The organism is Streptomyces sp. NPDC043685, assembly GCF_056436585.1.
The window spans coordinates 777,676-833,442 of record NZ_JBWKCH010000003.1 but is presented as its reverse complement, the minus strand read 5'-3'; the positions used below and the strand labels follow the sequence as shown (position 1 = coordinate 833,442).

The following is a 55,767-nucleotide window of genomic DNA, read 5'->3' as shown; positions in this document are numbered from 1 at the left end:
AACCGGCCCGTCCGGGTTCCCGAGGGGCTGCGCTGGGACGTGCTCGGGCTGTACGCCGGGGTGCTGGACGGACTCAGGGCGGCCGGGCAGGTCGACTCCGTCGGCATCGACAGCTGGGCCGTGGACTACGGGCTGCTCGACGCGGACGGAGCGCTGCTCGGCAACCCCGTGCACTACCGGGACACCCGTACGGAAGGGGTCGCGGAGAAGGTGTGGGCGACCGTGTCCGCGCGGGAGCTGTACGCCGCGACCGGGTTGCAGTACGCGCCCTTCAACACCCTGTACCAGCTGACCGCCGCGCGCTCGACGTCCCAGCTGGCCCAGGCCCGGCGGCTGCTGCTGATGCCGGATCTGCTGACGTACTGGCTCACCGGCGAGCAGGGCACCGAGCTGACCAACGCCTCCACGACCCAGTTGATCGACCCCCGCACGCGCGACTGGTCGTACGACATCGCCTCCCGGCTCGGTGTCGACCTGAGCCTGTTCGCGCCGCTGCGGCGACCCGGCGATCCGGCCGGGCTGCTGCGCGGGGAGGTGCTGGAGGAGACCGGGCTCGCCGGTCCCGTGCCGGTGACGGCCGTCGGGTCGCACGACACCGCCTCGGCGGTCGCCGCCGTACCGGCGTCGGGCGAGCGGTTCGCCTACATCTGCACGGGCACCTGGTCGCTGGCCGGTCTGGAGCTGGACGCGCCGGTGCTGACCGAGGAGAGCCGGGCGGCCAACTTCACCAACGAGCTGGGACTGGACGGCACGGTCCGCTATCTGCGCAACATCATGGGCCTGTGGCTGCTCCAGGAGTGCGTGCGGGCCTGGGGCGACCCGGATCTGGGCGCGTTGCTGCTGGAGGCGTCCAAGGCTCCGGCGCTGCGGTCGGTCGTGGACGCCGGTGACGCGGCGTTCCTCGCGCCGGGGCGGATGCCCGAGCGGATCGCCGAGGCGTGCCGTGTCTCGGGGCAGCCGGTGCCCGAGACGCCGGCCGAGGTGACGCGCTGCATCCTCGACTCCCTCGCCCTCGCCCACCGTGAGGCGGTCCAGGACGCCCAGCGGCTCGCCGGGCACGCGGTCGACGTCGTGCATGTGGTCGGGGGCGGTACGCGCAACGCGCTGCTGTGCCAGCTCACCGCCGACGCCTGCGGGCTGCCGGTGGTGGCGGGGCCGACCGAGGCCGCCGCGCTCGGGAACGCCCTCGTGCAGGCGCGGGCGCACGGGCTGGTCGGCGACCTGGCCGGGATGCGGCGGCTGCTCGTCCGCACCCAGCCGCTCACGCGGTACGAGCCGCGCGGCGGCACCGAGCGCTGGCGCGCCGCGCGGGCCCGGCTCGGCGGGCACTGACGGGGTCTCCCCCGCGCCTTCCGCCCGGATTACGCTGCACTCATCCGATGATCGAACACTAGGAGCCGCGATGCGTGTCGCCCTGTTCCTGACCTGCGTCAACGACACGCTGTATCCGGACACCGGGCGCGCCGTGGTGAAACTGCTGACCAGGCTGGGCGTCGACGTCGACTTTCCGAGCGCGCAGACCTGCTGCGGGCAGGCGCACTACAACACCGGATACCGTCACCAGGCCGAGCCGCTCGCCCGGCATTTCTCCGATGTCTTCGGCGCGTACGAGGCGATCGTGACGCCGTCCGGGTCGTGCGGGGCGATGGTGCGCGAGCTGTATCCGCGGATGGGCGAGCGGGCCCGGGCCGAGGGGCGCGGGGACACCCTCGCGGCCACGCTGGCGCCGGTGGTGCCCAAGACGTACGAGCTCACGGAGTTCCTGACCGACGTGCTGGGTGTGACGGACGTCGGGGCGTACTACCCGCACAGGGTGACCTACCACCCGACCTGCCACGGGCTGCGCGGACTCGGGCTCGGCGAGCGGCCGAGACGGCTGCTGGAGGCGGTGAAGGGGCTGGAGCTCGTCGAGCTGCCGGGCGCGGACGAGTGCTGCGGGTTCGGCGGCACCTTCGCGCTGAAGAACCCGGACGTCTCGGCGGCGATGGGCGCGGACAAGGTGCGCAACGCCGAGTCGACGGGCGCCGAGGTGCTGTGCGCGGCCGACAACTCCTGTCTGATGCACCTCGGCGGGACGATGACCCGGCTGCGGACCGGCATGCGGCCGGTGCACATCGCGGAGATCCTGGCGAGCACGGAGGAGGAACCGGCCGTATGAGCGGGACGTATCTCGGGATGCCGGCGTTTCCACAGGCCGCGCGGGAGGCCGTGGCGAACACGACCCTGCGCGGCAATCTGCGACACGCCACCCACACCATCCGCGCCAAGCGGGCCAAGGCCGTCACGGAGGTGTCCGACTGGGCCGAGCTGCGCGAGGCGGGCAAGCGGATCAAGGACCACACGCTGCGCCATCTCGACCGCTACCTGGTGCAGTTGGAGGAGTCGGTCACCGCCGCGGGCGGCGTCGTGCACTGGGCCGCCGACGCGGCCGAGGCCAACGAGATCGTCACCCGGCTGATGAAGATGACCGGCGAGCGCGAGGTCGTCAAGGTCAAGTCGATGGCCACGCAGGAGATCGGGCTCAACGAGGCGCTGGAGGCCGAGGGCATCCACGCCTACGAGACCGACCTCGCCGAGTTGATCGTCCAGTTGGGCAAGGACCGGCCCTCGCACATCCTGGTCCCGGCCATCCACCGCAACCGGGGCGAGATCCGGGACATCTTCACCCGCGAGATGGGCGAGTGGGGCCGCCCCGCCCCCGAGGGCCTGACCGACACACCGGCAGAACTCGCCGAGGCCGCCCGGCTGCACCTGCGGGAGAAGTTCCTGCGGGCCAAGGTCGGCATCTCCGGCGCCAACTTCATGGTCGCCGAGACGGGCACGCTCGTGGTGGTGGAGTCCGAGGGCAACGGCCGGATGTGCCTGACCCTGCCCGAGACGCTCATCTCGGTCGTCGGCATCGAGAAGATCGTGCCGACGTGGCAGGACCTGGAGGTGTTCCTGCAGACCCTCCCCCGCTCCTCCACGGCCGAGCGCATGAACCCCTACACCTCGACCTGGACCGGCACCACGGACCAGGACGGGCCCGGCGCGTTCCACCTCGTGCTGCTGGACAACGGCCGCACCGACACCCTCGCCGACGAGGTCGGCCGCCAGGCACTGCGCTGCATCCGCTGCTCGGCCTGCCTCAACGTCTGCCCGGTGTACGAGCGGGCCGGCGGTCATGCCTACGGCTCGGTGTACCCGGGCCCGATCGGCGCGATCCTCAGTCCCCAACTGCGGGGCACGGGCAGCGACATCGACGCCTCGCTGCCCTACGCGTCCTCGTTGTGCGGGGCGTGCTACGAGGTGTGCCCGGTCGCCATCGACATCCCCGAGGTGCTGGTGCACCTGCGGGAGCGGGTCGTCCAGGGCGGCACGGTCACCCGCGAGGGCAACAAGGTGGTGCTGCGGCCCGCGAAGGGGCACGCCGCCGAGCGGGCGGCGATGCGCGCGGCCCGCTGGGCGTTCAGCCACCCGGGCGCGCTGCGCACCGGCCAGCGCGCCGCCTCGCGCACGCGCCGTTTCCATCCTCGTACGCTGCCCGGCCCCGGCCGGGCGTGGAGCGGGACCCGGGATCTGCCGCCGGTGCCGCCCGAGCCGTTCCGGGACTGGTGGCAGCGGACGCGTGGTGGGAAGGACGGCGGCAAGTGAACAGCAGGGAGCGGATCCTGGGGCGGGTGCGGCGCGCGCTGGCGGACGTGCCGGGCGACGAGCCACCCCTCACGCGGGACTATCTGCGCGAGCACGGGCGGCGGACCGTCGCGGAGACGGTGGAGCTGCTCGCCGAGAACCTGGCGGACTACCGGGCGCTCGTGCACCGCACGGACGCCGACGGACTGGCCGCCCTGATCGCGGGGCTGCTGGCGGGACACGGCTCCTCCTCGGTGCTGGTGCCGCCCGGGCTGGACGAGGGATGGCTCGCGGCGACCGATGTGCCGCGTGTGGCGGACCGGGTGGAGAGCACCCCGGCCGAACTGGACCGGGTGGACAGTGTGGTGACGGCCTGTGCGGTCGCGATCGCCGAGACCGGCACCCTCGTGCTGGACGGCTCGCCCGACCAGGGGCGCCGCCGGATCACCCTCGTCCCGGACCACCACATCTGTGTGGTGCGGGTCCCCGACCAGGTCGTGTCGTCCGTGCCGCAAGCACTCGAACGCCTCGACCCGGCACGCCCGTTGACCTGGATCTCCGGCCCCTCGGCGACCAGTGACATCGAGCTGGACCGGGTCGAGGGGGTGCACGGTCCGCGCACCCTGGAAGTGGTGCTGGTGGGTCAGGCCGGGATCGAGTCCACGTAACCCCCGGGCCCGGGAGATCGAGCACCCGGGGGTGTCGCTGGGTACACCCCGCGATACGGGTTCTGCGGCCCGTGTGGTCACGCCCCCTTCTCCGTAGCGTCGACGTCGTGACACAGGGCGTGTCGACGAAGGGGGACGACGACGATGTTCCGCACCGGCGCACGACAGGATCAGGACCCGGAACCCGCGGCCGAGGCGCTGCGGCTGGTCAAGGTCACCAGGACGTACGGGAGCGGCGACAGCGCCGTGACCGCCCTGGACGGGGTGACGCTCGGCCTCGGGCGTGGCACGTTCACAGCGGTGATGGGGCCCTCCGGCTCCGGCAAGTCGACGCTGCTCCAGTGCGCCGCGGGGCTCGACCGGCCCGACGGCGGGATCGTACGGGTCGACGGCACCGAGCTGACGGGGGGTGGCGAGGCCGAGCTGACGCGGTTCCGGCGCGGCCGGATCGGCTTCGTGTTCCAGCAGTACAACCTGCTGGAGACGCTGACCGTCGCGCAGAACACGGTGCTGCCGCTGAAGCTGGCCGGGCGGCGCGTGGACCGGCGGCGGGTGCGGGAGGTGCTGACGGCCGTGGGGCTCGGCGACCGGCTCGGGCACCGGCCGGAGCAGCTCTCGGGCGGTCAGCGCCAGCGGGTGGCGATCGCCCGGGCACTGGTCACCGAACCGCGCGTGATCTTCGCGGACGAGCCCACGGGCGCGCTGGACACCCGCAGCGCCCGGGGCGTGCTGCGGCTGCTCCAGGACACGGTGCGCACGCACGGCCGGACGGTGGTGATGGTGACGCACGACCCGGTCGCCGCCTCCTACGCCGATTCCGTGCTGTTCCTGGCCGACGGCCGGCTCGCGGGCCGGATGGACGCCCCGACCGCGGACGCGGTCGCCGAGCGGCTGGCGCACCTGGGCGACGACGTGACGGCGGGGGTGTGAGGTCGTGTTCATGCTGGCGATGCGGTCGATCCGGCGGCGGCCCGGGCGGTTCCTGGCGACCCTGCTGTGCGCGTTCCTGGGCGCGGTGATCATCATGACGTTCAACGCGATGCACGACACGGCCGGGCAGCCGGGCGTGGACGAGGTCAGCTCGCACACGCTGTCCACCGCGGCGGGCGTGGTCGGCGGCTACGGCACCCTGCTGGTGTTCTTCGCGATCGCCTCGGCGCTGACGGTGAACGTGCGTCAGAGGGCGGCCGAGATGGAGTTGCTGCGCTGCTCCGGGGCGACTCCGGCGCAGCTCAAGCGGATGGTCGTGGGCGAGGCGGTGGTGGTGGCGCTGGTGGGCGCCGCGCTCGCGGTCGGCCCGGCGATGCTCGGCGGCCGGGTGCTGCTGGAGGTGTTCCGGGACAGCGGTCAGGTCGCGCGGTCGGTGGAGTTCTCCTTCGGCCCCGTGGCGTTGCTGACCGGTTTCGACGTCACCCTGCTCGCCGCCGCCGGCGCCGCGTTCCTCGCCGTGCGGCGGGCCGGCGGGAGGAGCCGGCGCCGGGGCCGGGCGCGGACGGTCCTCGCCCATGCCGCGCTGGGGACCGGTGCCGTGGCGGTGACCTCGACGTTCATGTTCTCGGCGACGGACGCCGCGCTGATGGCACCACCGGCGTACGGGGCGATCCTGCTGTCCGTCGGGTGCGCGCTGAAGGCACCGCGACTGCTCGCGGCCGTGCTGGACCGGCTGCCGCTCGATGGTGCGGCCGGCTGGCTGGCGGTGCGCAACCTGCGGCAGCGGGCCGGACAGCTCGCCGGGACCCTGATGTCGCTCATCCTGTTCACCGCGGTCGCGACGGCGACCCTGACCATGCAGGCGGTGGAGAGCGACGCCGTCGCCGCGTCGGGGGTGGTGAAGTCGGTCGACGCGAAGAACCTGGAGACGCTCAACTTCACGGTCGTCGGCATCATCGTGGTCTTCGTCTGCGTCATGCTGGTCAACTCCTTGTACGCGGCCACCAGTTATCGCGTTAGCGAGTTCGGCCGGCAACGGCTCGCCGGGGCGACTCCCGGGCAGGTGCTGGGCGTGGTGGGCGTGGAGGGACTGATCCTGACGGTCGTCGGTGTCTTCTTCGGCACGACGGCGGCGCTCGTGGGCATCGTCCCGTTCACGGTGGTGCGCACCGACGGGGTCCTGCCGGATCAGGCGTTCGGCGTGTGGCTCGCGGTGGTGGCGGTCGGCGCGGCGGCGACGACGGGGACGGTCCTGGCCACGGCCCGGCGGGTGCTGCGCACTCCGGCGGTGCGGGCGGTGGCGTCGGCCGTGTGAGCCGACGGCCGGTGGCGGCCACACGGGCGAGCGCAGATCGCCACGGACTCCGGGCAACGGACCGTTCGTGGCGATCGTCCTGGCGGCAATCCCGTGACAGCCTGGCTGAACAAGCGCTTAGATAGTGGGTGCCCGTTCGCCCGACGCCGCCGTCCTGGAGGCCCCCGTTGTTCACATCCGTCGACGACGTCTCCGCACGCCTCGCCGAGACCGGCTACCTCGCCTCCCCGGCCGTCGCCACGACCGTCTTCCTCGCCGCCCGCCTCGGCAAGCCGCTGCTGGTGGAGGGCCCGGCCGGTGTCGGCAAGACGGAACTCGCCAAAGCCGTCGCCACGGTGGCCGGCGCCCGGCTCGTCCGCCTCCAGTGCTACGAGGGGGTCGACGAGTCCCGGGCGCTGTACGAGTGGAACCACGCCAAGCAGCTCCTGCGCATCAGCGCGGGCCGTGACGAGACCTGGGACCAGGCCCGTACCGACATCTTCAGCGAGGAGTTCCTGCTCACCCGGCCGCTGCTGACCGCCATCCGGGGCGACGACCCCAAGGTGCTGCTGATCGACGAGACGGACAAGGCCGACGTCGAGGTGGAGGGCCTGCTGCTGGAGGTGCTGAGCGACTTCCAGGTGACCGTCCCCGAGCTGGGCACCATCACGGCGACGCGCCGCCCCTTCGTCGTCCTGACCTCCAACGCGACCCGGGAGCTGTCGGAGGCGCTGCGCCGCCGCTGCCTCTTCCTGCACATCGGGTTCCCGGACGAGGAACTGGAGCGCCGGATCGTACGGCTGAAGGTGCCGGGCCTCGACGAGGCACTGGCCCGCTCGGTGGTGCGGGTCGTGGGCGCCCTGCGGGCGATGGACCTGCGCAAGGTGCCGTCGGTCGCCGAGACCGTCGACTGGGCGCGCACCCTGCTCGCGCTCGGCGCCGACTCGCTGGAGGAGACGGTCGTGCGGGCCACGCTGGGGGTGCTCCTCAAGCATCAGGACGACGTCCTCAAGGCGTCCGCGAAGCTGGACCTGGACACGCTGTGACCACGCGGGCGGGCGTTGCCGAACGGCTGACGTCCCTGGTCGCGGCGTTGCGCGCGCACGGCATGCGGATCGGCACCGGCGAGAGCGTCGACGCGGCCCGGGCCGTCGAGGAACTCGGCCTCGCGGACCGGGAGCTGCTGCGCGAGGGTCTCGCCGCGACGCTGCTGCACGGGCCCGGGCAACGGCAGGTGTTCGACCCGGTCTTCGACCTCTACTTCCCGAGCGGTGTCGGCGGCCCGGAGCAGCGGGCGGCGGGGCGCGAGGACCTGCGGGACAGGCTGGCCGAGGCACTGGCGGCCGACGACCGGGCGATGCTGGGCCGGCTGGCGATCGAGGCCGTGGACGGTTTCGGCGGCTACGGCTCCTCGCCGGGGTCGGACGGCTGGTCGTCGTACCAGACGCTCGAACGGCTGCGGCCGCAGACGCTGCTGGCAAGGGTGCGCGACGACATCCGGGGGCAGGGTGGTCGTCAGGGGTTCGCGGACCGGCTGCTGGAGGACGAGATCCGGCGGCGCGTCGACGTCTTCCGCGCTCTGGTGGCCGCGGAGGCACGGCGGCGGGTCGCCGAGCGGCGCGGCAGGGACGAGATCGCCCGGCGGGCCGTCGCCCCGACCGCCGACCGGGTCGACTTCCTGTTCGCCGGGAAGGACCGGCTGGCCGAGTTGCGCAGGACCGTGCAGCCGCTGGCCCGTAAGCTCGCGACCCGTCTTGCGGCCCGTCGGCGGCGCGCCTCCCGGGGCTCGATCGACCTGCGGCGGACCCTGCGCGGTTCGCTGTCGACGGGCGGTGTGCCGATGAAGCCGATCCTGCGCCGGCGTCGTCCCGCCCGCCCGGAACTGGTGCTGCTGTGCGATGTGTCGGGCTCGGTCTCCGGTTTCTCGGACTTCACGATGCTGCTGGTGCAGGCGCTGCACGATCAGTTCGCCAAGGTGCGCGTGTTCGCCTTCGTCAACCGGATCGACGAGGTGACCGCGCTGCTGGAGCACGGCCGGGCCGACCCGGAGGGGCTGGGCCTGCGCATCCAGGCGGAGGCGGCGATCACCGGCTATCACGGCAGCAGCGACTACGGCATGGCGCTGGGCGAGTTCGCCGAGCGGTACGCGGACGCGGTCGGTTCGCGCACCACCGTGTTCGTCCTCGGTGACGCCCGCACGAACCGGAGCGACCCGAACCTGCCCGCTCTGCGGCGCATCTCCGAGCGTGCCCGGCGTGTGCACTGGCTCAACCCCGAGCAGCGCTCCCGCTGGGGCACCGGCGACTCCGTCGCCCCCGCCTACGCCGAGCTGGTCGAGATGCACGAGTGCCGCAACGCCCGGCAGCTGAGCGCGCTGGTGGCGCGGCTGCTGCCGGTGTGACCAGGCGGCGGTCGGCTTGCGGGCACGGGGCCGCGGGGCCGGGCCGCCGGCCCGGCCCCCACCTGCCGCGAGACGTCGCCGGTGGCCGTCGTCTAATCCTTCTTTGCGTACTCCTTGGCCATGCTGCCGGCGAAGTCGTACACCACGCACTGCTCGTCGCCGACGACCCAGGCGTCGTGGCCGGGCGTGCAGACGAAGACGTCGCCGGGGCCCACCTCGCCCTCCGCGCCGTCGTCCATGCGGATGTGCATACGGCCCGAGACGACGTAGCCGTTGTGGTGGATCCGGCAGCCGTCCGTCCCGGCGATCGGGGCCACGGACTCGGACCAGCGCCAGCCCGGTTCGAAGGTGGCCACGGCGAAGTCCAGCCCCGTCATGTGGACGGCTTCCAGGTGGCCTCGGGGGTAGTCGCGCCGCTCGTCCGGCTTGTCGAGCGTCTTCACCTCAAGCATGACGCTCCTCCTCGGTGAGGGTGTGCCTCCATCGTCCGTCCGGCAGGAGGGCCGCGCCATTTCAGCCGGCGCCGCCGCAGAGTTCGGCGAAGCGCGCGGTGTCGATGTTGCCGCCGGAGACGATCACGCCGACCCGGGGCGGCAGCGGGCCCGCCCGGCCGGTGAGCAGGGCGGCCAGCGGGGTGGCGCCGCTCGGCTCGACGACCGTCTTCAGGCGTTCGAAGGCGAACCGCATCGCGTCCCGGATCTCGTCGTCGCTGACCAGGACGACCTCGTCGAGGAGGCGCCGGTTGACCGAGAAGGTCAGCTCTCCGGGGATGTGCAGGGCCTGCCCGTCGGCGATGGTGTGCGGGACCGGGACGCTGACGCGCCGGCCGGCCTCCAGCGAGCGCTTGGTGTCGTCACCGGCCTCCGGTTCGACGCCGATGGTGCGGATGCCGGGGTGCAGGGCCTTGGCCACGGTGGCGCTGCCGGCCATCAGCCCGCCGCCGCCGACCGGGGCCAGCAGCGCGCCCAGCTCCCCCACCTCTTCGAGCAGTTCGAGTGCGGCCGTGCCCTGCCCCGCCATGACATGCGGGTGCTCGTAGGGCGGGATGAGGGTGAGGCCGCGCTCGGCGGCGAGGGCCTCGGCGATGGCGACGCGGTCGCCGGTGTAGCGGTCGTACGGGACGATCTCGGCTCCGTAGCCGGCCGTGGCCGCGCGCTTGGACGGCGGGGCGTCCTCGGGCATGACGATCACGGCGGTGGTGCCGAGCTCGCGGGCGGCCAGGGCGACGGCCTGGGCGTGGTTGCCGGAGGAGTAGGCGGCGATGCCCCGGGACAGCTGCTCGGGGGTGAGGCGGGAGGCGGCGTTGTAGGCGCCGCGGAACTTGAAGGCGCCGACGCGCTGCTGGTTCTCGCACTTGAGGAAGATCTCGGCACCGGCGAGCGCGTCCAGGGTGCGGGAGCGCAGCACGGGGGTGCGGTGGGCGACGCCCCGCAGCCGCGCGGCGGCGTCCCGGACGTCGTCGAGGGTGACCGGTGGGGTGGTGGTGGTCACGCGGGTCCTCCGGTGGTGGTGTCGTGGGCGGCCCGGGCCTGGGACAGGTAGTGGTAGGCGGATGCCCGGGAGATGCCGAGCCGGGCGGCGACCTGCTCGACGGCGCCCCGCACGGCGAAGACCCCGCGGGTATCCAGCCCGCCGAACAGCTCCAGGCGCTCCGCGCGGTCGAGCTCCGCCCAGCTGCCCCGCTGCTTCGACTGGTGAGCGTCGAAGAGGGCGTCGACGACGGAGTCGATGTCGTTGCCGAACGTGGTGGTCGGCACCTCCGCCGGGGTGGCCCCGAGGCCGGCGAGCGCGCCGAGGAGATCGTGGACCCGGGTGACGGCACCGACGTCCACATTGACGCAGAGAGCGCCGAAGACGACTCCGGTGGAGTCCCGCAGGACCATCGTGGAGGACTTCACCCGTGTCCCGTCAGGGGTGCGGGTGACGTAGTTCAGCTCGTCGGACGCCGCGTCACCGCGAGCCAGGACGCGCATGCCGATCTCGCTCATGGCGCCTCCGACCGTCCGCCCGGTCACCGAGCCAGCCACGGCGACGACCGACTTCTCCGGGTTCCGGTAGTCGTGCAGCACGACCTCGCAGACCGGTCCGAAGGTCGCGGCGATCCCCTCCACGACGGGCCTCAGCGCCGAGAGGATCGCATCCCGCTCGGCGTTCGGTTCGACGGCCATTCCGCCTCCTCTCACCCCACAGATTAGACCAGAAGTCCAGCTCCTGGATAGACAGTCCAGCCGATCTCCAACAGTTGGCAATGGTTTTCACATGACTTCGACCCGAACACGCTTTTGACATTCATTCCCATCTAGCGTGCTGTCCGTCTGCCGATCACCCCTGTGCACATCCGCCCTGGAGGAGCCATGCCCCTGTCCACGTCCCGCCGCCTCGCGCTGCTGACCAGCGCGTCACTGGCCCTGCTCGCGGGCTGCGGCAACGCGTCGGACACCGCCGACGGCAAGGGCGCACCGGCCCGGGTGACCGTGGTCGCCTCCACCGACGTCTACGGCGACATCGCCCGGCGCATCGGCGGCGACCGGGTCGACGTCACGTCGATCATCAGCGACCCCGACCAGGACCCGCACTCCTACGAGGCCGATCCGCAGAACCAGTTGGCCCTGTCCAAGGCGAAGATCGTCATCGAGAACGGCGGCGGCTACGACGACTTCGTCGACCACATGCTCAAGGGCGGCCACAACGACTCTGCCGAGGTGATCAACGCGGTCCGCATCTCCGGCAAGACGGCGCCCGAGGGCGGCGAGCTCAACGAACACGTCTGGTACGACTTCCCCACCGTGGCCAAGGTCGCCGACCGGATCTCCGCCGCCCTCGCCAAGGCCGACCCGGACCATGCCCCGGCCTTCGGGAAGAACGCCGCCGCCTTCAAGGCGAAGCTCGCGCCGCTGGAGGAGAAGGAGGCGCGGATCAAGAAGGCGCACGGCGGTGAGGGCATCGCCATCACCGAGCCCGTGCCGCTGTACATGACCGAGGCGAGCGGCCTGGTGAACCGCACGCCCCCGGCGTTCAGCGAGGCCATCGAGGAGGGCGACGACGTCTCCCCGCGGATCCTCCAGGAGAGCCTGGCGCTGTTCAGCGGCAGGAAGGTGAAGGCACTCGTCTACAACCAGCAGACCTCGGGACCGCAGACCGAGAAGGCCGAGGCGGCGGCCAAGGCGGCCGGCATCCCGGTCGTCCCCCTGACCGAGACCCTCCCGAAGGGTGAGACCTACCTCGGCTGGATGACCGCCAACGTCGACGCGCTCGCCGGAGCGCTGGCCAAGTGACCCCGATACCCGGCCAGGACGGCACCCCCGTCATCGCGCTGCGGGAAGCCGCCCTGTCCTACGGCGACCGCGAGGTGTGGAGCGGCCTCGATCTCGACGTGCGGCCCGGTGAGTTCCTGGCCGTACTGGGGCCGAACGGCGCGGGCAAGACCAGCTTCGTCCGGGCGCTGCTCGGCCGGCAGCCGCTGTCGGCCGGCACCCTGACCGTCCTCGGCCGGCCCGCGCGCGAGGCCGCCCGGCACATCGGCTACGTCCCCCAGCAGGCGGCGCTGTCGGCGCAGGCCATGCTGCGCGCCCGCGACCTCGTCCGGTTCGGCATCGACGGCCACCGTTTCGGGCCGCGTCTTCGCACCGGCGGGATCCGCCGCCGCGTGGACGACATCCTCGAGTCGGTCGGCGCGTCGGCCTACGCGGACGTTCCGCTCGGGATGCTCTCCGGCGGCGAACGGCAGCGGGTGCGCATCGGGCAGGCCCTGGCGACCGACCCGCGTCTGCTGCTGTGCGACGAGCCGCTGCTGTCGCTCGACCTGCACCACCAGCGGGCCGTCACCGAGCTGATCGACGCCCGGCGCCGCTCCCACGGCACGGCCGTGGTGTTCGTGACGCACGAGATCAACCCGGTCCTGGGGCTGGCCGACCGCGTGCTGTACCTGGCCCCCGGAGGCCACCGGGTCGGCACCCCGGAGGAGGTGCTGACCTCCGAGTCGCTGTCCCGCCTCTACGGCACGCAGGTCGACGTGCTGCGCGTCCGGGGCCGGGTGGTGGTCGCGGGAGCACCCGACGGGACGGCCGGCCCGCCGCACCACCCCGAGCAGACCCACGAGACGGACGGAGTGCGGGTATGACACTCGCCGACGGGATCTGGCACCAGATCTTCGACTTCACCGACTACGGCGAGCTCCTCGTCCTGGTCCGCAACTCCCTGGTCGCCGGTGTGGCGCTGGGCCTGGTGGGCGGGCTGGCCGGGGTGTTCGTCCTGATGCGGGACCTGCCGTTCGCGGTGCACGGCATCAGCGAGCTGTCCTTCGCCGGGGCGTCGGCGGCGCTGCTGCTGGACGCGAACATCGTGGCGGGCTCGATCGCCGGTTCGCTGCTCGCGGCCGGGGTCATCGGCGTCCTCGGGACACGGGCCCGGGACCGCAACTCGGTGATCGGCATCATCATGCCGTTCGGCCTGGGCCTCGGCGTGCTCTTCCTCGCCCTCTACAAGGGCCGCGCGGCCAACAAGTTCGGGCTGCTCACCGGGCAGATCGTCGCCGTGGACACCCCGCAGATGTCCTGGCTGCTCGGCACGTCCGTCCTGGTGCTGGCGGCCCTGGCGGTCATGTGGCGACCGCTCGCCTTCGCCAGCACCGATCCGGAGGTCGCGGAGGCCCGCGGGGTGCCGGTGCGCGCGCTGTCCCTCGCGTTCATGCTGGTGCTCGGGCTCGCGGTCGCCCTGTCGGTGCAGATCGTCGGCGCGCTGCTGGTGCTCTCCCTGGTCGTCACCCCGGCGGCGGCCGCCGCCCGCGTCACCGCCTCGCCGGTGCTGCTGCCCGTGCTGAGCGTGGTGTTCGCCGTGGTGTCCATCGAGGGCGGCATCCTGCTCGCCCTGGGCAGCAGCGTTCCCATCAGTCCCTACGTCACGACGATCTCGTTCACGGTCTACGCGGTGTGCCGGGCGGCCGGCCGGTATCGCACCCGGCGGTGGGGGGCCCGGCGCACGGCGGTGCGGGCGGCCTGAGACGCCTCACCGTTCGAAGACGACCTGCCCGTCGCGCCGCCGGGGTGAAGCAGGAGGCCGGGAGCAGGGGGCGGCTGACCCTGGCGCGTTCCATGCGGGGCGACACGGGCCGGGAGGACGACCTCGTCCCGAGGCCGTGACGCACCTGCTCACGGCGGCGACGAGCCCGGGCTCAGCAGCGCCGAGCAGTGCCGGGCCGGCCACCTCGCCGCCCTGCGCGCCACGGCGTCGCGCACGTCGAGGAGTTGGAGATCCCGGGCCCGTACACCCGCGCCTCGGGCGATCTGCGCACCCGGGAGGCGCTGCGGTCCGGCGCCCGCTTCACGGCTGTCTTCGGCGGGTCGGACGCGGTGGCCGTCGGGGCCTGGCAGCGTTGCGGGAGGCCGGGTTGCCGGTGCCGCGTGATGCGTCGCCGGCCGGCTTCGACGACGTGCCATTCGCCACCCGGCCTCACGCCGCCGCTCACCACGGTCCGGGTGCCGTACGAGGAACCGGGCCGGTCCGCCGTACGGCTGGCGCTCGAGCGGGAGGAGCGGGCCGCGGGTGCGGACCACCTGGTGCTGAGCACCCGGTTGGTGATCCGGCAGTCGGTGCGGCGCACGACCTGAGCGGCCCGCGAAGGCCGTGCCAGTGGGGCGATGGCGGCGGGCCGCTGCCCCACGGGCGCAGCCGCCGCCGGCGCTGCCCGGCCGGCAGGGCCGGGGGCACCGCCGGCGGCAGTGCGTCAGGCGGCGACGGCGGGTTCCGGTTTCTCCGCGTCGGCGAGCAGGGCCATGAGTTCCGCCCTCGCGCGGGCCACCCGGGAACGGATCGTGCCGATCGGGCAGTGGCTCAGCGCGGCGGCCTCCGCGTAGGGCAGGCCGAGCAGTTGCGTGAGGACGAACGCCTCACGGCGTTCGTCCGGCAGCCCGGCCAGCAGCTCCAGCAGGGCCACGCCGTCGTCGAAGCCTGGCAGGCCGCCCGGCTGGGCGAGTTCGGCCACCGGCCGCCAGTCCGGCAGGTCGGCCGGGCGGGGGCGTACGGCGCTGTACCGGATGCTGTCGGCCACCGCGCGCCGGGCGATGGCCAGCAGCCAGGCGCGTGCCGAGGAGCGGCCCTCGAAGCGGTGCAGGCTGCCGAGCGCCCGCAGGAACGTGTCCTGTGCCAGATCGTCCACCGCCTGCGGATCGGCGCACAGATGGGCGACGTACCGGATGACGTCACGGTGCAGGGCGCGCACGAACCGGTCGACGGCCTGGGCGTCGCCGCCGCGGGCGGCCAGCGCCCAGGCGGTTATCGAGGCGTCGGCCGACGCCGATCTCTCGTGCGGAAGGGGCAGGGCAGGAGTGATCACCTGATGTCCTTCGGGGAATTCCGGGACCGCGCCGGAGCGGGCAGGCCGTGATGCCGGGCGTGCGCGTGTGCGGGTGCGGTCCCGTGAGCGGGGGGTGCGGGCGTGCCCCGTACGGCACCCGGGGAGGCGGGACCGCCTGTGGGTGCGCCGAAGTACGGACAAAACGACCGCGGCCGGGGCGCGCAGGGGCTGCCCCGGGTGATGACCGGCTGCCGTCAGGCGGCAGCGGCTCCCGCGGGTGGTCCCCTGGTGGTGATCGCGTGGACGAGCAGAAGGGTGTGCGGCCTGCGGTGCGATGGCCGTCGTCGTCCGCGCACGGGCGGCGGTGGCGGTGCGGGGAGGGCGGTCAGGAGCCGCAGGGGTGCGGCGAGCCGGCTGCCCAGGGCGCGCAGCAGCCGGAAGACGGCCCGTTCTCCGTGGCCCAGCCACAGGCCGCACAGCAGCGCGGCCAGCAGGTGGGCGGCGAGCATGCCGAGGGACGCGTCACCGCCCGGAGCGTGCCCCGCGTGCCCGAGGGGCAGCGGCAGAGAGCCCATGTCGTGCGTCATGGATCCCATGGCGTGACCCATGGAGCCCTCGCCGTGCCCCATGCCGTTGCCCTTGGGCATGGGCATGGGGGGCGCGGTGTGGCCCATGGACGGCATGGTCATGGAGTGCGTGCCCTGGGCGGACGGTGTCCGCGGCCCGAGCGAGAACGCCGAGTGCAGAGCCGTCTGGACGGCCACGGCGACGGCCACGACCGTCCGCAGCCCGCGCTCACGGCCCGCCAGGCACCAGCCCGCCACGCTCGTCACGGCCCATCCGGCCCCCAGCGTCAGCGGGGGCACGTGGTCGCCGGACATCATGACGTGCCCCAGGGCGGCGAGCACGACACAGACGGCCGCGAACACCGCGGCCCGTATCGTGCGAGCACACCACCCAGCAGTCATGGCGCCTCATCCTCGCATCCGGACCCGCTCCGACACCCATGGGTACGGACATCGCCCGGGCGGGGCACTCAATACCGGCCATGTGATCCAGGGCACTGTCCTGGAGCCGGTGCCGCCCCCGCCGCGGAGCCCGGGCCGCCCTTCGATTGCGTCCCGGTCAGGCCGCGTCACCGCTCCCGGGTGGCGCTCCGGTGCCACGCCCGGAGTCGGCGGCGCAGTCCGCTCCTGCGGCCGGTGCGCCGTGGCCGCCCGGTGCCGCCCAGGGTGTGCCGGGCGGAGCGCCAGGGGTCACCGGGCACCGCGGCGGGGCTCTGTGCCCGCGCCTGGGCCTGGATCTCCTGGTGGGCGTCATGGGCCGTCACCTGGAAGGCCTCTTCGTACGAGGCCATGGCCGCGCGGATCCCGGAGCCGGCGAGCCCTCGACGCCGGACCACCGACGCGAGCCAGGCGAAGAGCCCCATGACGACCGCCAGGGCGCCCGAGACGATGAGGAACGGGAGCAGGTCGCTCGCCCACACGGTGTGCGTCATGCCGGGACAACGGCCTGCGGCTCGGCGGGGTTCCCCCGGGGCGCACGCGCGATGACGGTGCGTCAGTGGTGGGCGTGGACCACGGCGTGCCCCTTGCCGCGGCCGATCATCCACTTGTTGACGGGGGCCGTGATCAGGAAGGCGACCGCGAAACCGCCCAGGAGGGCGTACCAGAAGAGCCCTTCCGACAGGTGGGCGTCCATGGCGCCGGGAGTGAGGGCGATGATCACGTTGTCGACGAGTTCCATCACGGCGATCGAGACCGTGTCCGCGGCGAGCGCGATCCGGATCGCCGCCTTCAGGCGGAGGCCGGCCCGGACCACCGCGAACAGCGTGAAGGAGTAGCCGAAGAGGAACGCGAGCCCGATCGCCAGAACCATCGTGGGCACGTTGCCCCACGCCAGCGCCGTGCCGATCACCATGCCGAGGATCTCGCCGATCGCACAGCCGGTCAGGCAGTGCAGGGTCGCCTTGACGGCGGTTCCCCAGGACGCCGTCCCGTGCGCATGCTTCTCAGGTTCGTGAGCGGTGTGGTCCATGACCCCGACTATATACCCCCTGGGGGTATGTGCGTGGGATCCGGCTAAGGTGAAACGCCATGACGAACCCACCGACCCAACCGACCCAGCGGACCCAGCCGACTCGTCCGACGCCGCAGACGGCGACCCAGCCGACGCCGCCGACCCCACAGACGCCCGCGACACAGGCCTACCTCGCCGAGCTGTTCTCCCTCGAGGGCCGGGTCGCGGTCGTCACCGGAGGGAGTTCCGGCATCGGCCGCGCCATCGCCGGTGCCCTGGCGCGTGCCGGGGCGAGCGTGGTGGCCGTGGCCCGTGGCGAGGCCGGCCTGACCGCGACGGTCGAGGAGCTGACGGCGCAGGGCTGCCGCGCCGCGTGGGTCGGCGCGGATCTGAGCACCCGGGAGGGCGTGCGGACGGCCGCCGAGCGGGCGGTCGAGGCCTTCGGGGAGCCCGACATCCTCGTCAACAGCGCCGGGATCAATCTGCGTCCGCCGATGGACGAGCTCACCGAGGACGTCTGGGACGCCACGATGGCCGTCAACCTGGAGGCACCGTTCCTGCTGGGGCAGCGCTTCGGTCCCGGCATGGCGGAGCGGGGGTTTGGGCGGATCATCCACATCAGCTCGCAGCAGGCGCATCGCGCGTTCGTCCAGAGCGGCGCCTACGGCGCGTCCAAGGGCGGGCTGGAGGCACTGGCCCGGTCCCAGGCCGAGGCGTGGTCGCCCCGCGGCGTCACCTGCAACCTCCTGGTGCCGGGCGTCGTCTTGACACCGCTCAACGCGCGCCTGTCGTCGGACCCGGAGAAGGTGGCCGCCCTCGCCGCCCGCACGATGGTGGGGCGCAACGGCCTGCCCGGGGACTTCGCCGGCGCCGCGGTCTTCCTGGCGAGTGCGGCGTCCGCCTACGTCACCGGTCAGTCGGTGTTCGTCGACGGCGGGCTGTCCGTCCACTGACGCCTCCGGTCGCGCGATGCGCCTGCCCAGGGCGGCGGCCGGGGGCGGCGGCCGGGATCAGGCTCCGGGCGTGTCCCTCCACCACACACCACGAACGGGCCGGCCACCGGCGATCCCCCGAACGGACAGCCACCGGCAGGCGACGACCGGGACCCGGTGCCACGCTGGGCAGACACGACCCGTGGAAGGGAAACATCGCCATGATCACGACGGAGTACGTCCCCGGTTCCCCCTGCTGGCTCGACCTGGGCGCTCCGGACGTCCGGGCCGCCGCGGCCTTCTACGGCGCCGTCCTCGGCTGGGACTACGAGCCCATGGGCGAGAGCGAGGACTTCGAGGGCGGGCTGTTCAAGAAGGACGGCAAGATCGTCGCAGGGCTCGGCAAGCTCACCGAGGAGGGCGCCCGCCCGGCCTGGATGCTCTACTACAGCGTGAGCGACGCGGACGCCACCACCCAGGCGGTGCAGCAGGCGGGCGGCACCGTGCGGGTCGCGCCGATGGACCTCGACGACTGGGGCCGGATGGCGCAGTACAGCGACCCGCTGGGCGGCCAGTTCGCCGTCTGGCAGCCGGGGACGAACAAGGGCCTGGAGCTGGTGGACCAGCCGGGCTCGCTGTCGTGGACCGAGCTGATGACGACCGACGCGGCCGGTGCGCGGGAGTTCTACGGCACCCTGTTCGGCTGGCAGTTCAGCGACATGCCGCTGCCGGGTGACGCGGGCACGTACACCCTGATCACTCCCGCCGGGCTGTCCGAGGACCGGATGCACGGCGGCCTCATGGAACTGCGCGCGGAGGACCTCACGCCGACCGGCGGGCGGCCGTACTGGCACCCGGTGTTCGCCGTCGACGACTGCGACGCGGCGGTGGCCGAGGTGACCCGCGGCGGCGGCAGCGTGCAGATGGGGCCGGTGGACATGGAGGGCGTCGGCCGGCTCGCCGTCTGCCTCGACCCGGCGAACGCGGACTTCGTGGTGCTCGCGCCGTCCGAGAGCTGAACCGGCTCCCCCGCCGGGCCAACCGCCCATCCTGCCGGGCCGATCCGCCGCCGTCCCGTGAATGCCGAGGGACCCCCGTCCCGGCCCGGAATCCCTTCTTGCATATGATGTGCAAATGCGTGACTACAGCATCAGGCGGGCCACGGAGGCCGACGTCGACGAGGCCCGGGCGGTGATGCTCGACACGGTGTACCGCGACTTCGCCACGGGCTATGTGCCGCGGTGGCACGCCGACATCATCGACCCGGTGTCGTTCTACCTCACACCACCCCGGCACACGCTGCTGGTCGCCGTCGACGAGCGGGACGGGACGGTGGCGGCCACGGCGGCACTGGACGCGCGCGGCCCGGCGCACCCGCCGAACCCGCGCTGGCTGGCCGAGCGGTTCCCTTCGGGTGAGACCGCCCAGCTCCGGCGGGTGTACGTACGTCCCGAGCACCGGCGCCGCGGGCTGGCCCGTCAACTCGTCGACGAACTGCTGGAGTTCGCCCGAGCCGACGGCGGATACCGGTCCGTGTACCTGCACACGTACCCGCACTCCCCCGGCGCGATGGGCCTGTGGCGAGCGCTGGGCAAGGAGCTGTGCGACGAGCGGGAGGAGGTGCCCGGCGGGGGCAGCGGCGCCGTGCACTTCGAGGTGCCGCTGGCGTGACGCCGCGCGGCCGACCAGGGCGAGGCCACCCGCCCATACCGCCCACCTAACGAAAATGATATTCATATACGCTATGAGAACCACCCGCCTCCGGCTCATGTCCGGCCTGCTCGCGCTGCCCGTGCTCTCCGGTTGTTTCGCGTCCTCCGGTGACGACACCTCGGCCTCCTCCGGCTCCCCCGCAGGCGCACGTCTGCGTGTCGCCCTCCCCTTCGCCCCGACCGAGAACTACTCGCCGTTCGGCCAGGACGCGATGCTCCTGTCCCGGCTCGGTGTCGTCGAGGGGCTGACCAAGCTGGACGCCAACGGCACGGCCGTGCCCGCGCTCGCCGAGTCGTGGAGCAGTGAGAACGGCGGCAGGAGCTGGGTGTTCACCCTGCGGGACGCGAAGTTCCAGAACGGCGAGGCCGTCACCGCCAAGGCCGTCGCCGGGGCCCTCACGGCCGCCGGGAAGGCCGACCCCACGCCGTCGGCGATATCCGGCGTGCGGCTGACCGCCACGGCCGAGAGCGACAAGCGGGTCCGGGTCGCCACCGCGAAGCCCGACCCCGTGCTGCCGCTGCGCCTGTCGAACCCGTCGCTCTCGGTGTTCGCCCCCAAGGCCTACGGCGCGAAGGGCACGGTGGACGTCGTCGGCACCGCGACCGGCCCCTTCGCACTCACCAAGATCAATGGAGACACCGGGGCCACCCTGGACCGCTTCGACGACTACTGGGGCGGCCGGGCCCAGGCGTCCGGCGTGACCGCCAGGTTCGTCTCCGACGGCACCGCCCGCGCCAACGCCCTGCGCACCGGCGACGTCGACATCGCCGAGTCCCTCCCCGTCGCCCAGGTCGCCTCCCTGGACAAGGACGACGTCCACGAGATCAACACCGCCCGCAACACCAGCCTTTACCTCAACACCAAGTCGGGCGCCTTCACCGACGCCGGGCTGCGGGCCGCCGCACGCGAGGCCATCGACACCTCCGTCATCGCCAAGGGCGCGTACGAGGGGTACGCCGTGCCCGCCCAGGGCCTGTACGGGCCCGCCCTGACCTGGGCCGCCGGCAAGCGCGTCGAACCGGCCGGACGGGCACGGGCGACCGACCCCGACGGCAAGAGCATCACCCTCGCCACCTACAGCGACCGGCCCGAGCTGCCGGAGGCCGCCCAGGTGCTGCAACAGCAGCTCCAGAAGGCCGGTTTCAAGGTGAAGCTGGAGGTGCGCACCTACGCGCGCCTCGAAGGGGACATGATGGCCGGCGCCTTCGACGCCGTCGTCTTCTCCCGCAACATGATGCTGGACACCGGCGACCCGGTCACCGTCCTCGCGAGCGACTACACCTGCGACGCCTCGGGCAACCTGTCGTTCCTGTGCGACAAGAAGGTCGACAAGCTGGTGGCCGACGCCCAGGCCGAGTCGGACACCGCCCAGCGGCAGGCCGCCGCCATGAAGGCGGAAGCGGCCGTCCTCGGCACCGACGCGGTGATCCCGCTGGTGCATCTGAAGCTGGTCGCGGGCATCGCGACCTCCGTGCAGGGCGCGCTGCCCGACCCGTACGAGCGCACCCTCATAGGTACGGGGACCCGGCGCTGAAAAGCTCGCACACACCCTCGATGAACAGAGCGTCCGCCGCTCTGCGCGCACTCGCGGGCGGCGCCGCCCCGACGCTGCTGTGGCGGGCCGCGCTCATGGCCGCCCTGGTGTGCGGGATCGGTCTGCTGCCCTGGCTGTCGCACACCGATCCCGCGCTGACCGTCCTGCGGGCCCGGTCGGCGGACCGCGATCCCACTCCGGAGACCCTGCGCGCCATCCGGGGCCAACTGGGCCTCGACGACGGCCCGCTGCCGCTGCTCGGCCGCTGGCTGGGCGGGCTGCTGCACGGGGACGCGGGCACCTCCTGGGTGTCCGGCGGCCAGGTGCTGCCGGGCGTGGTGCAGGCCCTCGGCGTGTCGCTGCTGCTGATGGCCGGGGCCCTGACGGTCGCCGCGGTCACGGCCGCCGCCGTCTGCGCCCGTACGCTGCGGCTGGGCACGCGGGGTGGGCTCGGGGCGCGCCGTCCCGGTGGGACCGCCACGGCCGTGCTGGCCGCGCTGCCCGAGTTCCTCGTCGCCTCGGTGCTGGCCTCGGTGATCGGTGTGCAGCTCGGCTGGCTGCCCGCACTGGGGTGGTACGGGCCGCAGTGGATGGTGCTGCCCTCGCTCGCCCTGGGCCTGCCCGCCGGGGCGGTCCTGGGACGGATGCTCGACGACCTGCTGCCCGGGGCGTTCGGCGAGCCCTGGGCCATGGCGGCCGCGGCACGCGGTGTGCCGCCGAGGTCCGTGGCGCGGCAGGCGGTGCGCCGCTGCGTGCCCGGACTGCTGACCAACCTGGGGCTGTTCGTCGTCGGTCTGACCGGCGGATCGGTCGCCGTCGAGCAGATCTTCGACATCCCGGGGCTGGGCCGGCTCACCCTGCACGCCGCCCTGGCCCAGGACCTGCCCGTCCTGCAGACCGGCACGCTCGCCCTGGTGCTGCTCGCGGCCACCGCCGGGGTCCTCGCCCGGTTCGCCGCCCGGCTGCTGGTCGGGCCGGCGCTGCGCGACGGGGCCCTGCAGTCCCTGCACCGGCCCCGGCCGCCCGCGCCCCGCGCCCTGCCGCTGCTCTACGGCGCGCTGCTGGCCGCCGTCATCGGATCTGGGCTGGCCCGCGACCCGCTCGCCCTGGACACCCTCGCCCGGCTGCGGCCCCCCTCCCCGGCGCACCCCTTCGGGACGGACGCGCTCGGCCGGGACGTCCTCGCCCGGATCTCCCACGGGGCGCTGACCACCCTCGGCCTCGCCGTCGCGGTCAGTGCCGCCGCCCTCGTCGTGGGGCTGCTGCTGGGGCTGGTGCCGAGGCTGTCCGGGCCACTGGTCGACACCGTCAGCGCGCTGCCGCCGGTGCTGGCCGGTCTCCTCGTCGCCGGCATCTCGGGCAGCGGCCCCTGGACACCCGCCCTGGCCGTGGCCGTCGTGGCCTGGTCCCCGCTGGCCGCGCACGCCTCCTCGCTGCTGCGGGAGGAGCGTGCGACCACCCATCTGACGGCCACCCGGGCGCTGGGCGCGGGCCGCTGGTACCTGCTCCGGCACGAACTGCTGCCCGCCGTCGTGCCCCCGGTCGCCCGGCACGCCCTGCTCCGGCTGCCAGGCGTCGCGCTGGGTCTCGCCGCGCTCGGATTCCTCGGGCTGGGTGCCCAGCCGCCGTCCCCCGAGTGGGGCCTGCTGCTCGCCGAGAACCAGCCGTACGCCGAGCGCGCCCCGTGGGCCGTCCTGTTCCCCGCCGCCGTGCTCGCCCTGCTCGGGGCGCTCGCCGTGACGGCCGCGGGCGGCCTGCGCCTGCCCCGGCGCCGCACACGGCCCGCGCCCCCGGCCGAACCGCCCGCCGACCGGTCCGCACAGGTCCGGCTCGGGCGGCCGGACCGCCCCGCCGCCCTCCTGACGCCCATGTCCGCCTCACCGACAGAAGAACGATGACCGGTCTCCTCTCCCGTGCCCTTGCCCGCAAGTCCGCCCGTACCCCCGACGCCGGGGTACGCGACGGCACCTGGCGTCTGTGCGGGGAACTGTCGCCGCTGCTGCGGCTGCTGATCCTCACGCAGCTCGCCTTCAACATCGGTTTCTACGCGGTGCTGCCGTTCCTCGCCGAGCACCTCGGCACCGCGATCGGCATGGCGGGCTGGCTGGTCGGGTTCGTGCTCGGCCTGCGCACCTTCAGCCAGCAGGGCCTCTTCGTGGTCGGCGGGTGGCTCGTCGACCGGTTCGGGGTGCGGCCGGTGGTGCTGGCCGGCTGTGCTCTGCGCGTCGCCGGGTTCGTGTGGCTCGGGTACGCGGAGGCGAGCGGTGCCGTGATCGGGGCGGTGCTGGTGATCGGCTTCGCCGCCGCGCTGTTCTCCCCCGCCGTGGAGTCCGAGGTGGCCCGTCAGGCGGTGGTCTGGGAGGAGGAGGGGCACGGCCCGCGCACCCGGGTCCTGGCCCTGTTCAGCGTGGCCGGCCAGGTCGGGGCGTTCGCCGGGCCGCTGCTCGGGGCGCTGCTCCTCGCGGTCGACTTCCGCACGGCGTGCCTGGCCGGCGCCGGGGTGTTCGTGTTCGTCCTCGCCGGGCACCTGTGGCTGATGCCGCAGCACATTCCCGGCCGGGTCCGCGTCCGGGAGCGCGGCGGGATGCGTGTCCTGCTGCGCGACAGGCGTTTCCTCGCCCTGTGCTGCGCGTACGGCACCTATCTGCTCGCCTACAACCAGCTGTACCTGGCCCTGCCGGACGAGGTGCAGCGTGCGGCGGGCTCCCAGGCGCCCCTGTCCTGGCTCTTCGCGCTGTCCTCGGTGCTGGTGGTCTTCACGCAGCTGCCGGTGACCCACTGGGCGGGCGAGCGGCTGGATCTGCGCCGCTCCATGGCCGCCGGACTGCTGCTGATCGCGTCCGGGTTCGCGGTGGTGGCCGCCGCCCGGCCCGCGGGCTGGACGGGCACCGCGGGGCTGCTGCCGGCCGCCGGCTTCGTGATCTTGCTCACGGTGGGGCAGATGCTGGTCGTACCCGCCGCGCGTGCCTGGGTGCCGGACCTCGCCGAGGAGGGGCGGCTCGGCCTCTACATGGGTGCGCTGTCGTCCGTCTCCGGCCTGATCGTCCTCGCCGGCAGCGCGGCCACGGGTTCCCTGCTCGATCTGGGCCTGCCGCCCGCCGTGCCGTGGCTGGTCCTCGCGGCCGTACCCGCCCTGGCCGTGCTCCTGCTGCCGCGTCGGGTGAGGGAGGCGGGCGCGGCGGCCTGAAACGCGTCGGGAGGCGCCCCGCGCGCGGCGCGAACCGGGTGCGCGGGGGTGTCATCCGGCGTGCGGCCGTCCCGCCCGGCGATTTCCGGGGCCGTACCGTCCGGGGACACCACTGTGGGGCTCCGCGGTCATACCGCGCCAGTATCCTGGGTCGGCTGCGGCGCCCCTGCCAATCCCCGTGCACGAGCGGGGAGTTCGGCCTGCGGCGACGACCTTCCCACACGCATGAGACGAGGACGAGTGCTGCTAGCGGGCCGCTACCGGCTGGATGTTGAGATCGGGCGCGGTGGAATGGGAGAGGTCTGGCGTGCGTACGACGAGACGCTCGCCAGAGCGGTGGCCCTCAAGCTGCTGCTGCCCCAGGACACCGACGCCACGGCGACCTCCCGGTTCCGACTGGAGGCGCAGACCGCCGGGCGTCTCAACCACCCCAACGTGGTCGGTGTCCTGGACTTCGGCGAGTACGACAACCGGCTGTACCTCGTGATGGAACTGGTCGAGGGCGACAGTCTCGCCGGGGTGCTGACCAAGTCCGGCGCGCTTCCCGCCGAGGAGGTGGCCCGGCTCGCCGCGCAGGCGTCCGCGGGGCTCGCCGCCGCCCACGGGCAGGGCATCGTGCACCGGGACGTCAAACCCGCCAACCTGCTGCTGGACTCCCAGGGCACGCTGAAGATCGGTGACTTCGGCATCGCGCGGTTCCTCGACGACCCGGGCGCCGCGCTCACCGCCACCGGCCAGATCGTCGGCACCGGCCTCTACCTCGCGCCCGAACGGGCCCTGGGCAAGCCCGCCGGGCCCGCCTCCGACATGTACTCCCTGGGCTGTGTGCTCTACCAACTGCTCAGCGGCCGTCCTCCGTTCCAGGCCGACACCGCCGTCGCCCTTCTCCACCAGCACCTCGACTCGGCCCCCGTGCCGCCTCGCGACCTCGGTGTCTCCGGACTCCCCCCGGCGTTCGAGAACTACCTCCTCGGGCTGCTCGCCAAGCAGCCCGAGGACCGGCCCACCGCCCAGCAGGCCGCCGAGTGGTTCGCCGGGGGTGCCTGGCGGGGCCTGCCCGAGCCGCTGCCGGAGGTCTCGCCGCCGCTGCGGCCGCAGCCCGCGCCCACGGCGATGTCCGCGCCCCCGGGCCGGTACGCCGCCGAGGCGGGCAGCCCGACCACGTACGCGCTGCCCGCGACCACGGGGCACCGCACCGCGGCCCGGGCGGCCCAGGCGGGGCGTTCGGGCCGCTCGCGCGGGCGCGGCGGCCCCGGCAACCGGCCGAGACTGGTCGCGACGGCCGCCGCCGCGGCCCTCTTCCTCGCCGCGATGCTCATCGGCATGCGCTGGTTCTCCCCCGACACCACGGCGGAGGGCACGGAACCCGACGCGTCCCCGTCCGCGAGCAGTCCGGCCGCGACGCCGTCCGCCGGCTCCGCCGCGTCCCCCTCCACCGAGCCGGCGTCCGGCCAGGGGGCTGGTCCGGCGTCCGGCCAGGCCGCCGGTCCGGGGTCCGGCCAAGGGGCAGCCGGCACGCCGGCCACCGGCACCGTGACCGACGTCACCGCGTCCGAGCCGGCCGCTTCCCCGACCCCTGCCGCGGCCCCGCCCGGCGCCGTGCCTCCTGCGGAGGAGGCGGGCGACGGCGGCCCGGCGCAGCCGAACCCGCAGGCCCCGCAGGCCGGGCTGGACGGGGAGGGCGACGACGGCGGGGACGAGGGCGGCGACGACTGACACGGCCCGGACGCCGGGCGACGCGGCCGTGCGCGCAGCGCGTGGATCAGCGGGGGGATGCGCCGGTGTGCGAGCGGACGCCCCCTCGCGCGCCCCCATGGGTGGCTTGTCATCGCCCTTACCCCGGCCTTATTGTCACCAGGCCTTGGTGAACGGGAAATCCGGTGTGATGCCGGTGCGGCCCTCGCCACTGTGAATCGGGAAGTCCGGCTCCGGCCCTCACGGGCAGCCACTGGGTCCTTGTGACCCGGGAAGGCGGAGTCCGGGCGGTGGTACCCGTCAGCCAGGAGACCGGCCAAGGCGCGTCAACCATCCACGAGGTGCTGGAGAGGGTCTGCTGAGCCATGCACATTGCCGAGGGTTTCCTTCCTCCGGCGCACGCGGTCGCCTGGGGCGTCGCGTCGGCGCCGTTCGTCGTCCACGGGGTCCGGTCGCTCACCCGTGAAGTGCGCGAGCACCCCGAGAGCACCCTGCTCCTCGGTGCGTCCGGCGCCTTCACCTTCGTCCTGTCCGCCCTGAAACTGCCTTCCGTCACCGGCAGTTGCTCACACCCCACCGGCACGGGCCTGGGAGCCATCCTGTTCCGGCCGCCCATCATGGCGGTGCTGGGCACCATCACCCTGCTCTTCCAGGCGCTGCTGCTCGCGCACGGCGGCCTGACCACGCTCGGCGCCAACGTCTTCTCGATGGCGATCGTCGGCCCCTGGGCCGGATACGCCGTCTACCGGCTGCTGCGGCGTTACGACGTGCCGCTGATGGTGACGGTGTTCTGCGGCGCGTTCGTCGCCGACCTGTCCACCTACTGCGTCACCAGCGTGCAGCTGGCGCTCGCGTTCCCCGACCCGGGCAGCGGCTTCCTGGGCGCGCTCGCCAAGTTCGGCTCCATCTTCGCCGTGACCCAGATCCCGCTCGCGGTGAGCGAGGGCCTGCTGACCGTGCTCGTGATGCGGCTGCTGGTGCAGTCCAGCAAGGGCGAACTGACCCGGCTGGGCGTGCTCCTCGCCGAGAAGCAGGCCCCCGCCGAGTCGGAGGCGGTGGCCCGGTGACCAGGAACACGAAGATCAACCTCATTTTGCTCGTCGCCGTGGCCGCGCTCGCGGTGCTGCCCTTGGCGCTCGGCCTCGGCGACCACAAGAAGGAGCCGTTCACGGGCTCCGACTCCGAGGCCGAGACGGCGATCACCGAGCTGAAGCCGGACTACGAGCCGTGGTTCTCGCCGCTGTACGAGCCGCCGTCCGGCGAGATCGAGTCGGCGCTCTTCGCTCTCCAGGCGTCCCTCGGCGCCGGTGTCCTCGCCTACTACTTCGGTCTGCGCCGGGGACGCCGGCAGGGTGAGCGGCGGGCGCTGGAGCGGGAGGCCGACAGCGCGCTGTCCGGCGCCGCCGCGAAGTCCTCAGCGGAACGGGACTGATCCCGGGTGCTGCCGATCGACGCGGCGGCGCACAGCAGTCGCTGGCGCCGCCGCCATCCCGTGGACAAGGCCGTGCTCGGGCTCGGCCTCACCGTGCTCGCGATCTCCCTGCCGCCCTGGCCGGGTGCGGCCCTGGTGCTCCTGACGGCCCTGGTGGTGCTGCTGGGGCCGGCCGGTGTGCCCGCGCGGCGGCTGTGGCGGGCCTACCGGGTGCCGCTGGGCTTCTGCGTGACCGGCGCGGTCACCCTGCTGGTCCAGGTCGGCGGGCCGGGGGGTTTCGTCTCCTTCGCCCCCGACGGCCCCGTCCGGGCCGGGGAGTTGCTGCTGCGCACCTCGGCGGCCTCCCTGGGCGTGCTGCTGTTCGCCTTCACCACACCCCTGTCCGACCTGCTGCCGCGCCTGATCCGGGCCGGGATCCCGGCGCCCGTCGTGGACGTCGCGCTGGTGACGTACCGGATGAGCTTCCTGCTGCTGGACTCCGTGCGCCGCATCCGGGAGGCCCAGGCGGCCCGGCTCGGGCACACCGGCCGGGCCGCGGAGTGGCGTTCCCTGGCCGGGCTCGGCGCCGCCGCGTTCGTCCGGGCCTTCGACCGGGCCACCCGGCTCCAGGCCGGGCTCGCCGGACGCGGCTACGACGGCACCCTGCGCGTCCTGGTGCCCGAGGCCCGGGTCTCCGTCCGCTTCACGACGGCCAGTTGCGCACTGCTCGCGGGGCTGGCCGTCCTCACCCTCGTACTGGAAAGGCCGCTGACATGAGCGAGCCCGCCCTCGTCGCCCTGCGGGGCGCGTCCTTCGCCTACGAGGACGGCCCGGCCGTGCTCAGCGGCCTCGACTTCGAGATCCGCGAGGGCCGCGCGCTCGCGCTGCTGGGCCGCAACGGCAGCGGCAAGACCACGCTGATGCGGCTGCTCTCCGGCGGACTGCGGCCCCACGAGGGGCGGCTGACGCTCGAAGGGCGGCCGGTGTCGTACGACCGCAAGGGTCTGACCCGGCTGCGGACGACCGTGCAGCTGGTGGTGCAGGACCCGGACGACCAGTTGTTCGCGGCGTCGGTGGAACAGGACGTGTCGTTCGGGCCGCTGAACCTGGGCCTGGACGACACGCAGGTGCGGGCGCGGGTGGCGGAGGCCCTCGCCGCGCTGGACATCACGGCCCTGGCCGACCGGCCCACCCATCTGCTCTCCTACGGGCAGCGCAAGCGCACCGCCATCGCGGGCGCGGTCGCGATGCGGCCACGGGTCCTCGTCCTCGACGAGCCGACGGCAGGGCTCGACCCCGACGGCCAGGAACGGCTGCTCACGACCCTCGACGGGCTGCGCGCCGCCGGCACCACGGTGGTGATGGCCACGCACGACGTCGACCTCGCCCTGCGCTGGGCCGACGACGCGGCGCTCCTCACCCCCTCCGGTGTCCGTACCGGGCCCGCGGCCACGGCACTGGCCCGCACCGATCTGCTGCGCGAGGCCGGGCTGCGGCTGCCCTGGGGCGCGGCGGCGGCGGAACTCCTGCGCGCCCAGGGGTTGTTGTCCGCCGCGGAACCGGGACCGCGGACACCGGACGAACTCGCCGCCCTCACGGCGGCGCGGCCGGGGGGCGTCGCGGGCTGAGGCGTGCGCGTACGAACGCACCGACGGGCGCGCGCGCCCCGCCTGACGGTCTCGCCTCGCCGGGCGCGCTTGCCCCACCGTGCGTGTCTGCCCCGCCGCGCGTCCGCCCCGGCGGGCGCCTTCGCACTGCCGGGCATCCGCCGACCGGGCGGTCGTCCGATATGTGGTTGTCCGGCGTCGCGGCGCCGCACTACGGTGCCGAGGTGGATCTCTTCTCACACACCTGGGCGGCGTTGCGGGCGGCGGTGGCCGAGCTGGGCGACGAGGACTTCGGGCGGCCCTCCGGCTGCACCGGCTGGCTGGTGCGGGACCTGGTGTGCCATCTGATCGTCGACGCGCAGGACGTCCTGATCACGCTGGCCACTCCCTCCGACCGGGAACCGACCCGTGACGCGCTGACGTACTGGGACGTCTCCGACACGCCGCCGACCGGTGACGACCCGCTCGACGCGCTGACCGTCCGGCTGGCCGCCGCGTACGAGGACCCGAACCTGCTGAAGTTCCATCTGGACGACGTGGGGTCCGCCGCCGGCCGTGCCGCCCTGCTCGCCGACCCCGCGGGCCGCGTCGGCACCCGTGACGAGGTCCTCACCGTGGGCGACTTCCTCTCCACGTACGTCATGGAGTGGACGCTGCACCACCTCGACCTGATCGCCTACCTCCCGGACGCGGAGCAGCCGCCCGCTGAGGGGCTCGCCCGGTCCCGGGAGATGCTGGAGCGGATCGCGGGAGGCCCCTTCCCGTCCACCTTCCACGACGTGGACGCACTGCTGATCGGCACCGGCAGGCGGGCGCCGACCGCGGCCGAGCAGGACGGGCTCGGCGCACTGGCCTCGAAGGTACCGCTGTACCTGGGCTGACGTCGCCGTCGCGAAGACCCTGCTCACGGGCCCGCCGTCGAACCACCCCGGTCCAGGTGGGAGCATGGGCGGTATGGACATCCGCAGCAGGAACAATGTCAACGTCATCGGCCGCGACGACGCGCCGGTGCTGCTCCTGGCACACGGGTTCGGCTGCGATCAGAACATGTGGCGACTCGTGGTGCCGGCGCTGGCCGAGCGCTACCGGGTGGTGCTGTTCGACTACGTCGGTTCCGGCGGCTCGGACCTCGGGGCATGGAACGAGGAGCGGTACTCCTCGCTCCAGGGCTACGCCGCCGACGTCGTCGACGTCTGCGAGGAGCTGGACCTGCGGCAGGCGGTGTTCGTGGGGCACTCGGTCAGTGCCATGGTCGGAGTGCTGGCCGCGCAGGCCGCCCCGGAGCGCATCGGGGCGCTCGTCATGGTGACCCCCTCGCCCTGCTACCTCGACGACGAGGGCTACCGCGGCGGCTTCAGCACGGAGGACATCGACGAGCTGCTCGCCTCCCTGGAGGCCAACTACCTGGGCTGGTCGTCCGTGATGGCCCCGGTGATCATGGGCAACCCGGAGCGGCCGGAGCTGGGCGAGGAGCTGACCAACAGCTTCTGCGCCACCGATCCCGACATCGCCCGTGTCTTCGCCCGCACGACGTTCCTCACCGACAGCCGCGAGGACCTGAAGAACGTGGCCGTGCCGACGCTCGTACTGGAGTGCGAGCAGGACGCCATCGCACCCCGTGAGGTCGGCGCCTACGTGCACGCGGCGATCCCCGCGTCCCGCCTGGTCACGCTCGACGCCACCGGCCACTGCCCGCAGCTCAGCGCGCCGCATGCCACCACGGAAGCGATCCTCGGCTTCCTGGAGTCACTGAAGTGATGTGCCGTACGGGCGGCGTACCGGAGCCCGCCGGGACGGGGGGCGACGCGAGCACGGACGCGGCCTTCTCCGCACTGCTGGAGGACAGCGCGGAGGACCTGTACGAGTGTGCGCCCTGCGGTTACCTGTCCACGATGATGGACGGCACCATCGCCAAGATCAACACGACGCTGCTGGACTGGCTCGGCCTGGACCGTGAGGACGTGGCGGGCCGCAAGCGCTTCACGGACCTGCTCACCGTCGGCGGCAAGCTGTACCACGAGACGCACTTCGCTCCGCTGCTGCGCATGCAGGGCGAGCTGCGCGGCATCGCCCTGGACATGCGGCGCCGCAGCGGCGGTCCGCTGCCGGTGCTCGTCTCCGCCGTGATCAAGCACGGCACCGAGGGTGAACCGCTGCTGATCCGCATCACCGTCTTCGACGCCTCCGACCGCCGCGCCTACGAGAACGAGCTCCTGCACCGCCGCCGGGAGGCCGAGCGGGCCCGCGCCCAGGCCGACGAGGCACGGCGGCAGGCGGAGGCCGACCGGGCCAGGCTGGCCGACGCGCTCGCCGTCCTGCAGCGCTCCCTCGTGCCGGACTCGCTGCCCGTCGTGCCGGGCCTGGAGACGGCCGTCCACTACCACACGGCCGCGCCGGACCAGCTCGGCGGCGACTTCTACGACCTGTTCCCCGTCACCGGCGACCGGTGGGCGTTCTTCCTCGGCGACGTGTGCGGCAAGGGCCCGGAGGCCGCCTCCCTGACCTCGCTGACCCGTTACACGCTGCGCGCCGCGGCCCACCACGACCCGGATCCGGCCTCGGCGCTGAGCACGCTGAACGCCGTGCTGCACGAGCGGTACACCGGTGACGGCAACCCCCGGTACTGCACCTGCATCTTCGGGATCGTCGAGCCGGGCGGCGAGCACGGGCCGACGCGCGTGCGCCTCGCCTCCGGCGGTCACCCGCCGGCGCTCGTCCTCCGCTCCGACGGCCGCGCCGACTTCCTGCCGACCCCCGGGGGACTGCTCATCGGCGTGCTCCCCGACGCGCCGATCGGCACCGCCGAGACCGTCCTGGCGCCCGGTGACACGCTCGTGCTGTACACCGACGGCCTCACCGAGGCCCGCCTCGGTGAGGGCCGCGACGACCTGTACGGCGAGGACGCCCTGCACGCCTTCGCCGAGAAGCACGCGCCCGCCGGACCGCACGAGGTGATCACCGCCCTCACCGAGCTGCTCGAGAGCTTCGGCGACGGCCTCGACGACGACACCGCCCTGCTCGCCCTCGGCGTACCCGCCGCTCCTTCCGTCACCGCTCCGGCCACGCATCACACCTCATGAACCCACTCACCGTCACACAGCGCGACACCGCGACCGGCCCCGTGCTGCACGTGGCCGGCGACCTGGACTTCGACCAGGCCCCCGTCCTCCGCGGCAGGCTCGACCAGCTCTCCCTGTCGCCGAGACAGTGCCTGGTCCTGGACCTGTCCGGACTTCGGTTCTGCGACTCCTCGGGCATCACCGCGCTTCTCGCCGCCCGCCAGCACGCCCTGGCCGCCGGCGCCGACCTCGTCCTGGCCGCCGTACCGGCGAACCTGCTGCGCGTCCTCACCCTCGTCGGCCTCGACCAGGTCTTCACCCTGCGCGCCGGCTCCAGCGCCGCGTCATGACCCGGCCCGGACGAAGACCGGCTCGAGGTGTTTCTGCGGCAGCGCGGCCGGCAGGTCCTCCCGGTCGATGACGTGGGAGACGGCCTTCCCGGGCGTCACGGTGCCGGAGGCGGCGGGCCCGAGGGCGTCGGGCAGGTGAGCCCGTACGTTGTCGCGGGCGACGCGCAGCGTGACGCCGGTGAGGTACATGTCGAGCAGCGGCAGCTCGCCCGGGCGGAAGTGGTCGCCCGCGCTCTCGCCGCTGCGCGGTCGGTCCCGGATCGCGCCGGCGACGAGCGCCTCGAGCTGAGCGGCCGTGCGGCCCAGCGGTCGTGTGCTGCGCTTGGCGCGGCACATGGCCACCGTTCCCTCGACCGCGGCGGGACCGGTCCGCCGGTCCTCAGCCGCCGAGGCCCAGTTCCCCCGCGCGCACCCCGGCCTGGAAGCGCGATCCCGCGTCGAGGGTGTCGAGCAGTTCGGCGACCCGGCGGCGATACGTCCGCACCGACATACCGAGCTCCTTGGCCGCCGCCGTGTCGGTGGCGCCCGACCCCAGCGCGCGCAGCACCCTGCGGCTGACGGCGTCGAGCCGGGGTCGGTCCCCGTCCAGGAACGCCCCGAGGTCGAGGGCGCTCTCCCAGGCAGCCTCGAAGAGCGCGTACACGGCGCCCACCAGGGTGGCCCCCGAGGTGACGGTGTACTCGCGGCCGCCCGGGGCGTCCAGGCCGGCGAGGATCGCGTACCTGCGGTCGATGATGATCGTCTCGTGGGGCAGGGCCGTCGCAGCGATACGGACCCGGGCACCCCGGGCGGCGATGTCGCGCAGGTGCTCGCGGCCGCGCTCGTCGGCCAGCACGGCGGGGCCGCACAGCTTGCGGACCTGGGGGCCGCCGGGCTCGCGCAGCCACCCGTAGGAGGCCTGCCGGGCACGGCGCAGCTCGGAGAAGGTGCCGAGATCGCGGACGGCGCAGACGAACTCCTCGCGGACCGAGGAGAACAGGTGCTCGGTGCGCGCGACGAAATCGAGGTCACCGCGGACCGTCACGATGTCTGCCACCCGGCCATTCTGCCCCGTGGCAGCTCATTGCCACGCGTTGGCGTCCGGAACGCCCCGTCGCCGAGGCTGCGTTCATGACCAACGACTTCCTCATCGGCGGCGACCTCCCGGTCGGCCGCGTCGGCTTCGGCGCCATGCGTCTGCCCGCGAACGGCTTCACCGGACCGGCCCGGGACCCCGAGACCGGCCGCGCCGTTCTGCGCCGGGCCGTCGCCCTCGGCGCCGACCACATCGACACCGCCTCCTTCTACACCAGCGACGACCGGTCCGTCCGCGCCAACGACCTGATCCGCGAGGCCCTGCACCCCTACCCGGAGGGCTTGGTCATCGCGACCAAAGTCGGTCCCGCACGCACACCCGACGGAGGCGTGACACAGACTTACGACCCCGCCGCGCTGCGCCCGTTGGTCGAGGAGAACCTCGAAAACCTCGGAGTGGACCGGCTCGACCTGGTCTATCTGCGCATCGGCCTGATGGAACCGCCGCGCGGCGAGTCCGTGGCCGCCCGTTTCGAGGCGCTGGCCGCAATGCGTGAAGAGGGGCTGATCCGCCATCTCGGGCTGAGCAACATCGACTCCGGACACCTCGCCGAGGCCCGGACGATCGCGCCCGTGGCGGCCGTCCAGAACCACTTCCACGCCGGCAAGCGCGACGACGCCCGGCTCCTGGCCGCCTGCGAGGAGGCCGGCATCGCCTTCGTGCCGTTCTTCCCGCTGGGCGGTGGCTTCGGCGACCTCACCGGTGACCGCCTGGCCAAGGTGGCGGAACGGCACGGGGCGAGCGTCCCGCAGATCGCCCTTGCCTGGCTGCTGGCGGCCTCCCCCGTCACGCTGGCCATCCCCGGCACGGGGTCCCTCGCCCACCTGGAGGAGAACATGGCCGCCCGGTCCATCGCCCTGACCTCGCAGGACCTCTCCGACCTCGCCTGACGCACCGGCAGGGGCACCACGCCCCGCCGCTCGCCGACGCGCGCGACCGTCCCACCCCGAATCCGCCCGCCGCGCCCCAGAGCGCTCCCCGCGCACCACTCACCGGCCGGAAAACGCTTGGACGCCGTGGCCGGCGTCGCGGGACACTTCCGGACTCGACCCGAAACCTCACACATCCGTTGCGGCGACGGCCCCTGCCCGCGCGCACGGCGTGGCGGGCGGCCACAGGACGACACAGGGGTGGGATGGAAACGCCGGAAACACACAGGGTTTTACCGGGCAGGCGCTCGGTGCTGCTCGCACTTCGCTACTACGGACGGGAGTTGTCCCGGCTACGCCGGTGGACGGCACCCGCGATGCTGCTCTCGGCGCTGGGCAACATCGGAATCAACTACATCGCGCCGCTGATCGTCGCCAGGCTCATCGGCGACATCGCGGGGGGCGAGGACGTCACGGCCGGCTCGATGCTGCCGTACGTGCTCGCCTTCGCCGGTGTCCTGCTGGTCGCGGAGACACTGTGGCGGATCGCCCTGCACTGCCTCAACCGTCTCGACGCCCTGGGCATCGAGCACCTCTACGTGATCGGCATGGACGAACTGTTCGCCAAGGACGCCGCGTTCTTCCACGACAACTTCGCCGGTTCGCTGACCAAGCGCGTCCTCAGCTTCGCGTCACGGTTCGAGCCGTTCGTCGACACGCTGACGTTCCAGATCATGGGCAATCTCGTGCCGCTGACCTTCGGAGCGGTGGTGCTCTGGGGCTACGAACCGCTGCTCGTGGCCGGACTGCTGGTCATGATCGCGCTGACGGCCGTGCTGGCCGTGCCCCTGATCCGGCGGCGGCAGCGGCTCGTCGACCAGCGTGAGGAGGCGATCGCCCGGGTGTCGGGCCATGTCGCCGACAGCCTCATGAACATGGACACGGTCCGGGCGTTCGCCGCGGAGGAGCGCGAGGCCGCCGAACACCGCTCACGGGTCGCGATGTCCCGCCGGCTCACCATCCGCTCGTGGGACTACGGCAACCTGCGGATCGACACGCTGGTCGCACCCATGTCCGTGCTCACCAACGTGATGGGCCTGCTGCTCGCGGTCCTGCTCGCCGGGGACGCGCACGGGGTGGAGGCGATCGTCGTCGCCTTCGCCTACTACAACAACGCGACGCGGATCATGTTCGACTTCAACCAGATCTACCGGAGGCTGGAGAGCTCGATGACGGAGGCGGCGCAGTTCACCGAGCTGCTCCTGACACCGCCGACCGTGCTCGACCCGAAGACGCCGGAGCCGCTGCGGCCGCGGGCCGCCGACGTCCGCTTCGAGAAGGTGACCTTCGCCCACCGGGGCGGCCGGCCGCTGTTCGAAGGCCTCGACCTGCATGTGCCGAGCGGGGCCAAGCTCGGCCTCGTCGGCCGGTCCGGCGGCGGCAAGACGTCCCTCACCCGGCTGCTGCTGCGGATGACGGACATCGACGGCGGCCGCATCCTGGTCGGCGGCCAGGACATCAGCAAGGTGCGCCAGGCCGACCTGCGCGCGCGGATCGCCTACGTGCCGCAGGACCCGGCGATGTTCCACCGCACCTTGCGGGACAACATCGCCTTCGCCCGGCCGGACGCCACCGACGCCGAGATCCGCCGGGCGGCCGAGGCGGCCCATGTCACCGAGTTCGCCGCCGCGTTGCCCGACGGCTTCGACACCATGGTGGGCGAGCGCGGCGTCAAGCTGTCCGGCGGGCAGCGCCAGCGGGTCGCCCTGGCGCGTGCGATCCTCCGGGACGCGCCGATCCTGCTGCTCGACGAGGCGACCAGCGCCCTGGACTCCGAGAGCGAACTGCTGGTCCAGGAGGCGCTGTGGCGGCTCATGGACGGGCGGACCGCGCTGGTGGTGGCGCACCGGCTGAGCACGGTCGCCGGCATGGACCAGCTCGTCGTGCTCGACCGCGGCCGGATCGTCGAGCAGGGTACCCACCAGGAGCTGCTCGCGGTCGGGGGCGCCTACGCGAAGCTGTGGCAGCACCAGTCGGGCGGCTTCCTGGACGACACCTCCGGGCGGGCCGAGGCGCTGTAGCGCGGTTCGCTACCCGCCCGGGAGGGCCCGCGCCCGGGCCGCGAGGGCCTCCAGCAGGAGATCCACCGCCTCTTCAAAGGAGCTGTCCGCCATCGCGGGCAGCTCCGGTCGTACCGCGGTCAGGGAGGGGTAGGCCACCGGGTCGAGGTCCTGGTAGACGTCACGCCACGACCGGTGGTCGGCCTCGCGCCGCTGTGCGGGGAGCGCGTGGAACGCCGCCTCCGTGGCGGCGTGGCTGAGCACGGTGTCGATGAAGGCCAGGTAGAGCCGGGCGGCGTCGGCCGGCGGGAAGCCCGCGCCGAGGAGCAGGCCGATCCCGGTCTCGACGGCACGGATCTCGTTGCGGCGCCGGGTCACACGGTGGGCGGCCATCGCGGCCGCCCGCGGATGGGCGAGGTAGCCCGCGCGGACCCGCAGGGCCATCTCGCGCAGTGCGGCCACCCAGTCGTCCCCGGGCGCGAACCCGGCCATGGCGTCGCCGATGATCCGGTCGGCGATGGCGAGCACCAGGTCGTCGGTGCCGTGGAAGTAGCGGTAGAGCGCGGTCGGGTCACAGCCCAGGGCGGCGCCGAGCCGGCGCACGCTCAGCGCCTCGGGCCCGTGCTCGCCGATCAGCCGCAGCGCGGTCTGGACGATCAGGTCCTCCGACAGCAGGACCCCCGACCGGGTCGGTCTGCGGCGCCTGCGTTCCTGCGGGACTCGGGTGCTCATGGCCGGGCTCCTCTCCTGAACACGCCTGAGGCGTGGCGTACTTGAGGCCTGTGGCGCGCCCAAGGCTCTGCGGCCCACCTGAGGCCTTGGCCCGCTGCGACCCGTGGCCCGCCTGAGGCCTTGGCCCGCCTGAGGACCCACGGCCCGCCGGAGGTCTTGGCCCGTCTGAGGCCCGTGGCGCACGCAAGACCTGCGGCGCACCGAAGGCCTGTGCCGCACCGAAGGCCTCCGGCCCACCTGACATCTGTCGCGCACCGGCGGCCACACGCCGTCCGGCGACTCGTCGCTCAACGCAGTGAACGGCCCCCGGCGCCTTACGTCAACAGGGTTGACCCAATACGGGCCCCGGCTGTTCCATCACAGTCCCGCGCGGCTCTTCCCACCCCGTCCCCCGAGGAGCCCCTCATGTCGTCCGCACCGCCCCCGCCCCGCCCCGCGCTGCGCCGTTCCCTCGGTGTCGTCGACGGCGTCGCCATCGCCGCGTCCAGCACCGCGGCCACCACCAGCATCGCCATCGGCATGGGCACGATCGCGACCGTCGTGGGCCTCCAGGCCCCCGCGCTCCTGCTGCTGGCGTTCCTTCCGGTGCTGGGCATCGCCCTCGCCTACGCCCGTCTCAACCGCTCCGAACCCAACTGCGGCAACGGCTACACCTGGGTGGGCAGATCCCTGGGACCATGGCCGGGCTTCCTGACCGGCTGGGTGACGCTGGCCGGCTCGGTGATCTTCTGCGCCTACACCAGCGCGATCATGGGCTCGGTCGTACTGGCCTTCGCCAACAAGGCCGGGCTGCGCAGCCTGGCCGGCGTCGCCCTGGACCCGACGTCCACCGGTGTCTGCACGACGGTCGGGCTGGTGGTGCTGCTCGCCCTCACCGCCCTGGCCGTCACCGGCGTCCGGAGCGCGACCCGGTTCCAGTTCGCCCTGCTGGTCTTCGAGTACGCCGTGCTGCTCGGCTTCTGCGGCTGGGCCCTGGTCACCGGCGACCACGCGGTGTCCCTGTCCTGGTTCAACCCGTTCGAGATCTCCAGCGGCACCGCCTTCGCCCAGGGCATGGTCCTGGCGGTGTTCTTCTTCTGGGGCTGGGACGCGGCGTTCAGCGTCACCGAGGAGACCAAGGACCCGGGCGACTCGGCCCGCGGCGGACTCATCGCGCTGTTCGCGATGCTCGGCCTGTTCCTCTTCGCCTCGGTCGCCTTCCAGCGGGAGATGAGCCTGGCCGAACTCGTCCGCAACGGCCCCCAGGCCCTCGGCCACCTCGGGGAGAAGCTGGCCGCCGAGCCCTGGGCGACCCTGCCGCTGCTCGCCCTGATGTTCTCCGCGGTCGCCTCCGTGCAGGCCACCCTGATCCCCACGGCACGCGGCCTGCTCGCCATGGGCCGGGACCGCACCATGGGCCCGCTGTGGACCCGCGTCCACCCGCGCTACGGCACACCGGCCGCCGGGACGGTCGTCGTGATGTCGGTCGCCGCCGTGATCGCCCTGCTCGCCTTCGCGATCCCGCAGCTGAGCGACATGCTGCTGGCCGCCGTCAACGCCATCGGCCTGATCGTGGCCCTCTACTACGGCCTCACCGCACTCGCCTGCGCGGTGCGCTTCCGCTCGGCGCGGCACGAGGGGGCACGCGAGGCACTGCTCTGTGTCGGTGTGCCCGCCGCGTCGGGGCTGGTGCTGCTGGGGCTGGGCGGTTACCTCGGATATTCGTACCTCACCATGAGCGACCACTTCGAACTGAGTCCGGACAACGGCTGGTTCATGTTCTCGCTGCCCGCCGTGATCGTGCTGGCGGGCCTCGGCATGGCCGCCGTGGCCAAGTACGTCCGGCGCTCGCCCTACTTCACCACCGGGCGCGGCACCGACGCCGACGCCCTCACCCTGCCGATGGACCGCACGCCGGCCTGACCCTCCTTGGAGTTCACCCCGATGTCACACCCCCCTGCCCAGGGCCCCGCGGACCTCGTCCTGACTGGCGGTCCCGTGCACACGGTCGACCCGGCCCGCAGCCGCGCCACCTCGGTGGCCGTGCGCGGCGGGCGGATCGTCGCCGTCGGTCACGACGAGGTGCGCGCGCTGATCGGGCCGCGCACCGAGGTCGTCGACCTCGCCGGGAAGCTGCTGCTGCCCGGCTTCCAGGACGCCCACGTCCACCCGATGGGGGCGGGTCTCGAGCTCGGCCTGTGCCATCTCGGCGACACCACCGACCCGGACGCGTACCTGCGCAGGATCGGGGCGTACGCCGACGCCCACCCGGACGTCGAGTGGATCACCGGGGGCGGCTGGTCCCTGGAGGCGTTCCCCGGCGGCTCCCCCACGGCCGCCGCCCTCGACGCGGTCGTCCCCGACCGGCCCGTCTTCCTGCCCAACCGGGACCACCACGGCGCCTGGGTGAACAGCCGGGCCCTGGAACGCGCGGGCATCGACGCCCGGACCCCCGACCCCGCCGACGGCCGGATCGAGCGCGACGCCGAGGGCAACCCGACCGGGATGCTCCAGGAGGGCGCGGTCGACCTGGTGGGCCGGCTGGTGCCGGACCCCACACCCGAGGAGCAGCTCGCCGGTCTGCTGCGTGCCCAGGCCGTACTGCACTCCCACGGCGTCACCGCCTGGCAGGACGCCATCGTCGGCACGTACGCCAACCTGACCGATCCGGCTCCGGCCTATCTGACGGCGCTGGACCGCGGGCTGCTGACCGCCCGGGTCGTCGGCGCCCTGTGGTGGGACCGCGAGCGCGGCGCCGAGCAGATACCCGAACTCGTGGCCCGCAGAGAGGAGTTGACCCGGGACAGGTTCCGGGCCTGCACGGTGAAGATCATGCAGGACGGCATCGCCGAGAACCACACCGCCGCCCTGCTGTCCCCCTATCTGACCGGCTGCGGCTGCTCCTCGGACAACAGCGGCATCAGCTTCGTCGAGCCGGGCGAGCTGCGGAAGTACGTCACCGAGCTGGACGCGCACGGCTTCCAGGTGCACTTCCACGCGCTCGGGGACCGGGCGGTGCGCGAGGCGCTGGACGCCGTGGAGTCCGCCCGGGCCGCGGGCGGCCACCGCGACACGCGTCACCACCTGGCGCACCTCCAGGTCGTCCACCCCGACGACCTGCCGCGCTTCAGGGCGCTGGGGGCGAGCGCCAACCTGCAGATGCTGTGGGCCGCCCACGAGCCGCAGATGGACGAACTGACCCTGCCCTTCCTGGGGGCGGAACGCGGGGCCCGGCAGTACCCCTTCGGGGATCTGCTGCGGGCCGGGGCCACCCTCGCGGCCGGCAGCGACTGGCCCGTCAGCAGCCCCGATCCGCTCCAGGCCATCCATGTCGCCGTCAACCGCGTCTCGCCCGACGCCCCCGAGGGCACCCCGTCCTTCTTCCCGGAGCAGCGCCTCGACCTGGGCACCGCCATCGCCGCGTACACCGCGGGCAGCGCCCATGTGAACCACCTCGACGACCTCACCGGCAGCATCGCCGTCGGCAAGGCGGCCGACCTCGTCGTCCTGGACCGTGACCCGTTCGCGGGCCCGCCCGAGGAGATCGCCGAAACCCGGGTTCTGGAGACGTTCGTCGAGGGCAGGCGGGTCCACAGCGGCGCGTGAGCCGTGTTCCAATGCTCCGGGGTCCGTACGCGGAGGGGGTGGGACGCGGTGGGGTCGTCGGGGGACGGGGCCATGCGGTCCGTGGTGTGGCTGCTGATGGCCGTCGTGACGCTGGGCGTCGGAGTGGCGTCGGCCCACGAGGTCCGCGGGGCGCTGGAGCGGGAGCGGGAGTACCACGCGGCGCCGGCCTGTGCCGCGGTTCCCGTCGAGGCCTCGGGATGCCGGTGGCAGCGGGAGTTCACCGTACGGAGCGCCGCCGTGAACGGCGGGAGGCGAAACGAGTCTCCGGAGGCGGAACTGGTGCTGCCGTCCGGTAAGCCGTGGGAGGTGACGTTCCGGCGCACCGAGCCCGTGATGTCCGAGATGGAGCCGGGCGAGAAGGTCGTCGGTGTGATCTGGCACGGCCGGGTCGTCGAGGTGCGCGACGCCGAGGGACGGCGCCAGCAGACGTCCGACGGTCCTGTGGGGTGGCCCGAGGACCGGTTGGGCGGTGCGCTGGCCTGCCTCTCGTTCGGCCTCGCGGCCCTCGTCGGCGGTCTGTGGCCGCTGTTCGCGCGGGGCAGGGAGCGCCACGTGAGGGCCGCGAGGATGGTGCGGTGGCACGGCGTCGGTCTGGGCGCCACAGCGATCCTGACGCTCTGGGCACAGGCCGCCAACGACTGGCCGCTGTGGGCCCTGCCGGCGATCTGGGGCCCGCTCGCGCTGCTGATCCTGGCGTCCATGACCGCCTTCGCCCTCGGCGCGCTGCGTGGCGAGCTGGACGACGACACGCCCACCCCACCGCAGCCACAACCACAGGCCGCGCCCAACTGGCCCTGACTCGGCTCGCCTTGATCCTCCCGAAAGGAGGAGACGGTCCGGCCGCCGCATACGATCGGCCGATGGAGAAGATCGTTGCACGGCTCCAGGTGGACGCGACACCGTCGGCCCCTGCTCTCGCACTGCGTCCCTGGAGCCCGGCGGACGCTGCCGACCTGGTCGAGCTGCACCGGGATGACGCCCTGCGCCGGTGGACGAGCGCAACCGTGAACGACCGGGCCTCCTGCCGCGTCGCGCAGAAGAGCCGGTACGTACTGACCACGCGCCTGCCCTCAGCGCCGCCGGCCTACCCCCGTGCCGGTCACCTGCACGTACGGGCACGCGACCTCTGAGCCGAAGTAGGGTGGGAGGCCCTGTTGCGAATCCCCTGTCGCGACGTCTCGCCAAGCCCCCCGGGGGTGGAATGCTCGCCGAGCTGGCGGCGCTGGCGGCCGGAAGGCGTCATTCGGTCGGGCTGCGCCGGGATGGAACCGTTCTCGCCGTGGGCAATGACGCAGCCGGCGAATGCCGGGTCGAGCGATGGGAGAACGTCGTCTCGGTGGCCGCCGGAAATGTCCACACCGCCTCGAACACCGGCAGGTCTCACACGGTGGGGCTCCGGTCGGACGGCACGGTGCTGGCAACGGGGTGGAATGCCGACGGGCAGTGTGATGTCGCCGAATGGCGGGGCGTCACGGCCGTGGCCGCGGGTTGGCGTCGCACGCTCGGACTGCTGACGGACGGCCGCGTGCTGGCCGTTGGCCGGGGTTCGGAAGGGCAGTGCGACGTGCGGTCCTGGCGTGAGATGGTCGCCCTCTCGTGTGGTGACTGGCACTCGGTCGGCGTCCGGTCGGACGGTTCCGCACTGGCCACGGGGAACAACCGGCGGGGGCAGTGTGCCGTTGACGGGTGGCGTGCCCTGGCCGCCGTTTCGGCCGGGTATCTCCATACCGTCGGTCTCAGGACCGACGGGCGGCCCGTGGCGACCGGGGACCGGGCGACCGGGGCGTGCGAGGTCGGCGAGTGGGAGGACGTGGTGGCGCTCGACGCGGGCAGCTACCACACCGTCGGGGTGACTGCGTCCGGACGGGTCCTCGCAGCGGGAGACAACAGCCACGGGCAGTGCGACGTCGGCGACTGGCGCGGCATCGTCGCCGTGGCGGCCGGTTCGACGCACACCCTCGGCCTGCGTGCCGACGGCACAGTCGTGACCGCGGGGAACAATGCCGACGGACAGTGCGACCTGTGAGGTCCGGTCAGAGAGCGGCCCTCCCCGGCCGGTCAGCTCGAAGGCCCCTCCCGACCTCGTGGCTCGGGCTCGGGCTCGGCGAGGCTGCACGACGCCGCGCTGACCAGTCGTGCCGGGTGATCGCTCAGGTCTGCCGGGCGTGCACGGGATGGTGGGCGACGTCGTCCGGGCACGGGCGCTGCGCCTCCCCCGTACGCCGGTGGCGCCGCCAGTCGTACGCCGCGAGGGCCAGGGACGCGGCCATCCCGGCGAGCCCGGCGACCAGCGCGAGGAACAGGGCACCGCGGTAGTCGTCGCTCCTGCTGCCGAGGACCAGGTAGTAGAGGCCGGGCAGGGCGGCGGTGCCCACCGCGGCGCCGAGCCGCTGCCCGGTCTGCAGGGCGCCGCCCGCCGCTCCCGCCATGTGCACGGGCACGTCGCGCAGGGTCATGGTGATGTTGGGCGAGATCACGCACCCGCCGCCGACGCCGCCGAGGAAGAGGACCGGGGCGGCGAGCCAGGGGGCGATGTCCAGGGGCGCGAAGCGCAGCAGCAGCGCGGTGCCGCCCAGTCCGAGGATCACGCCCGTGAGGCCGCCCACCGTGAGCAGGCGGCCGAGCCGGTCCACCAGCCGCCCCGAGACCGCGGCGCCGACCGCGGAGCCGAGGGCGAAGGGCGTCACGGCGAGGCCGGACCGGAGCGGGCTGAAGCCCAGGCCGTGCTGGTAGAACAGCGCGAACACGAGCCAGACACCGCTGAACCCGATGAAGTAGAGCGTGCCGACGCCGGCGCCGATGGCATAGCCGCGCACGGTCGTGAACAGACGTGGGTCGAGCAGCGGCTGCCTTCCGCGGTCGACCAGACGCCGCTGCCAGCGCGTGAAGACGACGAGCAGTGCGGCACCGACGAGGAACATCCACCACAGCCGGGTGAGGCCCCCGGACTCCGCCTGGACCAGCGGATACATGAGCGCGAGGACGCCGAGGCCCAGGAGCAGGACACCGGGCAGGTCGACGTGTTCGCTGCCCGAGCGGCGGGTGCGGGGCAGCAGGTGGCGGCCCAGGAGGACCGCGAGGATGCCGATGGGGACGTTGACGTAGAAGATCCAGCGCCAGCCCTGGGCGCCGTCGGCCAGGGCGAGGATCAGACCGCCGGCGAGCGGGCCGACGGCTGAGGAGATGCCGACGGTGGCGCCGAAGAAGCCGAAGGCCCGGCCGCGTTCACCGCCCCGGAACATCTGCTGGATGAGCGCGGAGTTCTGCGGTGCCATGAAGCCGGCCGCCAGGCCCTGGGCGAGCCGGGCCACCACCAGCAGCGTGATGTTCGGGGCAGCCCCGCAGGCCGCGCTGCACAGCACGAAGCCGCTGAGGGCGAGCAGGAAGATGCGGCGCCGGTCCAGGGCGTCGCCGAGGCGGCCCGCGGTGACGAGGGCGAGCCCGAAGGAGAGGGCGTAGCCGGACACCACCCACTGCACCTCGGCCGCTGAGGCGTGCAGCTGCCGCTGGACGGTGGGCAGGGCGACCGCCACGATCGACACGTCCAGCAGGCTCATGAAACCGGCCACCAGCGTGACCCACAAGGCCCGCCACCGGTTCGGGTCCGGCCGGTAGCCGTCCTGCTGCCCGCCCTGGTTCCGGCCGCCCGCCGCCGACGCTGTCACTTGGGCTCCTCTCACCAGGCACGCACCCGGCGGAACAAGTTCCCCACCGGGTCGGCCGCACACCCGCCGCACACCCGCCGCGGAATCCTCCCGGAGTGCTCCCCGGCGGCGTCTCGCCCTTGCGACCGTGCGTCACGCTCCGTGGCCGGCCGGGCGCCGCGCGAAGGGGTCCGTTTGATCACGTGAGAACTGCGCAGGCGTGCTGGGTAGTACGAACGGCGAAAGGACCACGTGATGGCGGAGACCGACAACGACGAGTCGGTGGATCCCGCGGCGGTGAGACGACACCGGGTGCTGTTCCGGGCGATCGAGAAGCGACGTCACCCCAAACTGCGCCGCAGCGACATCACGGTGACCGATGAGGCGGCGGTCAAGCGCGCCACCAAGGCCGCCGCCCTCGGCAACGCGATGGAGTGGTACGACTTCGGCATCTACAGCTATCTGGCGTCGACCATCGGGAGGGTCTTCTTCCCGTCGGGCAGCGACACGGCCCAGTTGCTCGGCTCTTTCGCGACCTTCGCCGTGGCCTTCCTGGTGCGTCCGCTCGGGGGCATGGTCTTCGGCCCGCTCGGGGACAAGGTCGGGCGCAAGCGCATCCTCTCCCTCACCATGATCATGATGGCGGTGGGCACGTTCGCCATCGGTCTGGTGCCCTCGCACGCGGTCATCGGCCTGTGGGCCCCGGCTCTGCTGATCTTCTTCCGGCTGGTGCAGGGCTTCTCGACCGGCGGGGAGTACGGGGGCGCCTCGACGTTCATCGCGGAGTACGCGCCGGACAAGCGGCGCGGCTTCTTCGGCAGTTTCCTGGAGCTCGGCACCCTCGCCGGCTACGTCGGGGCCTCCGGTCTCGTCGTCGTCCTCCAGATGCTCCTGAGCGAGGACCAGATGCTGTCCTGGGGCTGGCGTGTGCCGTTCCTGGTCGCGGCCCCGCTCGGCCTCATCGGCCTGTACCTGCGGCTCAAGCTGGACGAGACGCCCGCCTTCCAGAAGCTGGAGGGCGGCCAGGCCAAGGCGAGCGAGGCGGCCGACGCCGTGGAGACGTCGGCGGCGGCCGACCTGGGCAAGATCTTCACCCGGTACTGGAGGCCGCTGCTACTGTGCCTGGCGCTGGTCGCGGCGTACAACATCACCGACTACATGCTGCTGTCGTACATGCCGACGTACCTGTCCGACGAGCTGGGCTACGGGACCAACCACGGGCTGCTGATCCTGCTCGTCGTGATGGTGCTCCAGATGTGCGTCATCAACCAGGTCGGGCGCCTCTCGGACCGCTTCGGGCGCAAGCCGCTGCTGATGACGGGGATGCTCGGTTTCCTGTTTCTCTCGCTGCCGTCGTTCCTGCTCATCCGGCAGGGCAGCGTCGTCCTCATCACCCTCGGCCTGCTGCTGATGGGGCTCTCGCTGGTGGCGATGCTCGGCACGATGTCGGCGGCGCTCCCGGCGATATTCCCGACCCAGGTGCGCTACGGGTCGCTCTCGGTGGCCTACAACCTGGCCACCTCGGTCTTCGGCGGCACGACACCTCTGGTGATCACCGCTTTGATCAGCGCTTTCGACTCGACCCTCATGCCGGCGTACTACGCCATGGGCGCCGCGGCCATCGGCGTGATCGCCGTGCTGTGCATGCGGGAGACGGCCAACCAGCCCCTGGCCGGGTCCCCGCCGTCCGTGGAGACGGAGGCGGAGGCGCGGGAACTCGTCGAGGCGCAGTCCCCTCAGCCGCGGTTCTGACCGGCGCGAAAGGCCCCGTCCGGTGCGGACGGGGCCTTTCGCGGTTGGGCCCGGGCAGGCCGGGAACGCGGTGCGCGACACGACCCCGAGGTGAGGCCCGAGGCCATGACCGAGTACGAACGCTCCCGAACGATGCCCGCACAGCCCGAGCACGTCTTCGACCAGGCCGCGGACGTCGGCCGGCTGGACAGCTGGCTGCCGGACGCCCTGCATGTGCGGGCCGGGGAACTGCCGGCCGTCACCGTGCACGAGGACCGTACGGACGAGGACACCTCCGCCGTGCTGCGCGCCCGGCGGGACCAGATGCGGCTGGAGTGGGGCATCCGCGAGCAGGGCGGCTACGCGGGCTGGCTCCAGGTCGCCGGGCTCGGCAGCGGGGCCAGCGAGGTGACCGTGCACCTGTCGTTCTTCGACGACGGCCACGATCCGGGCGAGCAGGCCGTCGGCGACGCCCTGGACACCAGCCTGCGGAGGCTGGAGGAGCAGGTGCGGCCGCACACCGACCACACGGCCGGCTGAACCGCCGTGGCCCGCGCGAAGCGGTACGCCGTCGCGGCGTCCGGGCAGTGGACCGACGAGGAGGAGGGACGCCGCCGCCTGCCCTCCGGTGAGGTGCACGCCTGGGAGCCGGGACGCAACGAGACGGTCTGCGGTCTGTCCCTCAGCCGCTCCCGGCTGGCCCGCTTCCCGCACGTCGGCTGGCCGGACACCTTCCCCGAGTCGGGCGGCGCCGCGGACCGGGTACGGCGCCTGTGCCCACGCTGCGCCTCGGTGGCCGGCCGCCGCGGCCCCGACGCCCGGCCACGCTGGCATCGCACCGACCCCCGGCCATGAGAACGAGCGCCCCGGCTCTGATCTCACCGCCCCCCGGGCCCGTCCCGCTGGATCCCGCGTCCCGCCGCGGCCACATCGCGCATGGCCAGCAGGAATCGCCGCACCACGGCCAGTTCCGCTTCGTCGAAGGAGCGCATCGAGTCGACCATCTCGTGGATCAGCGGCCCGAAGAAGGACCAGCCGAGAGTGACGGCCTCCTCGCGCACGACCAGCAACACACGCCGGCGGTCCTGTGTGTCCCGCTCCCTGCGGACCAGCCCCAGGCGCTCCAGCCGGTCGACCAGGGCCGTGGTCGACGCCGAGTTGATCCCCAGCTGGGCGCCGAGCCACCCGGGCGTGGCGCGCACGTCCTCCCGTCCGGCGTCCAGCAGGTGGATCAACGCCCGTACGTCCGTGGGATGAAGACCGTGCCGACCGGCGAACTCGGCTGCGAACAGGTCCAGTTCCATCGTCACCGCCCGCAGCAGATGCACCAGCCGCAGCCCGGGGTCCTGGTCGTCCATGGTTCACTCCCCTAATATCTCGGTGGTCGAGAATATCGCCAGGCGAGTCATACGGGGTGGGACATGGATGACCAGGCAGCCTTCTTCGACGCGTACGAGGCGGTGCTGCGACGGTGGCCCGTGGACGTGCGCGGCGTCGACGTCCCCACCCCGTACGGCAGCACCCGCGTCCACATCAGTGGGCGCGAGGACGGGGTGCCGCTCGTGCTGCTGCCCGGCGGCGGCGCCACCTCGGTGGCCTGGTTCGCCACCGTCGGGGCCCTGGCGCCCGCTCACCGGGTGTACGCCGTCGACCTGATGGGCGACATCGGCCGCAGCGTGCACGACGGAGCACCGCTGCGGGGCGCCGCCGACCTGTCGGCCTGGCTCGACGCCCTCTTCGACGAGCTGGACCTGGACGGCGCCCACCTGTGCGGGCACTCCTACGGGGCCTGGATCGCCCTCACCCACGCACTGCGCGCGCCCCGCAGGCTCGGCAGGCTCGCGCTGCTCGACCCGGTCGGCTGCTTCTCGGGCATGAGTCCTCGCTACCTCGCCCGCGCGCTGCCGATGCTGCTGAGGCCCACCCCGCAGCGGGTGCGCGCGTTCCACCGGTGGGAAACCGGCCGTGAACCCGAGGACCCGGTCTGGCAGGCGTTCCTGGGCAGCACCGCGACCGCCCGCCGGTCGAAGGTGGTCGCCATGCGGCGCCCCGCGGCGCGGGAGCTGGCGGACTGCGCCGTCCCGGCCCTGGTGGTCCTTGCCGAACGGAGCCGGGCCCACGACCCGCGACGCGCGGCGACCGCGGCACGCCGCCTCCTGCCCGGGGCGCGCGTGGTCACCCTGCCCGGCGCCTCCCACCATTCGCTCCCCACCGAACAACCCGCCGAGCTGAACCGGCTGTTGACGGAGTTCCTGGCCTGAGGACCGGCGGGCCCGCCGCCCGGGTCAGCCGCGCCCCCGGCCGTCGCAGAGCGAGGCGGCGCCGCACGCGGTGGCCCGGGGCCGGATGGGGACGCCGTTGGTGCGCAGCACCTCGCGGACGTCAAGGATCAGCGAGAACACCTCGCGGTTGCGGTCCTCGCCCTGTTCGTCCCAGGCCCGCTGCTCGGCCTCCACGGCCATGCGGTCCTCGGCGAACACGCGCTCGGTGAAGCGCCTGATGAGCGGCCGGGCCAGGCGCAACACACCCGGGATCCGCGGTTTCTCGATCATCAGCAGGCCGAAGGTGTGGCACCTGCGCTGCTCGGCGTCCTCGGGCACGTAGGCGACCCAGAGGCGGAAGGCGGGCCGCTCCGCGTTCTCCGGGACCAGGTCGAGGGTCTGGTACGGGTACTCGGTGCGGATCGTCATGACGTCCCGGGAGTCGCTGCCGCCGAGGCCCTCCGAGGCCAGCAGGCTGGCCCCGCGGTTGCGCTTGCCGCCGGTGTGGCGGAACAGGTATCTGGCCTCCACCGACCGCTCGTCGGTCCGGTGGTCGAGCAGTTCGGGGTGGAGTCTGCCGACCACGCCCCGGTGCAGGAACTGGTGGTTCATGTCGAGCAGGTTCTCGTGCATGAACGAGTAGTGGCAGCGCACGGTCCGGGAGTAGGTCATCGTGCTGTAGCGCGGTGAGCCGAACGCCGGCAGGTCCGGCAGCGGGGTGACGGCCGCCTCGTCGGGGTCGCCGGGGAAGGCGAACACCAGGCCGTACGCCTCGCGGACGGGGTAGCCGCGCACGCCGCGCGGCGGCCTGCCGTCGCCCTTGGCCAGGTACGGGATCTGCGAGATGCGGCCGTCACCGCGATAGGCCCAGGCGTGATAGCAGCAGCGCAGGGCCTCGCCCTCCACGACGCCCATGCTCAGCGGCACCTGCCGGTGGGCGCAGCGGTCCTCCAGCGCGTACACGGTGCCGCTCGCGCCGCGGTACAGCGCGATGCGCTCACCGGCGAACGCCGTCGCGAACGTCCCCTTGGAGCGCACGTCCTTCGACAGGGCGACGGGATACCAGAAGTCCGGGTGCGCGCCGACGCGCCGGAGGTCGATCATGCCGGTGACCGGGTCGCGGTGCTCCGAGGGCCAGTCGGCCCCGGCAGAGAAGGTCCCGGCCTCGTCGGTCTCGGTCATACCTCTCCCTCGCGCGGTACGGGCGGCGACGGCCAGGCGCGTCACATCGGGCAGCACCGGGCTGCCGGTCCGGACGCCCGGGCACCGCCCATCCTGGTCGCGGCGCGCCGCTCACGCCCTGCCCAGCGCGTACGGACGGGTGACCTCGGAAGCGGCCGTACGCCCGCGGCCGGCCGGATGCGGACACGGCCTAGCGGTCGAGGGAGGGCAGGCCGGCCAACCCGGTGTCGGCCATGACGCGGTCCACGGTCTCCCGCAGGGTGCTCTCCGCGCCGATGACGGTCTCGATGCCGCCGGGCAGCAGATCCCGTTCCCGGTACCAGTCCCGCAGTTGTGCCTCACCGACCTCGTGCGCGATCGGCTTGGTGGCATGGCGCAGGAGGGTCTCCCCGAAGGGCACGTGCAGGTAGTAGGCGTGGGTCGGGCCGCGGTGGTCGGCCCGCAGCCGGGTGAGCATCTCGCCGTAGTGGTCGGCGTACAGGATCCCTTCGACCACGACGTGGTACCCGGCGTCCAGGGCGTAACGGGCCGTCAGGTCGATCAGACCGATGTTCACCGCCCCCGGCCGGTCCCTCTCCCGCAGCACGACCCGGCGCAGATTGTCCTGCCCGACCAGTGCCAGCCCCCGCCCGAACCGCTCACGGATCCCGTCCGCCACGGACGACTTCCCCGACCCGCTGTTCCCCCGCAGGAGCACGAGCCGGGTCTCCTCGCTCCCGGTCCTCAACCGGCCGCCTCGGCGTCGGCGTGCGTGTCCCGCCTCGTCGCACGGGCCATGTCAGGGCCGTACCATCCCGCCGACCCACCAGTCGTGGGGCTTTCCGTCGTTGGCGATGCCGCGTCGGCGCAGTGTTCCCTCGAGGGTGAAGCCAAGGCGCTCGGCGACGGCGCGTGAGCCGGTGTTCCCGGTCATGGCCCACCACTCGATGCGGTGGGCGTCGAGCGTGGCCCACCCCCAGTCGCACAGCGCCCGCGCCGCTTCCACCGCATAGCCCCGGCCGCGCTGCTCCTTGACGGCCCAGAAGCCCAGTTCGTACACGCCCCGGCTCACCTTGGTGAGGCAGTGGGAACCGACGAGGTGCGAGGTGTCCTTGCGGAAGGCTCCGAGGACGTAGTCCTTGTCGGTGGCCCAGGCCTCGGGCCACTCCTCGAGCACTTGCTTCTCGGCGTCCCGGCGTTCGAAGGGCACGGGGACCGGCGTGTAGAACCGGATGTCCTCGTCCTGGCAGGCTTCGTACACGGCGTCCACGTCGCCCGGCTCGAAGGGCCGCAGGATCAACCGCTCGGTCGTGAGAGTCACCGGATGCACCGCGTCAGTATGGGCGCCGCCCGGGGCCGGCGACCAGCGAATATCGCCGAGGGCACCGTCGGCGCAGGTCACGGGTGCCGGAGCCGTGCGGTGCGCCTGGACAGACGCACCCAGCGGGTCACCGCCGCTGACCCGCACCGCGGGGCACGCGGAGCGGACGATCCGGATGAAGGCCCGGGGCGGGGGCGGTGGTCCGTCCCCGCCCCCGCCCCGGGCCTCGGGTGTCACTCCTCGTCGCGCAGCCGGGCGGCCAAGGCGGTCAGTGACTCCGTCTCGTCCGTGTGCCCGAGAGCGGTCAGCCGGACGATCGCCGCGTCCAGACGCGTGAGGGCGGGCGCGGGACGTTCCAGGTAGAGACCCTCCACCACACCCGCGAGGCGGACGCACTCGGCCCACTCGCCGACGCGGTCGTCGTCCCGGCCCGGCTCACCGAGCAGGCCGAGCGCCTTGTCCAGGGCGGCCAGCGCGTCCTCGTACTCCCCGGCGTAGGCGTTGACCCGCCCGTGTTCGTAGGCCAGGGCGGTGTCCAGGGAACGGCCGTGGGCCTGGTACCCGGCGGCGCGGGCCTCGTCGGCGATCCGGCCGGCGTCCGCGAGCAGTGCGAGGGCGGCGGGCAGGCCGTCGGAGCCCTGCTGCTGCGCCTGGAGGCGGGCGATCTCACGCAGGGAGTTGCTGACGAACTCGTAGCGCGGGTCCCGGGCGTGCGCGGCGAGCGCCTGGTCGGCTGCCTCCCGGGCTCGACCGAACTCGCCGGACTCGGCGAGGAGTAGGGCCGTCTCCGCGGCGATCACGGCGTGGCTGCCCGGGTCGTCGTCCCAGCCGGCCGACTCGGCCGCGAGGGCGATGAACTCCGCCGTGGCCGCCTTGAGGTCCTCCCCCGCGTGCAGCGCGCGGGCGCGGGTCAGACGCAGCTGGGCGACAAGCCGGTCGTCCAGCTCTCCGGCGACGACGTCGGGTTCGGCCAGCAGGGAGTCGAGCAGGGCGATGCAGTCCTCGACACGGCCCAGGTCGAGGCTGAGCTGCGCGGCGTTGCTGTACGTACAGAACGCGTCGGTGCGGTTGCCGCCGCGCAGGTCAAGCTCGGCCGAGCGCGTCAGGTGCCGCAGCGCCTCGTCGGGACGGCCCAGGCGCATGCAGGTCTCGGCCAGGTCGGCGTGCAGGCGCGTGGTGCCGACGGCGTCGGCCGGCCACTCGGCGGCCAGGCGCAGCCCCTCGGACAGGTCGCTGTAGGCGGCCTCGGGTTCGTGGAGGACGAGCTGGACCCGGCCGCGCAGTCCGAGCGTGCGGGGCAGGTGCCAGGCGGGGCCGTGCGCCCTGAGGTGCTCGAGCAGCGCGTCGGCCTCGGTGACCGCGGCGGGCAGGTCGCCGGCGATGGCGTGGGCGGTGACCCGCAGCAGCCGGGCGCCGGAGAACTGCCCGGCGAGGTCGTGCCGGGAGGCGAAGGCGCCCAGCAGGTCCGCCTCGGCGAAGACCGGCTTGACGTGCTCCTCGCTGCCCGTGGTCTGCAGGCGGAGGGCGAGCGCGGTCGCCCGCAGCCGCAGCAGACGGGCCTCCTGATACGGGGTGAGGCCGGGTGTCTCCTCCTGCAGACGCACCACGTGGGCGTGGGCGGCGGTCAGTGCGGCGGCCCTGGCCTCGGGTCCGTCGGCGCCTTCGGCGGGGATCTCGGCCGTGGCGAGCAGGACGCCGGCACGGGCGATCGCCGCGTGCCCCGGTGCGCCGGCGTCGTCGTACAGGCCGGCGGCCTCCTCGTGGAGGGCGGCGGCGTCGGTGTACTCGTCCTTCTCGTGCGCCTTGTTCGCCTCGTCGGCGAGCAGGTCCGCGCGCAGCCGCACAAGCGGGCCCACGGCCGGGTCGTCGGGGTGGGCGTAGTCGCGGGCGGCGACGAGCGTGCGCAGCCGCGCCCAGCAGGCCGTCGCGTCCGGGTGGCCCTGCTCGTCCAACTCTCTCGCCTTCAGGATGAGTTCGGACAGCGTCTCGGGGACGGCCGGGGCCGTGCGGGGGGCGGGCGCGGGGAGCGGGGCGGCCGGGGCCACCTCGTCGAGGCCGCGGGTGCGCAGGGTCAGCTCCAGGGCGTCCAGGAGCGGGGCGCGGTCCAGTCGGGTGCGGCGGCGGTCAGCGTGGGCCGTGGTGCCGTTGCGGGCGTCGAAGCGGGCGGCGAGGTCGTCGGCGCGGCCGCGCACCTCCGCGCGCAGCCCGGTCACGGTCCAGGTGCGTCCGGCGTACCCGGCAGCGGGCAGGTCGCCGTGCCCGAGGAGCTCGACACGCTGGAGGAGGACCTCCACGCCGGTGAGGAAGTCGAACTGGTCCAGCGGCGAGTCGACCTCGTCGAACAGGCTCCGGTTCTCGGCGAGCAGTTCCAGGCCGCGTGCCTCGTTGCCGGTCAGCGCGCAGAACTCCAGGTGACGGCCGACCTCCCCGGACATCGAGGGGTTGCGGCGGCAGCCCCGGTAGCCGGCGAGGTGCAGTTCACGGGCCCGGTCGGCTTTGCCACTGCGCAGCAGGGGCAGCAGCGCGTAGGACATGGAGCGGGCCGGCTCCTCCTGGCAGGACTCCTTGCCGGCCAGGACCGGCTCCCAGGCGCGCAGGGCGCGCTCGTCGTCACCGGCGGTGAGGTGGTGCAGGGCCCGCTCGCAGATCTCGCAGGCCTCGCAGTCGCTGAGCCGGGTACGGGTGCGGCCCGCCCACAACTCGTAGGCGAGGGTGGTGTCCTCGCCCACGTGGGCGGCGAGCTGGTACGCCTGCCCGTAGTAGGGGTGGAGGCCGAGGCCGGCCTTCTCGTAGCGGTCGCGCATCTCCTTCAGCCACTGGCGCAGGCTGGCCAGCGGGATCTCGGGCAGCTGGCGCAGGGCGTGGCCCACCCACTTGAACCGCCAGAAGAGCATGTGGCGCAGCCGGTCGTCGAAGACGTCGGGCTGCTCGTCGAACAGGGTGAGCAGCCGGGCGAAGACGACGGGTGACTTCCGGGGCTCGGAGCCGTAGGTGTACGCCTCCTGGAGCTCGAAGAGCGCGCGGACGAGCGGCAGGGGCTCCCCGAACTGTTCGGCGGCGTCGACGAGTTCCTCGGCGGTGACGGTGCGGGTGCGGCCGTAGGGGCGCCGGTCGTTCTCCTGGAGCGCCTGGTACAGCTCGTCGGTGGTCTGGGGGTGGGACGCGGTGGGCATCGTCAGCTGTCCTTGCGGAGGGCGTGGGCGAGGAGGTCGAGGAAGGAGCGGTTGATGAGGCTCGACTCGGCGGGCCTGAGCGGGCGCCGGGACAGCATCGCGGCCTGCCCGTAGAGGGCTTCGGCGCTGGTGCGGGCCAGTTCGGGCTCGTCGATCGAGACGGCCGTGCGGACCAGCGGGTTGAGCTGGTTGAGGATCAGCTGGGCCCGCGGTGCCTCCTGGCGCAGGGCGCCGAGGATGTCGCCCCACAGGCCGCCCTCCTGCTCCCGGGCGAGCTGGGAGCGGGTGCGTTCGTGCCGGGCCTCGCGGCTGTCGATGAGCAGGGCGGGCGCGGAGACGGGCTGGAAGGTGCGCAGCGCGACGTCGCAGTCGAAGACGGCGAGGGCGTCACGGGCCTGGGCGAGGTAGGCCGCGGCGGCGAGTTCCGTCTCGCGGTCGACGGGGTCGAGGTGGGCGGTGAGGGTGGCCGGGTCGAGGTCGGCGACGGTGGCCTCGGGCCTGATCTCGGGCAGCCGGTGGACCAGTTCGCGGTCGTAGGTGTAGCCGCCGTTGACGACGCCGAGCCCGGCGGCCGAGGCGATCGCCGCGACCTGCCGGAACTCCTCCACGCTCGACGTGACGAGCACGGTGCGGTGGGTGCGGGCGAACTCGTCGAGGGTGGTGTGCCCGTCGGTGGTCTCGAACGGCAGCCAGGGCAGCAGCATCCGCAGGATCTCGTCGTCGTGCACCGCGAGCGACTTCACGGCCAGGTGGTGGGCCTGGAGGAAGCGGTGCAGCAGCTCCGGGTCGCTGGCGGCGGCCCGGGCGATCCAGTCGCGCAGCCGCTCGGCGAGGGCGTCGCGGACGGCGGCGAGGGTGTCGTCCTCGTAGAGGGACTCGCGGGACGCCGTCGGGCGCAGGCTCTCCGCGTCGACGACGCAGCGGACGAAGAACGCCCACTCGGGCAGGATCTCCTCGGCCTGCTCGGACAGCAGCATGCCCTTGACGTGCACGCGGTGGCCGTGGCGGCGCCCGGCCGGCACCGTCTCGGGCAGCACACAGGCGATGCCCTTGAGGCCCACGGCCGGCAGGTCCAGTTCGATGGTGTCCAGCGGCTTGAAGCCGAAGACCTCCTCGCCGTACGCGGCCAGCGCGCGGGAGCGGGCCCCCGGTGTGGGGTAGGCGCGCGCCCAGGGGGCGGGCTCGGGGTTGACGGACGTGGCCGTGCCGCCGGTGCCGCCCGTGCCGTCGTCGAAGGTCACCGGGTGGCGGAGGAGCGAGCCGAAGTGGCGTGCCAGCGCGTGCACCTGCGCCGGGCGGGTCCACTCCCCCGCGTCGGCGCGCGGGGTCAGCGTGACGGTGGTGCCCGGCCGGGGCCGGGCGGTGGCGGGCAGGGTGCGGACGCTGTAGCTGCCGTCGCCGCGGCCCCGCCACTCGACGGCGGGTGCGTC

Annotated in this window: 54 protein-coding genes, 1 pseudogene and 1 riboswitch (2 of these 56 cut by a window edge); of the genes and pseudogenes, 38 read left to right on the top strand and 17 right to left on the bottom strand. The window is 73.3% G+C overall.

The genetic code is table 11. The annotated features are described in order from the left end of the window. From AC0665_RS12865 to AC0665_RS12830, 8 genes are all read left to right on the top strand, one after another. A protein-coding gene (locus tag AC0665_RS12865) for a rhamnulokinase (protein WP_478605544.1) crosses the window boundary here: on the top strand, nucleotides 1–1,332 show its 3' portion. Its footprint begins 117 nt before the window's first position; the window shows 1,332 of its 1,449 coding nt (coding positions 118–1,449); its start codon lies beyond the left edge, outside the window; it ends in the stop codon at nucleotides 1,330–1,332. A 70-nt stretch (nucleotides 1,333–1,402) separates the two neighbouring features. After that, on the top strand, nucleotides 1,403–2,158 hold the full coding sequence (locus AC0665_RS12860) for a (Fe-S)-binding protein (RefSeq protein ID WP_468404574.1): 756 nt from the start codon (nucleotides 1,403–1,405) through the stop codon (nucleotides 2,156–2,158). Then, nucleotides 2,155–3,633, top strand: a complete 1,479-nt coding sequence (locus AC0665_RS12855) for a LutB/LldF family L-lactate oxidation iron-sulfur protein (RefSeq protein ID WP_478704988.1) — start codon at nucleotides 2,155–2,157, stop codon at nucleotides 3,631–3,633. Before AC0665_RS12860 ends, AC0665_RS12855 begins: the two co-directional genes overlap by 4 nt. Next, nucleotides 3,630–4,280: a LutC/YkgG family protein gene (locus tag AC0665_RS12850; protein ID WP_478605548.1), complete on the top strand. Its 651-nt coding sequence runs from the start codon at nucleotides 3,630–3,632 to the stop codon at nucleotides 4,278–4,280. Before AC0665_RS12855 ends, AC0665_RS12850 begins: the two co-directional genes overlap by 4 nt. Nucleotides 4,281–4,424: 144 nt before the next feature. Then, entirely contained in the window at nucleotides 4,425–5,210 is a 786-nt protein-coding gene (locus AC0665_RS12845; RefSeq protein WP_478704987.1) for an ABC transporter ATP-binding protein, read from the top strand. 4 nt (nucleotides 5,211–5,214) lie between these two features. Next, nucleotides 5,215–6,525 carry an FtsX-like permease family protein gene (locus tag AC0665_RS12840; protein ID WP_478605553.1) on the top strand — a complete coding sequence of 437 codons (1,311 nt, stop codon included), beginning with the start codon at nucleotides 5,215–5,217 and terminating at the stop codon, nucleotides 6,523–6,525. A 167-nt stretch (nucleotides 6,526–6,692) separates the two neighbouring features. Continuing rightward, nucleotides 6,693–7,550, top strand: coding sequence for an AAA family ATPase (locus AC0665_RS12835; RefSeq protein ID WP_478605555.1), 858 nt, complete (start codon nucleotides 6,693–6,695; stop codon nucleotides 7,548–7,550). After that, on the top strand, nucleotides 7,547–8,905 hold the full coding sequence (locus AC0665_RS12830; protein ID WP_478605557.1) for a vWA domain-containing protein: 1,359 nt from the start codon (nucleotides 7,547–7,549) through the stop codon (nucleotides 8,903–8,905). The genes AC0665_RS12835 and AC0665_RS12830 overlap by 4 nt, the downstream gene beginning before the upstream one ends. A gap of 92 nt (nucleotides 8,906–8,997) precedes the next feature. On the opposite strand, the gene AC0665_RS12825 is transcribed toward AC0665_RS12830, so the two are convergent. The 3 genes from AC0665_RS12825 to AC0665_RS12815 all read right to left on the bottom strand — a co-directional run bounded on the left by AC0665_RS12825 (nucleotide 8,998) and on the right by AC0665_RS12815 (nucleotide 11,073). Next, on the bottom strand, nucleotides 8,998–9,357 hold the full coding sequence (locus AC0665_RS12825) for a cupin domain-containing protein (protein WP_478605560.1): 360 nt from the start codon (nucleotides 9,355–9,357) through the stop codon (nucleotides 8,998–9,000). 61 nt (nucleotides 9,358–9,418) lie between these two features. Continuing rightward, on the bottom strand, nucleotides 9,419–10,396 hold the full coding sequence (locus tag AC0665_RS12820; protein WP_478605562.1) for a pyridoxal-phosphate dependent enzyme: 978 nt from the start codon (nucleotides 10,394–10,396) through the stop codon (nucleotides 9,419–9,421). Then, on the bottom strand, nucleotides 10,393–11,073 hold the full coding sequence (locus AC0665_RS12815; RefSeq protein ID WP_478605564.1) for a helix-turn-helix transcriptional regulator: 681 nt from the start codon (nucleotides 11,071–11,073) through the stop codon (nucleotides 10,393–10,395). The genes AC0665_RS12820 and AC0665_RS12815 overlap by 4 nt, the downstream gene beginning before the upstream one ends. 186 nt (nucleotides 11,074–11,259) lie before the next feature. Here AC0665_RS12815 and AC0665_RS12810 point away from each other — a divergent pair, with 186 nt between their 5' ends. From AC0665_RS12810 to AC0665_RS12795, 4 genes are all read left to right on the top strand, one after another. After that, nucleotides 11,260–12,180, top strand: coding sequence for a metal ABC transporter solute-binding protein, Zn/Mn family (locus tag AC0665_RS12810; protein WP_478605566.1), 921 nt, complete (start codon nucleotides 11,260–11,262; stop codon nucleotides 12,178–12,180). Nucleotides 12,181–12,185: 5 nt separating this feature from the next. Then, nucleotides 12,186–13,025 carry a metal ABC transporter ATP-binding protein gene (locus tag AC0665_RS12805; RefSeq protein WP_478606247.1) on the top strand — a complete coding sequence of 280 codons (840 nt, stop codon included), beginning with the start codon at nucleotides 12,186–12,188 and terminating at the stop codon, nucleotides 13,023–13,025. Further along, nucleotides 13,022–13,903 (top strand): metal ABC transporter permease, encoded by an 882-nt coding sequence (locus AC0665_RS12800; protein WP_468632912.1) that lies wholly within the window; start codon nucleotides 13,022–13,024, stop codon nucleotides 13,901–13,903. Before AC0665_RS12805 ends, AC0665_RS12800 begins: the two co-directional genes overlap by 4 nt. Before the next feature lie 245 nt (nucleotides 13,904–14,148). Then, nucleotides 14,149–14,511, top strand: a complete 363-nt coding sequence (locus AC0665_RS12795; protein WP_478704986.1) for a substrate-binding domain-containing protein — start codon at nucleotides 14,149–14,151, stop codon at nucleotides 14,509–14,511. Nucleotides 14,512–14,627: 116 nt separating this feature from the next. Here the strand turns inward: AC0665_RS12795 and AC0665_RS12790 are convergent, their stop codons facing one another. The 4 genes from AC0665_RS12790 to AC0665_RS12775 all read right to left on the bottom strand — a co-directional run bounded on the left by AC0665_RS12790 (nucleotide 14,628) and on the right by AC0665_RS12775 (nucleotide 17,234). Then, nucleotides 14,628–15,236, bottom strand: a complete 609-nt coding sequence (locus AC0665_RS12790; RefSeq protein ID WP_478704985.1) for a sigma-70 family RNA polymerase sigma factor — start codon at nucleotides 15,234–15,236, stop codon at nucleotides 14,628–14,630. Between the two features lie 215 nt (nucleotides 15,237–15,451). Further along, nucleotides 15,452–16,165 carry a hypothetical protein gene (locus AC0665_RS12785; RefSeq protein ID WP_478605571.1) on the bottom strand — a complete coding sequence of 238 codons (714 nt, stop codon included), beginning with the start codon at nucleotides 16,163–16,165 and terminating at the stop codon, nucleotides 15,452–15,454. 167 nt (nucleotides 16,166–16,332) lie between these two features. Beyond that, nucleotides 16,333–16,695: a hypothetical protein gene (locus AC0665_RS12780; RefSeq protein ID WP_478605573.1), complete on the bottom strand. Its 363-nt coding sequence runs from the start codon at nucleotides 16,693–16,695 to the stop codon at nucleotides 16,333–16,335. A 62-nt stretch (nucleotides 16,696–16,757) separates the two neighbouring features. Continuing rightward, entirely contained in the window at nucleotides 16,758–17,234 is a 477-nt protein-coding gene (locus AC0665_RS12775; protein ID WP_468404543.1) for a DUF4396 domain-containing protein, read from the bottom strand. 59 nt (nucleotides 17,235–17,293) lie between these two features. Here AC0665_RS12775 and AC0665_RS12770 point away from each other — a divergent pair, with 59 nt between their 5' ends. The 15 genes from AC0665_RS12770 to AC0665_RS12700 all read left to right on the top strand — a co-directional run bounded on the left by AC0665_RS12770 (nucleotide 17,294) and on the right by AC0665_RS12700 (nucleotide 32,704). After that, nucleotides 17,294–18,169, top strand: coding sequence for an SDR family NAD(P)-dependent oxidoreductase (locus tag AC0665_RS12770; RefSeq protein WP_478704984.1), 876 nt, complete (start codon nucleotides 17,294–17,296; stop codon nucleotides 18,167–18,169). Between the two features lie 200 nt (nucleotides 18,170–18,369). Further along, a complete protein-coding gene (locus AC0665_RS12765) occupies nucleotides 18,370–19,167 on the top strand; it encodes a VOC family protein (RefSeq protein WP_478704983.1) in 798 nt (265 codons plus the stop codon). A 115-nt stretch (nucleotides 19,168–19,282) separates the two neighbouring features. Next, a complete protein-coding gene (locus AC0665_RS12760) occupies nucleotides 19,283–19,819 on the top strand; it encodes a GNAT family N-acetyltransferase (protein WP_478704982.1) in 537 nt (178 codons plus the stop codon). Between the two features lie 73 nt (nucleotides 19,820–19,892). Then, nucleotides 19,893–21,395, top strand: coding sequence for an ABC transporter substrate-binding protein (locus tag AC0665_RS12755; RefSeq protein ID WP_478704981.1), 1,503 nt, complete (start codon nucleotides 19,893–19,895; stop codon nucleotides 21,393–21,395). 20 nt (nucleotides 21,396–21,415) lie between these two features. After that, on the top strand, nucleotides 21,416–23,293 hold the full coding sequence (locus AC0665_RS12750) for an ABC transporter permease subunit (RefSeq protein WP_478704980.1): 1,878 nt from the start codon (nucleotides 21,416–21,418) through the stop codon (nucleotides 23,291–23,293). Beyond that, nucleotides 23,290–24,582 (top strand): MDR family MFS transporter, encoded by a 1,293-nt coding sequence (locus AC0665_RS12745; protein ID WP_478605588.1) that lies wholly within the window; start codon nucleotides 23,290–23,292, stop codon nucleotides 24,580–24,582. The genes AC0665_RS12750 and AC0665_RS12745 overlap by 4 nt, the downstream gene beginning before the upstream one ends. Before the next feature lie 225 nt (nucleotides 24,583–24,807). Continuing rightward, nucleotides 24,808–26,298, top strand: a complete 1,491-nt coding sequence (locus AC0665_RS12740) for a serine/threonine-protein kinase (protein WP_478704979.1) — start codon at nucleotides 24,808–24,810, stop codon at nucleotides 26,296–26,298. 129 nt (nucleotides 26,299–26,427) lie between these two features. Beyond that, nucleotides 26,428–26,612: riboswitch (cobalamin riboswitch) on the top strand. A 30-nt stretch (nucleotides 26,613–26,642) separates the two neighbouring features. Then, the gene (locus AC0665_RS12735; protein WP_366049531.1) at nucleotides 26,643–27,344 is read left to right on the top strand and encodes an energy-coupling factor ABC transporter permease; all 702 of its coding nucleotides are present in this window, start codon (nucleotides 26,643–26,645) and stop codon (nucleotides 27,342–27,344) included. Continuing rightward, nucleotides 27,341–27,709, top strand: coding sequence for an energy-coupling factor ABC transporter substrate-binding protein (locus AC0665_RS12730; RefSeq protein WP_468404527.1), 369 nt, complete (start codon nucleotides 27,341–27,343; stop codon nucleotides 27,707–27,709). Before AC0665_RS12735 ends, AC0665_RS12730 begins: the two co-directional genes overlap by 4 nt. A 6-nt stretch (nucleotides 27,710–27,715) precedes the next feature. After that, a complete protein-coding gene (gene cbiQ / locus AC0665_RS12725; RefSeq protein WP_478508642.1) occupies nucleotides 27,716–28,465 on the top strand; it encodes a cobalt ECF transporter T component CbiQ in 750 nt (249 codons plus the stop codon). Then, nucleotides 28,462–29,316: an energy-coupling factor ABC transporter ATP-binding protein gene (locus tag AC0665_RS12720; protein ID WP_468632884.1), complete on the top strand. Its 855-nt coding sequence runs from the start codon at nucleotides 28,462–28,464 to the stop codon at nucleotides 29,314–29,316. The genes cbiQ and AC0665_RS12720 overlap by 4 nt, the downstream gene beginning before the upstream one ends. Before the next feature lie 203 nt (nucleotides 29,317–29,519). Continuing rightward, nucleotides 29,520–30,176, top strand: coding sequence for a maleylpyruvate isomerase N-terminal domain-containing protein (locus AC0665_RS12715; RefSeq protein ID WP_478605595.1), 657 nt, complete (start codon nucleotides 29,520–29,522; stop codon nucleotides 30,174–30,176). A gap of 73 nt (nucleotides 30,177–30,249) precedes the next feature. Beyond that, nucleotides 30,250–31,053, top strand: coding sequence for an alpha/beta fold hydrolase (locus tag AC0665_RS12710; RefSeq protein ID WP_478606250.1), 804 nt, complete (start codon nucleotides 30,250–30,252; stop codon nucleotides 31,051–31,053). Continuing rightward, on the top strand, nucleotides 31,053–32,375 hold the full coding sequence (locus AC0665_RS12705; protein WP_478605597.1) for a PP2C family protein-serine/threonine phosphatase: 1,323 nt from the start codon (nucleotides 31,053–31,055) through the stop codon (nucleotides 32,373–32,375). Before AC0665_RS12710 ends, AC0665_RS12705 begins: the two co-directional genes overlap by 1 nt. After that, on the top strand, nucleotides 32,372–32,704 hold the full coding sequence (locus AC0665_RS12700; RefSeq protein WP_478605600.1) for an STAS domain-containing protein: 333 nt from the start codon (nucleotides 32,372–32,374) through the stop codon (nucleotides 32,702–32,704). Before AC0665_RS12705 ends, AC0665_RS12700 begins: the two co-directional genes overlap by 4 nt. Here the strand turns inward: AC0665_RS12700 and AC0665_RS12695 are convergent. Then, nucleotides 32,699–32,941, bottom strand: a pseudogene (locus AC0665_RS12695) (zinc-dependent alcohol dehydrogenase); the annotation flags it as partial. The gene AC0665_RS12700 and the pseudogene AC0665_RS12695 sit on opposite strands and share 6 nt — an antisense overlap. A gap of 142 nt (nucleotides 32,942–33,083) precedes the next feature. Next, the gene (locus tag AC0665_RS12690) at nucleotides 33,084–33,740 is read right to left on the bottom strand and encodes a DNA-binding response regulator (protein ID WP_468404515.1); all 657 of its coding nucleotides are present in this window, start codon (nucleotides 33,738–33,740) and stop codon (nucleotides 33,084–33,086) included. Nucleotides 33,741–33,814: 74 nt separating this feature from the next. On the opposite strand from AC0665_RS12690, the gene AC0665_RS12685 reads away from it, so the two are divergent. Both AC0665_RS12685 and AC0665_RS12680 read left to right on the top strand, forming a co-directional pair. Then, nucleotides 33,815–34,669, top strand: a complete 855-nt coding sequence (locus tag AC0665_RS12685) for an aldo/keto reductase (protein WP_468404513.1) — start codon at nucleotides 33,815–33,817, stop codon at nucleotides 34,667–34,669. A 245-nt stretch (nucleotides 34,670–34,914) separates the two neighbouring features. Further along, nucleotides 34,915–36,729 (top strand): ABC transporter ATP-binding protein, encoded by a 1,815-nt coding sequence (locus tag AC0665_RS12680; RefSeq protein WP_478704978.1) that lies wholly within the window; start codon nucleotides 34,915–34,917, stop codon nucleotides 36,727–36,729. Nucleotides 36,730–36,738: 9 nt separating this feature from the next. On the opposite strand, the gene AC0665_RS12675 is transcribed toward AC0665_RS12680, so the two are convergent. After that, nucleotides 36,739–37,440, bottom strand: coding sequence for a TetR/AcrR family transcriptional regulator (locus AC0665_RS12675; RefSeq protein WP_468404507.1), 702 nt, complete (start codon nucleotides 37,438–37,440; stop codon nucleotides 36,739–36,741). Nucleotides 37,441–37,845: 405 nt separating this feature from the next. Here AC0665_RS12675 and AC0665_RS12670 point away from each other — a divergent pair, with 405 nt between their 5' ends. The 5 genes from AC0665_RS12670 (at nucleotide 37,846) to AC0665_RS12650 (ending at nucleotide 43,072) form a co-directional block, all read left to right on the top strand. Beyond that, entirely contained in the window at nucleotides 37,846–39,342 is a 1,497-nt protein-coding gene (locus tag AC0665_RS12670) for an APC family permease (RefSeq protein WP_478704977.1), read from the top strand. Between the two features lie 21 nt (nucleotides 39,343–39,363). Next, nucleotides 39,364–41,025: an amidohydrolase gene (locus tag AC0665_RS12665; RefSeq protein ID WP_478704976.1), complete on the top strand. Its 1,662-nt coding sequence runs from the start codon at nucleotides 39,364–39,366 to the stop codon at nucleotides 41,023–41,025. Nucleotides 41,026–41,097: 72 nt separating this feature from the next. Continuing rightward, entirely contained in the window at nucleotides 41,098–41,844 is a 747-nt protein-coding gene (locus AC0665_RS12660; protein WP_478605613.1) for a hypothetical protein, read from the top strand. Between the two features lie 62 nt (nucleotides 41,845–41,906). After that, nucleotides 41,907–42,176 (top strand): hypothetical protein, encoded by a 270-nt coding sequence (locus tag AC0665_RS12655; RefSeq protein WP_468632869.1) that lies wholly within the window; start codon nucleotides 41,907–41,909, stop codon nucleotides 42,174–42,176. Between the two features lie 71 nt (nucleotides 42,177–42,247). Beyond that, nucleotides 42,248–43,072 carry an RCC1 domain-containing protein gene (locus AC0665_RS12650; RefSeq protein WP_478605617.1) on the top strand — a complete coding sequence of 275 codons (825 nt, stop codon included), beginning with the start codon at nucleotides 42,248–42,250 and terminating at the stop codon, nucleotides 43,070–43,072. A gap of 124 nt (nucleotides 43,073–43,196) precedes the next feature. On the opposite strand, the gene AC0665_RS12645 is transcribed toward AC0665_RS12650, so the two are convergent. Continuing rightward, nucleotides 43,197–44,711: an MFS transporter gene (locus AC0665_RS12645; protein ID WP_478704975.1), complete on the bottom strand. Its 1,515-nt coding sequence runs from the start codon at nucleotides 44,709–44,711 to the stop codon at nucleotides 43,197–43,199. A 234-nt stretch (nucleotides 44,712–44,945) separates the two neighbouring features. Between AC0665_RS12645 and proP the strand changes: the two genes are divergently transcribed. The 3 genes from proP (at nucleotide 44,946) to AC0665_RS12630 (ending at nucleotide 47,276) form a co-directional block, all read left to right on the top strand. After that, on the top strand, nucleotides 44,946–46,442 hold the full coding sequence (gene proP / locus AC0665_RS12640; protein WP_468404493.1) for a glycine betaine/L-proline transporter ProP: 1,497 nt from the start codon (nucleotides 44,946–44,948) through the stop codon (nucleotides 46,440–46,442). Nucleotides 46,443–46,547: 105 nt separating this feature from the next. After that, entirely contained in the window at nucleotides 46,548–46,961 is a 414-nt protein-coding gene (locus tag AC0665_RS12635; RefSeq protein ID WP_478704974.1) for an SRPBCC family protein, read from the top strand. Between the two features lie 6 nt (nucleotides 46,962–46,967). Next, nucleotides 46,968–47,276: a hypothetical protein gene (locus AC0665_RS12630; protein ID WP_468404489.1), complete on the top strand. Its 309-nt coding sequence runs from the start codon at nucleotides 46,968–46,970 to the stop codon at nucleotides 47,274–47,276. Between the two features lie 23 nt (nucleotides 47,277–47,299). Here the strand turns inward: AC0665_RS12630 and AC0665_RS12625 are convergent, their stop codons facing one another. Further along, on the bottom strand, nucleotides 47,300–47,779 hold the full coding sequence (locus AC0665_RS12625; RefSeq protein ID WP_478704973.1) for a MarR family winged helix-turn-helix transcriptional regulator: 480 nt from the start codon (nucleotides 47,777–47,779) through the stop codon (nucleotides 47,300–47,302). A 63-nt stretch (nucleotides 47,780–47,842) separates the two neighbouring features. Here AC0665_RS12625 and AC0665_RS12620 point away from each other — a divergent pair, with 63 nt between their 5' ends. Then, complete coding sequence (locus tag AC0665_RS12620; protein WP_468404485.1) at nucleotides 47,843–48,682, top strand: alpha/beta fold hydrolase; 840 nt, start codon at nucleotides 47,843–47,845, stop codon at nucleotides 48,680–48,682. A gap of 24 nt (nucleotides 48,683–48,706) precedes the next feature. On the opposite strand, the gene AC0665_RS12615 is transcribed toward AC0665_RS12620, so the two are convergent. The 5 genes from AC0665_RS12615 to AC0665_RS12595 form a co-directional block, all read right to left on the bottom strand. Further along, nucleotides 48,707–49,864 (bottom strand): Rieske 2Fe-2S domain-containing protein, encoded by a 1,158-nt coding sequence (locus AC0665_RS12615; RefSeq protein ID WP_478704972.1) that lies wholly within the window; start codon nucleotides 49,862–49,864, stop codon nucleotides 48,707–48,709. A gap of 190 nt (nucleotides 49,865–50,054) precedes the next feature. Beyond that, nucleotides 50,055–50,591 (bottom strand): P-loop NTPase family protein, encoded by a 537-nt coding sequence (locus AC0665_RS12610; RefSeq protein ID WP_478704971.1) that lies wholly within the window; start codon nucleotides 50,589–50,591, stop codon nucleotides 50,055–50,057. Between the two features lie 51 nt (nucleotides 50,592–50,642). Continuing rightward, nucleotides 50,643–51,164: a GNAT family N-acetyltransferase gene (locus tag AC0665_RS12605; protein ID WP_478704970.1), complete on the bottom strand. Its 522-nt coding sequence runs from the start codon at nucleotides 51,162–51,164 to the stop codon at nucleotides 50,643–50,645. A gap of 233 nt (nucleotides 51,165–51,397) precedes the next feature. Continuing rightward, nucleotides 51,398–54,337, bottom strand: a complete 2,940-nt coding sequence (locus AC0665_RS12600) for a hypothetical protein (RefSeq protein WP_478704969.1) — start codon at nucleotides 54,335–54,337, stop codon at nucleotides 51,398–51,400. A gap of 2 nt (nucleotides 54,338–54,339) precedes the next feature. After that, on the bottom strand, nucleotides 54,340–55,767 hold the 3' portion of the coding sequence (locus tag AC0665_RS12595) for an HSP90 family protein (RefSeq protein ID WP_478704968.1). 429 nt of this gene lie beyond the right edge of the window; only the last 1,428 of its 1,857 coding nucleotides appear in the window; its start codon lies beyond the right edge, outside the window; it ends in the stop codon at nucleotides 54,340–54,342.

Bases quoted from the DNA above. Each gene is read 5' to 3' on its own strand.
- AC0665_RS12750 (WP_478704980.1), top strand. From the start codon at position 21,416: ATGAACAGAGCGTCCGCCGCTCTGCGCGCACTCGCGGGCGGCGCCGCC.
- AC0665_RS12705 (WP_478605597.1), top strand. From the start codon at position 31,053: ATGTGCCGTACGGGCGGCGTACCGGAGCCCGCCGGGACGGGGGGCGAC.
- AC0665_RS12665 (WP_478704976.1), top strand. From the start codon at position 39,364: ATGTCACACCCCCCTGCCCAGGGCCCCGCGGACCTCGTCCTGACTGGC.
- AC0665_RS12710 (WP_478606250.1), top strand. From the start codon at position 30,250: ATGGACATCCGCAGCAGGAACAATGTCAACGTCATCGGCCGCGACGAC.
- AC0665_RS12760 (WP_478704982.1), top strand. From the start codon at position 19,283: ATGCGTGACTACAGCATCAGGCGGGCCACGGAGGCCGACGTCGACGAG.
- AC0665_RS12680 (WP_478704978.1), top strand. From the start codon at position 34,915: ATGGAAACGCCGGAAACACACAGGGTTTTACCGGGCAGGCGCTCGGTG.
- AC0665_RS12775 (WP_468404543.1), bottom strand. From the start codon at position 17,234: ATGGACCACACCGCTCACGAACCTGAGAAGCATGCGCACGGGACGGCG.
- AC0665_RS12740 (WP_478704979.1), top strand. From the start codon at position 24,808: ATGAGACGAGGACGAGTGCTGCTAGCGGGCCGCTACCGGCTGGATGTT.
- AC0665_RS12755 (WP_478704981.1), top strand. From the start codon at position 19,893: ATGAGAACCACCCGCCTCCGGCTCATGTCCGGCCTGCTCGCGCTGCCC.
- AC0665_RS12860 (WP_468404574.1), top strand. From the start codon at position 1,403: ATGCGTGTCGCCCTGTTCCTGACCTGCGTCAACGACACGCTGTATCCG.
- AC0665_RS12720 (WP_468632884.1), top strand. From the start codon at position 28,462: ATGAGCGAGCCCGCCCTCGTCGCCCTGCGGGGCGCGTCCTTCGCCTAC.
- AC0665_RS12735 (WP_366049531.1), top strand. From the start codon at position 26,643: ATGCACATTGCCGAGGGTTTCCTTCCTCCGGCGCACGCGGTCGCCTGG.
- AC0665_RS12785 (WP_478605571.1), bottom strand. From the start codon at position 16,165: ATGACTGCTGGGTGGTGTGCTCGCACGATACGGGCCGCGGTGTTCGCG.
- proP (WP_468404493.1), top strand. From the start codon at position 44,946: ATGGCGGAGACCGACAACGACGAGTCGGTGGATCCCGCGGCGGTGAGA.
- AC0665_RS12800 (WP_468632912.1), top strand. From the start codon at position 13,022: ATGACACTCGCCGACGGGATCTGGCACCAGATCTTCGACTTCACCGAC.
- AC0665_RS12685 (WP_468404513.1), top strand. From the start codon at position 33,815: ATGACCAACGACTTCCTCATCGGCGGCGACCTCCCGGTCGGCCGCGTC.
- AC0665_RS12825 (WP_478605560.1), bottom strand. From the start codon at position 9,357: ATGCTTGAGGTGAAGACGCTCGACAAGCCGGACGAGCGGCGCGACTAC.
- AC0665_RS12770 (WP_478704984.1), top strand. From the start codon at position 17,294: ATGACGAACCCACCGACCCAACCGACCCAGCGGACCCAGCCGACTCGT.
- AC0665_RS12625 (WP_478704973.1), bottom strand. From the start codon at position 47,779: ATGGACGACCAGGACCCCGGGCTGCGGCTGGTGCATCTGCTGCGGGCG.
- AC0665_RS12745 (WP_478605588.1), top strand. From the start codon at position 23,290: ATGACCGGTCTCCTCTCCCGTGCCCTTGCCCGCAAGTCCGCCCGTACC.
- AC0665_RS12600 (WP_478704969.1), bottom strand. From the start codon at position 54,337: ATGCCCACCGCGTCCCACCCCCAGACCACCGACGAGCTGTACCAGGCG.
- AC0665_RS12855 (WP_478704988.1), top strand. From the start codon at position 2,155: ATGAGCGGGACGTATCTCGGGATGCCGGCGTTTCCACAGGCCGCGCGG.
- AC0665_RS12675 (WP_468404507.1), bottom strand. From the start codon at position 37,440: ATGAGCACCCGAGTCCCGCAGGAACGCAGGCGCCGCAGACCGACCCGG.
- AC0665_RS12615 (WP_478704972.1), bottom strand. From the start codon at position 49,864: ATGACCGAGACCGACGAGGCCGGGACCTTCTCTGCCGGGGCCGACTGG.
- AC0665_RS12780 (WP_478605573.1), bottom strand. From the start codon at position 16,695: ATGACGCACACCGTGTGGGCGAGCGACCTGCTCCCGTTCCTCATCGTC.
- AC0665_RS12650 (WP_478605617.1), top strand. From the start codon at position 42,248: ATGCTCGCCGAGCTGGCGGCGCTGGCGGCCGGAAGGCGTCATTCGGTC.
- AC0665_RS12670 (WP_478704977.1), top strand. From the start codon at position 37,846: ATGTCGTCCGCACCGCCCCCGCCCCGCCCCGCGCTGCGCCGTTCCCTC.
- AC0665_RS12660 (WP_478605613.1), top strand. From the start codon at position 41,098: ATGCGGTCCGTGGTGTGGCTGCTGATGGCCGTCGTGACGCTGGGCGTC.
- AC0665_RS12765 (WP_478704983.1), top strand. From the start codon at position 18,370: ATGATCACGACGGAGTACGTCCCCGGTTCCCCCTGCTGGCTCGACCTG.
- AC0665_RS12620 (WP_468404485.1), top strand. From the start codon at position 47,843: ATGGATGACCAGGCAGCCTTCTTCGACGCGTACGAGGCGGTGCTGCGA.
- AC0665_RS12700 (WP_478605600.1), top strand. From the start codon at position 32,372: ATGAACCCACTCACCGTCACACAGCGCGACACCGCGACCGGCCCCGTG.
- AC0665_RS12655 (WP_468632869.1), top strand. From the start codon at position 41,907: ATGGAGAAGATCGTTGCACGGCTCCAGGTGGACGCGACACCGTCGGCC.
- AC0665_RS12815 (WP_478605564.1), bottom strand. From the start codon at position 11,073: ATGGCCGTCGAACCGAACGCCGAGCGGGATGCGATCCTCTCGGCGCTG.
- AC0665_RS12635 (WP_478704974.1), top strand. From the start codon at position 46,548: ATGACCGAGTACGAACGCTCCCGAACGATGCCCGCACAGCCCGAGCAC.
- AC0665_RS12810 (WP_478605566.1), top strand. From the start codon at position 11,260: ATGCCCCTGTCCACGTCCCGCCGCCTCGCGCTGCTGACCAGCGCGTCA.
- AC0665_RS12845 (WP_478704987.1), top strand. From the start codon at position 4,425: ATGTTCCGCACCGGCGCACGACAGGATCAGGACCCGGAACCCGCGGCC.